Below are 57,671 nucleotides of genomic sequence, written 5' to 3'. Positions count from 1 at the left end.
AACTCACCGATATGCAGAATATCGGTAATGCGACGTTCACCCTCCGCACTCGCCAGCAGGTTCTCCGCCAGTTGATGTTGACTCATCAGCGCACGCAGCATCGGCAGTACGCCGCGCTGACGCCACAGAGCACGGTAGCCCGCAAATTCATCCACCAACGCATCCCACGCGGCTTCGCTTTGTCCTAATGCATCAACCTGTTCGGCATCCAGCCCCATCAGGGCCGTCGCCATCGCGCTGCGTAACGTGCGCTCCTGTTCCGGTGCCAGCACCGCCTGCAACAGCCACAACATATCGCTGGCTTCCGGCGTGCTGAATACGCTGTCGCGATTGGACAGGTACACCGAAGGAATGGACAAGCGGCTCAGCGCGTCACGAATCAGCGAGGCTTCACGCCGGCTACGCACCAGCACGCTCATGTCAGATGCCCTGACCAAACGACGGGAATCGTCGGTGACCAGCCAGGCTTCATTGCGTTGGCTCGCAGCCAGCCAGTCACGAATCTGCGCCGCACACTGACGCGCCATCTGCTGCTGATAATCCCCTACGCCAATCGGTTCTGAACCCGTTAGCCAGAATTGCAGCGCAGGCTGGGGCTGCCCCGCAACCTCAAACACCAAACCGCGCTTGGACTCAGCAGGCTTAACCGGCAGGAAAGGGATATTTTGAAAAATAAAAGGAGAGTCAAGGCGTTCAAACAGACGATTAACGCCATGTACCATCTGGTGCGACGAGCGCCAGTTCGTACCCAGCGTATAATGCGCGGCTACTTCTCCGCGCGCGTGCATATAGGTAAAAATATCCGCACCGCGAAATGCATAAATAGCCTGCTTAGGGTCACCGATGAGCAACAGCCCACACTGCGGCTGCCCGACGTACAGCGTTCGGAAAATACGGTACTGCTGGGGATCGGTATCCTGAAACTCATCGATCATCGCCACCGGATAGCGTTCGCGAATGGCACTGGCAAGCTGTTCACCACCCGGCTGTTGCAACGCAACATCCAAACGGCTCAGCAGATCGTCAAATCCCAGTTCTGCACGCTGCCGTTTTTCCTCACTCACCGACTCCCGGATCGCCGACAGCGCGCGAACAATGACTAAATCGCGCAGCGACAGCGGCGCTTCAAGCAGCCGTTCGGTCTCCTCAAAGAGAACATGAACAGGCGGCTCACCTTTCTTCGTTTTCTCGATTAGCGTTTGCTGGGCAAATCTCACCAGATCTTTCGGCAGTTGATAATCCAGCGTCGGCTGCACTGCCCACAGCGTGACTTTCTGTAGCCAGTTGGGAAGATGCTTACTGCTATAGCTGCGTTTATCGACGCCAGAAGCACTAATCAGTGCTTCCAGTTCCGCTGCTGACGCCAGCCAGCGCTGTTTGTACGCGTCGATCGTCGCCACGATCTTCTCATGTCGACTCAGCAGCGTTTCATCTTCTTCTGGCGGCAAGCGAAATGAAGGCGCTTCACCGTGTAGATAAGGCGCCAGATCGGCTAACAGGTTTTCCGGCCCTTTCCACTCCAGACCGACAATGCGTGCAACCTCGACTGGCAGCGGGTAGCAATAACGACGCCAGAAATCTGCGCAGGCCTGACGGCGCAGCGGCTGTTCATCTTCTATCAGCACCTGTTCGAAAAGCACGCCGGATTCAAACGCATTGGTACTGAGCATACGCTGGCAGAAGCCGTGGATCGTGTAGATCGCCGCCTCGTCCATTTGGCGTTCGGCCGCCAGCAATACGTCGGCCGCATCGCGGTGGTCCGAAATCTCCGCCAGCAGTTGCGCTAGCGAAGTATCTTTAGGCTTTTCTGCCTCTTCACCCTGCGCGCTTCTACGCAGGCAGGCGATGCGTAAAGCGTGAATTCGGGCACGAATACGCTCCCGCAGTTCTTCGGTCGCGGCCTCTGTAAAGGTCACAACCAGAATTTCTTCGACCAATAGCGGACGTGGATACGCGGCTTGCTTCCCCAGCCCCAATAGCAGGCGCAGGTAAAGCGCAGCCAGCGTATAGGTTTTCCCCGTTCCGGCCGACGCCTCAATCAGCCGCTCCCCGAGGAGCGGCAACGTCATGACGTCTAATGATTGCGGCGCGGCATTTTTCATTCTGCTGAAACCTTACCAACAGCTTCTGATGCTGCTGGTGCAGGGATCATCACAGGCGCTTTCTCACGCGGTAACGTTTTCTGCAATGAAGACGCATCCGCGTAGGTATGCCAGCCTTTCGGTGCGGCATAATCGGCTTTACCATGATGGCTACCGGAAACCTGCGACAGAATCGCCAGGCCTTCAGGCTTCAGCGCCTGCTGGAAGAAGTCTGCCAGTTGCGTCACCGTCAGCGGTTTGATTTGTTCGAGCAGTTTCTCGCGTGAATCAAAAGCGAAGTTTTCCCGATCCAGATCGCGACGCAGTCGGCTGGCCTCTTCGCCTAAGGTTTGCGGACGCTGGCTCAGCTCATTCATCACGCCCTGCTTATACTGCTCAAACTCTTCTTTACTCATTTCACGCAGTCGTTTTTGCGCTTTCAGGTAAAAATCTTCATAGCGCTGATACAGATAAGCAGGCTGTTTGCTGTTGCTTTGCAGCAGGAAGGCAATGCCCATCTGTCGACCGACCGTCGTTGGGAAGGCAAACACCGCGTAACCCAGCTGCTCTTCCGTTCTCAGTTGGCTATAGAACCAAGGCTGAACGATCTGCCCCAGCACAGAGCTATACGCCATGCTTTCCGTTTCAGAATACCCCGTCGGTACATACACCGCTGCTAACGCAGAATCCGTGCTGCTGCCTGGGCGTTGCAGATTAGCAAGCTGCGGCTTACTGACTTTGACATCATCGCTGCGCGACAGATTTTCGCCACCAGCCTTCAGATGCGCTTTCAGCGTGTTCGCCAGCTCGGTGACTTTCTCTGGTGCCAGATTGCCGACGACCAGCATTTCCGGCGTGGCTTTTTGCAGCAGGTCTTTGCGGTAGTTAACCACATCCTGTAAACGGATATCCTTCAGCAGGTTACGACGTTCTGCGCGCTCAAAGTAAGGCAGTTGCGATATCGCCTGAACGGGCTGTAACGCCTGTTCAAAGGCTTTTGATTTCTCTACCGCATCCAACTGCTGTATGTACCAGGATTTCGCCTGCTCCAGCTGTGCTTCCGTTGAGGTAAAGGAGGCGTAGCCATCCGCCAACGTCAGCAGCAATCGTGGCAAGTGCTGGGTATAGCCATTGGCGCTAATCACCAGACCATCATTGCTGCGGGTGGAGAAACTGATGCCGCCGATCGAAGCCTGATAGCTGAGTTCATCCAGCGCCAGACCTGCCAGATAATCATTTAACGCAAACAGCACCTGATTACGGGCGGTACTGCGCGCTTCCTGATTACGCAGGAACAGCGTGATTTCCGCTTTCGGCTCATCAGCGAAGTAGTGGCTTGGCATATACAGCACGCGCAGCCCCGGCTGATTCAGCAAGAGTGTCGGTTTAGTCATCGCCTTATCGGCTTTGATCAGGGAGAAATCATCCGGGATATAAGGGTTGATCGTCGGCAACGACAGTGACATTTTCTGCCCCAGCGTTTTCCATTTTGCGAATGTTGCTGACGGGATTTTATTCATCTCGTACGGCGCATCGACAAAATAGGCCACTTTATTATGCGGCTCATTCGGGCTGATGACCCAGACGCGCGCGTTCTGCGGCGTCATCTCGTCCAGTCGTGCGGCGATAGCCTTCGGATCGTAGCGATCGGCAACATACTGCGCATCCAGCGTATGCTCGACCGGCACGCGCAGCATGGTATCCACCAACCATTCGATGTAGTCCATATCGCGGCTGATGGACGGATAGCGGAAATCCAAATCCAGAACATGCGCGATCTCATCAAAATAGCGCTGCTGAATCCCTTCTGTGCGGATTTGTTGCAGGTAACGGAATATCGCCGCGATCACTTCATCACGCTGTGCCAGACCTTTATCGGTCAGCGAGGCTGAAATAGCGAACATGCCGCCATTACGGTCGATGATCGGCGAAGAACCCGCCCCGATAGACTCAACCAGCCCTTCCTTTTGCAACCAGTCAGAGAGCGTATTCTGGCTGCGGTTGCCGATCAGATAGCTAATATAGGTATCCGTCTTGCTGCGAAACTCCTGGCTAATATCGCTGACGCGAAACTCAATGCGCAGCTGTTTTCTCGGCTGAGCAGGAACATAGTGAATCATTACGCCACGCTGCTTTTCCGTCGCCACAGGAACGGTCACCGCAGGAACGCTGGCGTTGTGATTAGGAATGCGCCCGAATGTATCAACCGCCAGTTTCGCCAGTTCAGGCAGAGGTTGATTGCTGTAAATCACCCCTTTCATCAGGTTGGCGGAGTAGTATTTCTGATAGAACTTCACCAGCTCATCATGCAGTTTGCTGCCGGGTTTATCGCTCAGGGTTTCAAGATTCCCCCCCGAAAAACGCGCGCTTGGGTGCGCTGGGTTCAGCGTTTCCGCCCCCACCTGCGCCATGCGGTGACCGTCGCGCGAACGCGCCATGGTTAATTCCGCATTGACCGCGTTACGCTCACGATCGGCATTCACTGGATCGAGCAGCGGTTCCGCAATCGCATCCGCCATCCGATCGACGGCTGGCCGCAGCGCATCATTTTCCACTTCCAGATAAAACGCCGTACGGTAAGACGCCGTGCTGGCATTGTGGCTACCACCATGCTTTTTCAAAAATTCGGATAGCGCCTCTGGCTCTGGGTAACGTTTCGATCCCATCAGCACCATGTGTTCGAGGTAATGCGCTAATCCCAGTTGATTATTGGGATCGTCCAGCGAGCCAATAGGCAGCGCCAGTGATGCCAACGATTTGGGTGCCTGCGGATCGGAAACCAACAGAACGGTCATTCCATTATCCAGTTTGATCGCCTGATATTGCCGCGGATCTTTTTCGCTTTTTCGAATCGTCTGAGCCAGCGGCTGCCAGCCCGTCTCAGCCCAACTCGCCGGAAGCAAGAATGTGAATAAAAGAAACCACCCGGTAATCCAGACCCACTGTTTACGCATGCAATTCTCCAACCTCATATCCATCACTTTTCACGTTGCAGTGCGTTATCTTCTCGCACATCGAAATCGACTCGGGCATTACCCAAAACAAACTCATCACGCCAGATTAGAGCGGAACGGTGGCAGTAGCCAGATTTGCGCTGCTTCAATCACCTCATTCATTCGCTTTTCATCCAACTCACGGATAATGCGTTGCAGGTAATAATCCTCACCTTCACCCCGCATTCCCATGTTGCCCTGCCAGGCTTGCAGTAAACGGGCGCACGCTTTGTTCTGCGCTTCCTCATCCGACCGCAGGCTGTCGCTTTCGCGATCATAACATTCAGCCAGCCAGGCACTTCCCGCTTTATTGAGCAATAACAGCGGCTTATTCATTCCCTGACGATAGCCATTCAGCATGACAGACAGATGTTCTCTGGCCTGCGCTTCCGACAAGGCAGCAAAGCGCCACGCCGTATCTTCTCGCCCATATAGTCGACTTTCACCCTGCCCGCCCGTTGCACAGTAGGCCAGATGCTCCAACCACAGCGTAATGCCATCCTTCATGGAAAGCGTACCGGGACGCCAACGCAGCAAACCATCCGGCTGCACCTGATTCAGCCAGCCGCTGATACGCACACCGTCGAGGAGAATATCCACTTCCCGACTCACCGACAGCGACGGCGTTAGTTCATCACGCACGCGCGCAGCCAACTGCGCCATCTCCTGCTGCTGTTCCTGCCAGTAAATTTCGCCGAACGCGCCATAGGGTAACTCACCCGCGGCTCTGGCACGACGATACAGTTTTTCGGTATCGCCTTCATTAATCAAGGTATTAAGCAATTCGCTATTCAATTGATAGCGGTTAAGGCTATCAACGACAAAGGGCTCTTCATCCAACAGCTCATCGCTATGCAGCATAAAACTCACGCCAAGCCGCAGCTGAAAAAAGGCTCGCACAGGATGACGATAAAAACGCTTCAAATCGTCCAGACTGACATCCCTATCACTCGCTCTTTCGGACAACGCTTCACGATCGAAATCAGGCTGAGCTTCCCCTTTCTGGTTCGCCGCCGCCAGCCACTCGGCCGCAAAGCTCAACGGCTGCGGTGCAGACAGGAAGTTATTCGCATCAAAAGGCATACGGCTATGTTCGCGGCAAAGGTGCTTCACCACGCGCTCCGCGCTGCTATCGATATCCAGCGCTTCATCACCCGGCAGGACGTAACTTTGTGCGATATATTCCGTCAGTTCGCTGACCAATACGGAAGGATAGCGGCGCGTATTATCCTGAATCGAGCGCCCGATATAGCTGATATAAAGTTTGTGCTGCGCCGACAGAAGCGCCTCAAGAAACAGATAGCGGTCATCATCACGTCGGCTACGGTCACCACGCTTGATTTTCCGCCCCATCAGATCGAACCCGAGCGGTGGCAGCGTTCGAGGATAAACGCCGTCATTCATGCCCAGCAAACACACAACCTTGAACGGGATGGAACGCATCGGCATCAGCGTACAAAAGTTGATCGAGCCAGCAAGGAAACGCTGGCTGAGCCGCTCCTGATCGAGACGCCGCGACAGTTCATCACGTAACCGGGAGATTGGCACCTGTTGCGGATAATGCGCCATCGTTCCCATACCAATCACGTACTGCCACTGTTTTTCCACCAATGCCAGCGCCGCTTCGGTCTCGCTGTCAGCATCAAAGAAGGTTTCGATCAGCTCTCGACATAGCGGTAGCCAGTCGACAAGCACGCGCGGCTGAGACAGGCGCTGACGCCAGTGGTGGATCTGCATCAGCAGTTCGGCCAGTTGACCGGCCAGCTCCGCAATCAGGCCGCTGGATTCATCATAAGGCAGCACGCCCTGCCAGTCGCCGACCTGACTGTCCATCGCATAGCCCAGCAGCATTCTCGTCAGGCCGAAGCGCCACGTATGCTGCCCCGTTGGCGGCAGCATCAGATCACGCACGTTGTCGTCATCCAATCCCCAGCGCACACCTGATTCCACTACCCACAGGCGTAGACGCCTTAGCCCTTCTTCCTGAATACCAAAACGCGCAGCCAGCGCGGGCACTTCAAGCAATGCCAGAACCTGTTCCGCCGTAAAACGGCTAGTCGGTAAATCCAGCAGGCTGATTACCGCCTGCAAGGCGGGATGCGCATGTCGCGCACGCTGATCGGAGATGGCAAAAGGCAGGTAGCGATTATCTGGCGCGTTGCCAAACACCGCCTGAATAAACGGCGTATAGCTGTCGATATCCGCCATCATCACAATAACATCCCGCGGCATCAGCTCAGGATCGTCTGCCATCATAGCCAGCAGCCGATCGTGAAGCACTTCAACCTCCCGCTGCGGGCTGTGGCAAGCGTGAAAATCGATCGAACGATCGTCGAGAGCCAGCAGGCGTTTTTGCATGCTGGTGTTCTGCGTGTCGTGACTGACGGCCACTACCGCGTGGTCTTCCAGCTCAAGAATATCGCGCTGCAAGGTTTGCAGCAGATTTTCGCCATCTGACTCAACAAAGGCGTCGATCTCCTGCACGCTATCCAAATCAGCCAGCAGATAAAGGTTATCGCGTCCCAGTTTTCCCCACGATGCCAGCAGCGGATTATTAATCGACTGTTTACCGTCATCGTTGAATAACGCTTCTGCCTGTGAAGGATCGCGAAAGAGCGAACGAGTTTCATCAGTCTGCTCACCGTCAAAGCGATGTAAGCGGCGGTTACGAGCTTTTAGCTTCGCCAGAAATTTATAATCCTGAATGTCACTCCAGTAATGGCGGCAGGGATTGGTAAATAGCAGGTGCACGTCAATATGACGCGCCAGCGCGTTCAGCGCCTGTAAATAGATGGGGGGTAACGCCGAAATACCGCAGATAAAAACGCGTGGCGGCAGGCCTTTCGGGCACGTTTTTGCCTGTTCTAACGCAGTAATAAAGCGTTGATACAGAATCGCATGGTGCCATTCAGGCTGCGCCAGCTCGCGAGTGTAGTCCACCAAGGCACGCCACAGCGCCGACTGCCACAGCTGGTTCCCGCCGAGATCGTCGACCTGTTTCACTTCTTGCCATGCCTTGATCCAGTCGGGGCGATAAATCAGGTACTGATCGAAAAGATCCGCCACGCGTCCGGCAAGCTGATGCAGCTTGCGCTGGTTATCATCATCCTGCAAATAGTGGTTAAGGGCTGCAAAATCAGGCTGTTCCAACAAATCGGGCAGCAAATGCATGAGCTTCCACGTCATCGCATCCTTGCTGAAGGCGCTTTCTTTTGGAATATCCGACAACACATGGCGACACATATTCCACAAAAAAACACCGGGCAGCGGGAATTGAATATTGGCAGCAATCCCGAAGTGTCCAGCCAGTTCAATTTGCAGCCACTGCGCCATCCCTGGGCTTTGAACTAAAATCACTTCCTGCTGGAAAGGATCCGCAAGCGGCTGACGTTTTATCAGCTCAACCATCAGTCTTTTCAAGATATCTAACTGATTGGAGTGATAGATTCTAAACATTCTGGCTCCTGCTCGCCGCGGCTTACGATTTATCATTCATAGTTTACCCAAGTATGCCTATCCAACAGGCGATGACAGGCAAAACCAACGGTTTAGTGTAGCCTGATAGCGACGTGGCGTCATGACTCTTGCCGTTACCTGACGGCATTCTCCATTCTGTCGCTGCTCTGACACACTAAACTGCCAGCTTTTACTCGCAAGAGACGCGGTATTATCACTATCAGACGGATTATACCGTACACCCGCTTCATAGGCCTCCAACTGCTGCATCGCAAACCGCCAGGCCTGACGCTGCTGCAACTGGTGTTGAAATGACTGCTGCAAGATTTGGTGATATTGCAGTAGCCCCATCAGCGACACGGCAAACAGCAGCGCCGCCACTAGCGTCTCCGGCAGGCTAAAGCCGGATTGATGGCTCACAATCCCCATGTTTAGCGCGCTATTCTGTTGCATCACAGCGTGTCACCTCCTTATCAGGACAGAAATCTAGCCAGCCGTTGCCCAATGGTTGAATCGCAATCTGGCCCGACGACAGTGCCGAAAAGGACACGCGTTGGTACAACGTCAACGGTCGCGCCGAAGCGGGGAGAGTCCCTTCACCACGCAGTAATCCTTGTTCACCGTCCGAGGCGGCACGCAGGCACACTACGAGCTGTTCTGCCGATAACTGCTGACACTGCCAGCTTTCCGTTAATGTTGCCCAACGCTGCCCTCTTCCCCAGTTCAGCGAGGACAATGCCTGATTGAACGCACGCAGATAATGTCGTTCATCGTTCCCCACCTGAATGGCAGCATCAAGCTGGCGCTGCAAACCAGATATCAACAGCAGGCCGATAATAGCGATGAGCAGCACCATAGCCAGCGTTCCACTTCCCTCCTGATGTCCTTTCCTCATTGGTTACGACCAAGAATAAGGCGAGTGGTATGCTGCCGAACGGCAGGCCGCTTGGCCCAATAACCCGCGAGCTGTAATTCATACAACGCTGCATTATTTTGTGCAGACAGGCGCTGTAGCCGGAACAACGTGAGCACCACCTCTTGCGGATCAAACAGCTTCTCCCACCTGTCGCCCTGACAGTTATGCGCCCCGCTCTGGATTTCCAACGACCGACCACGCAGGCGATAGCCAAAAGATTCCGCATCCTGCTGTTCCCCACCGTCCCAAACCCCATTTCGGTTCAGATCGTAAGAGACATTCAGACAGCTGTTGTCCGCCTCGCCCGGATACTTCCCTATGCTAATTGCCTTTCCCTGACAGGTTCCCGCACAAAAACCGGCACGACGGATATCTTTCTCAACCCCCATAGCTACCTGACTGAACAATTGTTCCAGCCGGAAAAGTTGTGCGCTGTCCTGGCTTTGACTGCGCAGCAGAGGATACAACTGCGCCGCAGACAGCATAATCAGGCTACCTAAACTCAGTGCCAGCAGGATTTCCGGCAAAGTGAAACCGCATTGTTTACTCTCCAGCGTTGATTGCCTCAACACGATCTGTCTCAGCGCTATCGGTTTCAGCATAGGGGAATCGCCAGGACAGCCTGCGCCTCGCTGCACAGACGCATGCGTCCTCTCACTGAGATGATGAGGCGTAGCTGACCCGCAGAATTCGACAACGAGATATGTCCGGCCTGTGCCGCGTTACGCAAGCCAAAGAACGTAAAAACGTTGCTTGTGAACTTTGCCAGCACAACATCCTGCGTGCGGCGAACGAACTGTCCCGGATGGTTCTCACGGCACGTCTCCTCTGCCTGTTTTTCATTCTGCCCCATCACCATGCACCATAGTTCTCCCTGCGGTATCAGCTTCGCCGTGCGGGTTTCGTTATGCCAGTAGGCATTCGCCTGAACCCGACTCAAAAAATCCAGCAGTTGCTGCGCACTCTGTTCCAAACGGATTGCCTGCTGATACTGAATCCAGCCATGCAAACCACCGCCCGCCATCAGCGCCACAATCGTCAGCACCACGAGTAATTCAAGCAAGGTAAACCCTCGCCGTTGTCGATTCCCTGTTTTCATGGCATCAGGATAGTGAGTCTTATCTGTAAAAACAGCGCATAAACAACGCTATACGCGGCGGCTCGCAATGTTTTACTGCAACGATGTAACAACAGAAAAAGCGTGCGGGGAGGCAGGGAAAGTACAATGAAAAAACGGCGCCAGCCTGTATGGAAGACGCCGTCTGGTAGGGGAGGTCGTTAAATCAGTGATCGATACGCGTCCAGTTCTTTTACCGTCATTGGTAGCCCCTGACGCAGGAGACAATCCAGATATTCGTCTACATCAAACGGAGGCTTTCTAAAAGCGGTGCGCGAAGTTCGAACCGCTTTAAGCACCAGCGCTGAATTGAGATCGAATAAATCGGCAATGAATTCATCTGGGTGCATTGCTTCGACCGCAAATTCGGAAAGTGCCGTTGCTGGAAAATCTTTCAGATTCGCAGTGACGATGACTTCCGCATTAGCGCGTATCGCAGCAGCCAATACATGTCGATCATCCGCATCAGGTAAAACCAGAGCAGGGATAAGTTGTTCGAACCCAGTCACATTGGCATCGGGTAATGCCTTATTCATCAAATGCTCAATGTTCCTGAGCTTATCCATCGTTACGTCAGCGTTATTTAACAACAAATTTCGCTGCCACTCTTCCTGAATTAGTGCCGTCCACTTTGGCTGATACAGCCCTGTTAAACCAAGATGCATGAGCAAGTCCCGTAGCAGAGATGGATAAATGACACATGCATCAAGTACCACGGGATAAGGGGAGTGATTCATTAGTAAAACCCGAGTTCCTGACTTCGGTCTGTCAGCTCCTGCATGGCTTGCATACTTTCATTTTCACGCTGTTCTTTGTATTGCATCAAATCAGCAAAAAGCACGCGGCGATGACGACCTGTTTTATGGAAAGGAAGATGCCCTTCTTCCAAAAGCTTCACCATATGTGGCCGTGAAACATTCAGAATATTTGCCGCTTCTTGTGTCGTTAACTCAGCCTGCACGGGGACAATCTGGACAGCATTACCCGCCGCCAGTTCGCCAAGGATGCTCATCAAAAGCGTGAGTGCTGAGGTAGGCAACTCGATCCGATGGGCAATATCATGCGCATCCTGAATCGAAATTTCCTGTGTTTCCAGCTTCGTAGACAGATAGGTTGCAAGCTGCCTTTGTCCACGGATAGCGGCCTCCATTTCTTTTGGAGCCGGAAGGCTCAAACTATTTAGAGGAGTATTTTTCATCAAGTATTCCAGCGTTCTTCGGTTCGTAAGTTCGTAAGTTCGTAAGTTCGTAAGTTCGTAAGTTCGTAAGTTCGTAAGTTCGTAAGTTTGAGAATAGCTATATCAAAGCCAAAGGCTAACACCCTAAAATGAACATTAATCGAAATAAACGAAAATCACAATATTCGAAACGATTAATTTTCACACACAGTTGGTTCAAGAAGTGATAGGTCCGTTGCACGAAGAGAAATAACAAAAAGGGCCGCATGACGCGGCCCTCGAAAACATGGGAGAGGCTTTAGATCGCAACCGGTGCTTTGATGGCGGGATGTGGATCGTATCCCTCGATTTCAAAGTCCTCGAAGCGGTAGTCGAACAGCGTATCCGGACGGCGCTTAATCACCAGTTTAGGCAGCGCGCGCGGTTCACGGCTCAACTGTAAATTCGTCTGTTCCAGATGGTTGTTGTACAGATGCGTATCGCCGCCAGTCCAGACGAAATCGCCGACATCCAGATCGCACTGCTGCGCCACCATATGCACCAGCAGCGCATAGCTGGCGATGTTGAACGGCAGGCCGAGGAAGATATCGCACGAGCGCTGATAAAGCTGGCAAGAGAGTTTGCCATCCGCCACGTAGAACTGGAAAAACGCGTGGCACGGTGCCAGCGCCATTTTGTCCAGCTCACCCACGTTCCAGGCAGACACGATAATACGGCGAGAATCTGGATCCTGTCTCAACTGGGTCAGAACATTCTTCAACTGGTCGATCTCACGACCGTCTGCAGCGCCCCACGAACGCCACTGTTTCCCGTAAACCGGCCCCAAATCACCGTTCTCATCCGCCCATTCGTCCCAAATACTGACTTTATTTTCATGCAGATAAGCAACATTGGTATCGCCGTTCAGGAACCAGAGCAGCTCATGGATAATCGAACGCAGGTGGCATTTTTTGGTGGTAACCAGCGGAAACCCGTCCTGCAAGTTGAAACGCATCTGATGGCCGAAAATAGAACGCGTGCCCGTGCCGGTACGGTCGGCTTTCGGCGTGCCCTCTTCAAGCACTTTTTTCATCAGATCCAGATACTGTTTCATACTACCTCACCACAAATATTAAAGAAGGACGGCGGATTATTGCTGTGCAGGCTGACGGCGATAGGCCCAGACCATCATCAGAATACCAGCGATCACCATCGGCAGAGACAGGATTTGCCCCATGCTGAACAGGCCGCCGAACAGCCCCAGCTGCGCATCCGGCTGGCGGAAGAATTCAGTAATGATTCGGAACATGCCATAACCGATCAGGAAAAGCCCTGAAACGCTGCCCATCGGCCGAGATTTACGAATAAAGAGATTCAGAATGATAAACAGCGCCACACCTTCCAGCATCATTTGATACAGCTGAGAAGGATGACGCGGCAGCATGCCATACTGATTGAAAATCGCCTGCCACTGCAGGTTGCTGACGGCCAGCGCCATATCTTCACCGCGCGAGCCAGGAAACAGCATGGCCCACGGCGTATCCGTCGTCACGCGTCCCCAGAGTTCGCCATTGATGAAGTTGCCCAGTCGGCCAGCGCCAAGTCCGAAAGGAATCAGAGGGGCAATAAAATCAGCAACCTGGAAGAAATGACGTTTGGTGCGATGAGCGAACCACAGCATGACGCAAATGACGCCCATTAAGCCGCCGTGGAACGACATGCCGCCATCCCAGACTTTGAAAAGATAGAGCGGGTTTTCAAGAAATGACGGGAAGGCATAAAACAGGACATAGCCCAGACGCCCACCGACGAAGACCCCAAGGAACCCCATATACAGCAGGTTTTCGACTTCATCTTTGGTCCAGCCGCTACCTGGTTTATTCGCCCGACGCACCGCCAACCACATGGCAAATACAAAACCCACCAGATACATCAGCCCATACCAGTGCAGCGCCAGCGGGCCGATTGAGAAAATCACGGGATCAAACTGAGGAAACGCCAGATAGCTTGTCGTCATCATTCACCACATATTTTATTGTGTTATCCCTACTTTTGGGATCGTCATTGATAGGCAAAAGGCAGGAGAATGAATCCGTTCCTGCGAACCGCGGTGGCGAATCATAGCATACGCGCCCACGCTCGTTGATCGCGAAGGGGAAAAGTTCTGTAAAACATTGAGTCGTTGTTAAACATTTACTCGCAATTAAATCTTAATGTTCCGTCGATATCGCACCGCGACGGATTAGCGTCCGCCGCGAATCAAGCCGCCCAATCCGCGCTCTTCCATGAAGCTCGACGCCCACTGTCGGACTTCTGTCGCGCTCTGCGCACCGAGCAATTGCTTCACCAACGCCTGCGATTCAGCCAGCGTAATTTGGCGCAGCAGATATTTAATTCGCGCAACGCTACGTCCGTTCATACTGAGCGAGCGATAGCCCAGCCCGGTTAGCAGCAGTGCGCCAAGCGCTTCGCCCGCCATTTCTCCGCACACGGAAAGCGGAATATTATGCCGCTCGCACTCGGCGGCAATCATATTCAATGCCTGCAACATGGAAGGATGCAGACTGTCATAAAGCGATGCCACGTGAGCATTGTTACGATCTACCGCCAGCAGATACTGCGTCAGATCGTTGGTACCAACCGAAACAAAATCGATGCGGGAAGCCAGATGAGGGAGCAGGAACAGCATCGATGGAACTTCAATCATAATCCCAATTCGCGGCTTGGGCTGCGGGAAGCCGAGTAATTCTTCTACTTCGCCCGCAGCCTGATCGATCAAGCGACGCGCTTCGCTGATTTCATCCAGACTACTGATCATCGGCAGCAGAATATTGAGATTGCCACTATGCGCGTTGGCACGCAGCATCGCGCGCACCTGAATCAGAAAAATTTCAGGCTGATCGAGCGTAATACGAATGCCGCGCCAACCGAGACACGGATTCTCTTCGCTAATAGGCAGATAAGGCAGCGGCTTATCCGCGCCGATATCCAGCGTGCGCAGCATCACGGGGCGCGTAGGATAAAGCTGCAACATGCTTTGATATTGCGCCATCTGCTCATCTTCAGACGGAAATCCGCTTTGCAGCATAAACGGGATTTCCGTGCGATACAGACCCACGCCATCAACCTGATTGATAAAGCGTTTTTCGTGTTCAGCGCTGAGACCCGCATTTAGCATGATCTGAATGCGTTCACCGCTTTTGAGTACGGCAGGCTGTTCCATTTCGCCTTCGGCTAGGCGGGTCAGCTCATTTTCTTCCGTCAACAGACGCTGGTATTCCTGTACCAGCACGGGTTCAGGATCGACCAGCAGCTCGCCGCGATAACCGTCGATGATCAGCAGACGCTGATGCAGCAGATCGGGCTGAATGTCCGCGCCCACCAGCGTCGGAATGCCCATCGCACGGACGAGAATCGCCGCATGCGAATTCGCGGCACCGTCATAGACAACAACGCCCGCCAGACGCTCAGGCGGCAGCTCCGCCAGCAGCGTGGCCGTTAATTCATCCGCCACGAGGATAAAGCGCTCAGGCCACTGCCCCATGATTTGCGCATTATCGTCGAGGTGGAACAGCAGCCGTTGCCCCAACGCACGCAGATCGCCTGCTCGCTCGCGTAAATAAGTATCCTGCAAATTGGTGAACTGCGCGGCAAAGCGCTCGATCACCAGTTTCACGGCCCATTCGGCGGCATTGCCCGCATCCACTTCCTGAAAGAGTTCACGCTTGAGCCGCGCATCGTTTAGCAAGTGCGAGTACAAATCGAAAATCGCCGCGCTCTCTTTCTGCGCGCTGGCGCTAAACCGCTTGCTGAAGCGGCGGAATTCCGCCGTGGCCTCTTCCAGCGCCTGCGTTAAACGGGAGCGCTCACGCTCGCTGTCCAGACTCGACGCGGGGAAAACCTGTTCCAGAGAAGGCTGAGTACAATCCTGCCAGCCGGGGGCAATCGCCACACCGGGCGCAGCCACCAACGCCTTAACGCGCGTCTGACGGTATTGACCGAAGAGCGTTTTTATCTGTGAAAGGGAAAGAATAGCGGCCATCTGCGTGGCCAGCGTCACCATGAACGATTCTTCGTTTTTATCAAACTGACGATGTTCACGCTGCTGCACAACCAGTACGCCCAGCAGGTGGCGACGGTAGATAATGGGAACGCCAAGAAAAGAGCGGAAATGTTGCTCTTTCACGGCGGGGATATATTTGAAACTGGGGTGTGTGCGAGCGTCGGCCAGATTGATGGGCTCAGCACGTTGCCCGACCAGCCCGACAATGCCTTGCCCAAACGCCAGCGTAACCGTGCGCCCGCGCGGCTTTTTCAACCCGCGCGTTGCCATCAGGTAATAACATTGACGATCGTGATCGGCCAGATAAATGGAACAGACTTCCGTGTCCATAGCCTGACAGGTCTCATTGACCAGAATGTCCAGCGCATCACTAAGGCGGGCCGTTGCCGCAACGTTTTCGACAATTTCTCGCAAGCGCGTGAGCATAATGTGCCTGAATTACCCTCTTTTTCGCCGAGGACCGGATGGCGTAACCACCCGAGCCGCAACACTCTCCTGAAGCAGTATCACCGGATTGATAAATTCCTTCATCACGCGACGATACACATCTCGCTTAAAAGAGACGACCTGACGTACCGGATACCAGTAACTCACCCAGCGCCAGCCATCAAATTCCGGCGTGCCGCTGCTCTGCATATTGATATCCGACTCATTACACATCAACTGTAGCAAAAACCATTTCTGCTTTTGGCCGATACAGACCGGTTTTGTATCCCAACGCACCAAACGCTTTGGTAATTTATAGCGTAACCAGTTACGGGTAGATGCCAATACGCGCACATCCTTTTTTCTTAACCCGACTTCTTCAAACAGTTCGCGGTACATCGCCTGCTCAGCACTTTCACCGGGGTTAATCCCCCCCTGCGGAAACTGCCAGGAGTGCTGACCATAGCGCCGGGCCCACATCACCTGCCCCTGCCGATTACAAATTACAATACCAACGTTTGGGCGGTAGCCATCATCATCGATCACCGACTACCTCGATAAACATCAATGCAAAGATGACCTGATTGTTTCACACTCCCGTCAGGTGGTAAACCACTGCTTAGAAAGCATGTGATACGAATAAAAGTAAGATAACCCACAGATAAGATCAAAGTTATAAACATGTGAAGACCGGAATCGGCAATTTATTCACTTTTTCTGTGGACATCTTTGTGCAGAACCCATGAAGAAGTAAGTAAAACTCATTTTTCATGAAGAAAAAATATTAATGCGAATTAAAAAATAATGCTTTCTATTCATTAAATTACAAACAATTTTACGTGAAACAGCAGACCCTGATTTTTTGTTCAAATGGCATACAACGCAAGATTGGCGAAAGATCGCACTATGCCGATTTTATCCACAGGGAATGTCTCAAAGTCAGGCAATAAATAGGCAAAAACAGCAAAAAGGTCGGGAGTCAAGGCTGTAAATCGAACCAGTAATTCATGTTTATGTGGGTTATCCAAGAAATCTGTGGATAACCTAGTGTAAGATCCTGTTTATTGTCGGTGGCTATACGTGCACAGTTTGCAAAACGGTGTTAAGTGATCGCCATCACACTAAAAAAAAGCACTACGAATCATGCTATTATTGTTTTTCTCCACAGTCTTGCAGGCTGTGCACTGGTGTTCTCTATCTATTGTGTTTTTTTTGAGCGAAAAAATATCGGGCTATACGCTATGAATTCACCCACGGTTCACATGACTGCGCCGCCAAGTGAGCACATGTTGCTGGAACGCGCGCAATCTCTCGCGGGTTATAATCTCGCGGAATTAGCGGACATCGCCCGCCTGCCTATTCCCGCTAACCTGAAACGCGATAAAGGCTGGATTGGTATCTTGCTGGAGCGTTTTCTGGGTGCAAGCGCAGGCAGCAAGCCTGAGCAGGATTTCCCCGACATCGGCGTTGAACTCAAAACCATTCCTATTGATGAACAGGGCAAACCGCTGGAAACCACGTTCGTCTGCGTCGCACCATTAACAGGCAACAGCGGCGTGACGTGGGAAAGCAGCCACGTACGGCACAAGCTCGCGCGGGTACTGTGGATTCCGGTCGAAGGCTCGCGGCACATTCCGCTGGGGGAACGCCGTATTGGCACACCGCTGATCTGGAGCCCCAATGAAGAAGAAGAGGAACAGCTGCGCTGCGATTGGGAAGAGTTGATGGATCTGATCGTGCTTGGCCGGGTAGAAAGCATCACCGCACGGCATGGCGAAGTGCTACAACTACGCCCCAAAGCGGCAAATAGCCGGGCATTAACCGAGGCGATTGGCGAATTTGGTCAACCGGTTCTGACCTTACCGCGCGGCTTCTACCTGAAAAAAACCTTTACCGCGCCGCTACTAGCCCGCCACTTTATGCAGCTCAGCAGTTGAATTTCGTTAGCGCGATGTTCTATTAGCACGATGCTTCATCAGCGCCCCGCTTCATCGTACACTAGCCTTATACGCCGCACTCTATTACGCAGCAATCGTGCGACAAGGGAATCGTTCTGGGAAAAGCCTGACGCCGACCCAGAGTAAAAAACCAGAGCAAAAGGGACGCCAGCACACGGGCAGCAATGCGAAGTATGACGAGTATATTTTCACAACATCACACTTTCGCTTGCCTACGCCCTGAGCTGGCAGAGTATAATATCGTTTACGTTTCGTTTAAGGTGTATTGATATAATGTTTGATTGGATTGTTGATCCGAACGCATGGTTAGCATTGGGAACGCTGACTATTCTGGAAATCGTTCTTGGGATCGATAACATTATTTTCCTGTCTCTGGTTGTCGCCAAACTGCCTAAAGCCCAGCAAAACAAAGCTCGCCGCATCGGGCTGATGGGTGCGATGTTAATGCGTTTGGGACTGCTCGCTTCTATTGCCTGGGTCATGCGTCTGACCGACCCGCTGTTTACCGTCGCTGGCAATGAAATCTCCACACGTGACCTGATCCTGTTCTTCGGGGGACTCTTCCTGATCTGGAAGTCGAGTATGGAAATTCACGAAACCGTCGAAGGCGGTTCAGAAGACCATACTTCCAAGGTGTACTCTTTCTTTGGCGCGATTGTGCAGATCATGATGCTGGATATCATCTTCAGCCTGGATTCGGTAATCACTGCCGTCGGCCTGTCTGACCATCTGTTTATTATGATGGCAGCGGTCATTATTGCCGTTCTCGTGATGATGTTCTCTGCGCGCCCTATCGGCGAGTTTGTCGAACGCCATCCGTCCGTCAAAATGCTGGCCTTGTCGTTCCTGATCCTGGTCGGGTTCACCCTGATTCTGGAAAGCTTCGACGTTCACGTACCGAAAGGCTACATCTACTTCGCCATGTTCTTCTCGATGTCCGTCGAGGCATTGAACCTGTTGCGCAGTAAAAAAGAAAAAGCAGCACACTGATCGCCGCATCGCGAGCGCTCACGATAAAGACGTCATAATCAGGCGGCGACCTGCCGCCTGATTACACAACATTAATTCCCTCTAAACACATTTTTTCCATTATTCCTACGTTAACCTTCGCAACCATTTGCTAGACTCACCTGAAGCTTTGGCATTCATGAACGGGTTAATATGATGAAAGTACGGATGAAAATGGCAATCACACTGGCGTTATTATTCACTCTGGCAGGCTGTTCCAGTGACTACGTGATGGCGACAAAAGAGGGGCAAATGCTCCTGACGCAGGGAAAACCCGTGCTGGATAAAGATACCGGGCTGCTCAGCTATACCGATGAGCAAGGTAATCAGAAACAAATCAACAGCGATCAAATCTCCCAGATCGTGCAGCGCTAACGGCAACGTTAGCCCGATATTTTCCCCCATCGAACGACGCTCTTCGGCAAAATCCTGCTGAAGGGCAACAGAAGAGACTTCCCCACTCGCCACGGCTTCGTTTATAGTCGAATTCAGGTGTGTTTTCCCAAACTCATTGGAATCGCAGCAAATCATGCGGAAATGACGGGAAAAGCGCCTGCTATTTTCAGACATAAGGAAGCTGGCAATGCAATATCACCGTATTCCCCATAGTTCTTTAGAAGTGAGCGTGCTGGGTCTTGGTACGATGACCTTTGGCGAACAGAACAGCGAAGCAGACGCTCACGCCCAGTTAGATCATGCCATTGCCGCAGGTGTTAACCTGATTGACACAGCAGAAATGTACGCCGTTCCTCCGCGCCCGGAAACACAGGGGCTAACCGAGAGCTATATCGGTTCCTGGCTGAAATCCCGTGGTGGACGTGAAAAATTGATTGTGGCCAGTAAAGTTTCCGGCCCCGTGCGCGGAAACGATCACAGCATTCGACCACAGCAGGCGCTGGACAGAAAAAACATCCGTGCCGCTCTGGATGCCAGCCTGCAACGCCTGAACACCGACTATATCGATCTCTATCAGCTGCATTGGCCTCAGCGCCAGACCAACTGCTTTGGCAAGCTGAACTATCAGTATACCGATGATAAACCGCAATACACTGAAGACAAATCGGTCGTCACGCTGCTGGAAACGCTGGAAGCGCTGAATGAGCAGGTGCGTGCCGGTAAGATTCGCTACGTCGGCGTCTCCAACGAAACCCCGTGGGGCGTGATGCGCTATCTGCATCTGGCGGAAAAGCACGACCTGCCGCGTATCGTGTCAATTCAGAATCCCTACAGCCTGCTGAACCGCAGTTTTGAAGTCGGCTTAGCGGAAATCAGCCAGCATGAAGGCGTGGAACTTCTCGCCTATTCGTCACTGGCATTCGGTACGCTGACGGGTAAATATCTGAACGGCGCGAAACCGGCCAATGCGCGTAACACGTTGTTTAGCCGCTTCACCCGCTATACCGGCCCACAGGCTCAGGCAGCGGTTGCCGTGTATGTGGCGCTGGCGCAAAAGCACGGTCTGGATCCGGCGCAAATGGCATTGGCGTTTGTGCGTCAGCAGCCGTTCGTCGCCAGTACGCTGCTGGGAGCAACGACACTGGAACAGCTGCAAATCAACCTCGACAGCCAGAACCTGACGCTGGACGGCGAGATCCTTGACGAGCTGGAAGCCATCCACCGTCGTTTTACGTTCCCCGCGCCGTAAACGACAAAATCGGGGCTACAGGGTTCATCGGGATTTTGACGTTATCTGGCGTAAAAATTATGCAGCGGTGGGCATGACCACCGAGTGAGCGGCAGGGACGCCGCGAAAGACTGTGCCGCGCCGGGAGCGCGTCACAGTCGGCTCGAAAAGTGGTCATGAACGCCGATGGCACCGCGCCAGCGGCATAATTCCCGCCGAAAGCCTGGGGTCACGGGGCGAGCGGCGTTTGAGCCGTCCCGTGTCGGGCGCGTGCTACGAGGTAGCATGAAAATGACGGTATTGTGGCGCACGAAACTGTCTCTCAGTCTGCATAAAAATATGACTAACAAGCACTTAATTATGGGCGTCACTGTTTTTGGGCTGAAACAGCGGAATATCCTTGCCCGTGATATAGCGCCTACGCAGCCACGATGATATCCCATCCATGACCATCACTATCGCGACTAAAATCAGCGTGATGAACATCACCACATCCCAGTTCCATAAGCGCATGTTCTCCGCATAGACCAGCCCTATGCCTCCCGCGCCGACAAAACCTAATACGGCAGCAGAACGGGTATTCGATTCAATCTGGTAGAGGCTGAGCGCCAGAATGATGGGGAACGACTGTGTGAAGATACCAAAGCGGTGTTTTTGTAGCGCAGTGGCACCTAGCGCGCTCAGGCCTCGTCCGGGTGAACGTTCGACGGCTTCGTGCCCTTCCGCGTAGAGCTTGCCGAGCAGGCCAATATCCTGCATCACGATAGCCAACAGCCCCGCCAGCGGCCCCAGCCCGACGGCTCGCACGAATATCAGCCCCCAAATTGCCATATCAATGCCGCGCATCATGTCCAACAGGCACCGCACCAGCAGCGCAATTGGCCGTAGTCCGCGGCGCTGCATGATGTTACGCGCCGCAAAGAAGGAGAGGAGCAGCGCGATACAGGTCGCGGTTACCGTCCCCGCAAACACGATCGACAGCGTGATGGCAATTTGCGACAGGTAGTAACCAAAGGGCCAATTGAGAAAATCATGCCAGACAAACATGCGTAAAAAATAGCGCCCCAGCTGCGCCGAGCCATTGAGCCACTGCTGCCAGCTGATGCCAAAGGTCTGGAAAAAGAACAGGTAATACAGCGTGACCGCCAGCGCCAGTAGTGCGATTCGGCGTAGATAGCGCGACTGTATGCGAAACAGGTCGGGATGCTGCTTTTTCAATTGATCGACATCAGGCGACGTTACGGTTCTCATTTCACTGTCCTTCTACTACGCGGCGGCGTAAATAGCCGGATAAACCATCCAGCAGCGAGACCACAACGAGAATCAGCAATAAGGTCATACTGACCTGATCGTAGCGATCGAGCTTAATGTTGGTCATCAGTTCCTGACCGATGCCGCCCGCGCCGACCAAGCCAAGAATGGTGGAGGAACGGAAATTGATCTCCATGCGCATAAAGCTGTAGGAGAGAAAAATCGGTTTTACCTGTGGCCAGAAGGCGAAACGCATAATCTGGAGCTTGCTGGCAGCACAGCTAGCCAGACCGCGTATCGGCCGATCGGAAGCGCTTTCCAGAGACTCATAAAACAGTTTGGTTAAACTGCCGACGGTGTGCAACGCTAGCGCAATAAAGCCGGGCATGGCACCAATGCCAAACGCCATGACAAACATGACCGCCCAACCCAGCTCCGGCATGGTGCGTAAAAACGCCACCAGCGCACGAATAGTCACACGCAGCAGCATCGAGCTTTGCGTATTCGCGGCGGCACAGAATGCCAGCATCGTGGCAACCGCCACCGCAACGATTGTGGAAGCCAGCGCCATTTGCAGCGTTTCCCAGATCAGCGGCAGTTGTATCGGCAGCCGATATCCCCAATAAGCTAGAGAACCTTCGGTGTGAGCATTCGCCAGAAGCTGCTGCCAGTGCAATACAGGTAGCGTATCGCGCAAGTAACTGAAAAAACTCGGCAGAGAATGCCAGATAGTTGCGGGGCTGAATTCAGCGACCTTGCCCGCCCCCAGAAACAGGCAGGCCAGCAGCAAAGACCACAGTAGCGCCTCACGCTTCTGTCGCCCTTTAATCTGTTGATAATATTGCTCAAAGTCATTATTCAAAGCAGTGTCCTGTTTACCGGGCGATACGTCCTGCCCTGACTTTGATGAGCGGACTGAAAATGTTGCGCCCGTTCGATGTCATGTCTGAACGGGCGTTGAGGGAGCGGCGACGCGCCTGCTCTCGATCAGCGGTTGCCTTTCGTCAGTTCGCGTTTCATGTCGATGATGTGTTTGTAGTCATTCAGGCTTGCCGGACCGATATGCTGAGTTCCGCCCATCGCCTTGGTAAAGCATTCATGCTGTTCTTTATCCAACTTCATCACCGCAGTAATGACCTTCTGCTTAAAATCAGCAGGTAGCTTATTGCTGACCAGAATCGGGCCGTTCGGGATGATAGGGGACTGCCAGATAATCCGGATCTGCTGCATCAGATTCGGATGATCCATGCGGATCAGGCGGGTAAAAGCGCCGGCGGTGTAGCCCGTGTTGTAATCGCCCACCATCGATGTCCAGGCGACGGCACCGTCAAATTGACCGTTCAGTACACCCAGAATGTCCTGCTCATGGCCGCCAGAGAACGTCACGCTGGAAAAGAAATTGTTGTATTTGTTATCGTTGTTCCCGCCAAATTTCTGTTTGAATATCTGGTTGGGCACCAGAAAGCCCGAGGTGGAATCGGGATCGGCAAAGCCAAAAGATTTCCCTTTCAGGTCTTCCAGCTTTTTGTACGGACTGTCGGCTTTGACCACCACCACAGAGTAATAGCCGCGTGACTGGTCTTTATCGTCAACAGCGATACCGACGATATCCACCGCGTTAGGATCTTTCAGATAGACGGAGGCGAAAGACGATGGCGACATGCTCAAAACCAGATCGACTTTTCCCCCCAGCAGTCCCTGAATGACGCCGGAGTAATCCGAAGCGTTACGCAACCGGGTCTCAACCCCCAGCTCTTTATCAAGGAACTCTTTGACGCACTGGTTATCACCGATCTGCTGTGTCGCATTTTGCCCGCCCAAAATACCCAAATTCAGCTCTTTGGGCATCCCCGCCGCCGCCGCGCTGAAGACGGTCAGTGAGCTGGTTAACATCATCGCCAAACCAAAGATCTTTCTCATTGTTATCACCTGTTCTCGTGTCAAAGGCCATCGTGTTAAACGCACATCGCATTAATGTGCATTCAGTTCATCGCCATACAGCGTATGAAGCAGCGGCTCATCCAATCGCGTTGGATGCCCGTCAAAAACAATGCGCCCTTGGGCGATCCCGATAACCCGCGTGCAGTAATGCTTCACCAGATCCACCGAGTGCAGATTAACCATCACGCTAATCCCCTGCTGACTCACTTCCCGCAAGACATCCATGATGCGGCGGGTATTTTTGGGATCGAGCGACGCAACCGGTTCATCGGCGAGCAAAATTCTGGGCTGCTGCATGAGGGCCCGACAGATAGCGACACGTTGCATCTGGCCGCCTGAGAGGTTTTCCGCGCGTTGTAACGCCTGTGGCAGCATGTTTAACCATTGCAACAACTCGATGGCGCGAGCGCGGTCTTCGTCGGAAAACACACGAAAGAGTGACTTAAGCGTGGAGGTTTGGCTAAGGCGACCCAGCAAGACATTGGTGAGGACATCCAGCCGCGGCACCAGGCAGAAATCCTGAAAAATCATGCCGCAATGGGCGCGCCATTGGCGTATCTGGCGCGAGCTTAGCTTGATAATATCCTGTGGCTGCTCACCGCTGTAATTGATGATTTCACCGCCAGAGGCTGAAATCGTGCCGTTTAAAAGATGCAGCAGCGTCGATTTTCCCGCCCCGGAACGGCCAATGACAGCAACGAATTCTCCCGTGTGCAGATCGAAGTTAACGTCGTCTAGCACCCGGTGTTGTGGAGACCACGCTTTCCCCACGCCTCGAACGGACAGCACCTTTTGCGGCTGAACGGGCTGCAACTGCGTTTTGAATTCGAGGCCAGATTTCAATTGTGCCTGTGCCATCTTGATATCCACTGTGGTGAGGTAGCCCCCTCATTAAGAACAGATGGCGTGATGGTTTAATGAACAACAAATGATTAAATAATGACCAGTTGAAACGATTTGTGAGGCTATCCTTAGCCGCGCCAAAATCCGCTAATAAGTAAATCAATCGATTAGTACACCTTCTGCCCTTTTGCCCACACATGACGAATATGAACATGGCCGTGAAGCGTATGCGCCAGAACCAGATCGGCACGCCCTCCTTCAACAATCACACCGCGATCGTGCAATCCAATAGCGCGGGCGGGATTGCGCGTCAGCAAGGTGATAGCACGCGGCAGGTCATAAGGATTGCTCTCATCCTGTGCCAGACGAAAGGCGGCATCAAGCAGGCTGGCGGGGTAATAATCAGAAGAGAGAATATCCAATAAGCCCTGCTGCGCCAGTTGGCTGGCGGATACGTTGCCTGAATGCGAGCCGCCGCGTACCACGTTGGGTGCGCCCATCAACACCAGCAACCCTCGGTCGTGTGAGTATCTCGCCGCCGCCTCGGTAGTGGGAAATTCAGCAATCGCACAGCCCACCTGAAGGGATTCGTTAACGTGTTCTACTGTGGCATCGTCATGGCTGGCTAATGCGATCCCTTTTTTACGGCAGAGTGCCGCGATCGCCAGCCGATTGGGCTGAGACCAGCAAGCGGCCAACCCCCTCTGTTCTTCTTCAAACGCGTCCATCTGTAGGTTACTGAGATGATATTTTCCCTGAAAATACTCACGGTATTTCTGCAACGATGTGTACTGACGCTGGCCGGGCGAGTGATCCATCAATGACACCAGCAGCAGGTCGGGGGTATTCATCAATTGTTCAAACAGCGGCACCGTGGCGTCATACGGCAGTTCGCAACGCAGGTGCAGCCAGTGTTCGGCGCGGTTTAGCCCTTTTTCCTGCCCCTGACGGATCGCCTCAACCATTTTATTGAGATTATCGAAGCGATGACCACCGTCCCGCACATCCCCCACGGCAATCGCATCCAGCACGGTGGTAATGCCGTTCGCCACCATCAGCGCATCGTGGCTGCTCATGGCCGAGTAGGCTGGCCAATCCACTTTTGGCCGCGGGGTAAAAAATTTATCGAGATTATCGGTATGCAGCTCCACCAGCCCCGGCAGCAGGAATCCCCCTTCGCCATCAAAAGCCTCCGGCAGATGGCTACATGCGCTGCTGACGTGAGTAATGACGCCGTCTTGCACATCCAGCGATCCGTAAACCACCTCATTTTCCAATACCAAATGGACATTATTGATAATCATGTTGCTGCACCCCGGGATAAGGTTGCATAGCGTGTAAATGCGTGGCGAGCCGGTTACGCACCGCGCCGTCATGGAAAATGCCGACAATCGCCGCCCCGCCCTCACGGGCTTCTTCAATCAGTTGAACCACCACATTGCTATTGCCGCTGTCCAGCGACGCGGTCGGTTCATCCAGCAGGAGAATCGGATAATCAGCGATAAACCCTCGGGCGATATTCACCCTCTGCTGTTCTCCCCCAGAAAAGGTCGATGGCGGTAGCGACCAGAGTCGTTCTGGTACGTTGAGCCGGGCGAGCAACTGTCTGGCACGATCCTCACACTCGGCACGCGCCATACCGCGCTCCAGCAGGGGCTGAATGACGACATCCAGCGTGGAGACGCGGGGAATCACCCGTAAAAACTGGCTAACCCAGCCAATCGTATCGCGGCGAATGGCAAGAATTTGCCGTGACGGGGCGTTCACCAAGTCGACCCAATGATGGTGGTGCTTTACCCAGATATGGCCGCTGTTAGGCTGGTAGTTAGCATATAGCGAACGGAGCAGCGTCGATTTGCCACTGCCGGAATGACCATCCAGCACTACGCATTCCCCTGCCTTGACCTCAAAATTGGCGTCATGCAACACGGGCAAAGCCGCGCCGTGCTGATTGTGTAACACGAAGACTTTATAAAGATGCTCAACGCGAAGCTGTGTGTTCATGGCGTGTTCCGATTGATTACAACCTGATTCACCCGCGCTAGAGCGGGATTTGCGCGGCTTCCATCAGCTCAGGACTGACGAAACCAACAGTTGCGTATAAGGGTGTCTGGGATCGTCCAGCACACGGTCAATCAGGCCGCTTTCGACAACCCGCCCTTGTTTCATCACGATCAGGTGGTGGGCCAGCATTCGCGCGACGCCCAAATCATGCGTCACGATCACCACCGCCAGATTCAGTTCACGCACCAGAGTACGTAAGAGATCCAGCAGGCGAGCCTGTACGGAAACATCAAGGCCGCCGGTCGGTTCGTCCATGAAGACCAATTTAGGACGCGTCACCAGACTACGGGCAATTTGCAGACGCTGCTGCATACCGCCGGAGAAGGTGGTGGGCAGATCGTCAATACGCGCGACCGGGATCTCAACATCCTGTAACCACTGGCTTGCCTGCTGGCGAATCTCACCGTAGTGGCGCTGTCCCGCGGCCATCAGCCGTTCACCAATATTGCCGCCGGCCGAAACCTGCGGGCGCAGGCCATCAAGCGGATACTGATGCACCACGCCCCATTCGGTGCGCAGCAGACGTCGCCGTTCACTTTCGCTCAGGCGATATAAATCGCGTCCCTGATAGTCAATCGTTCCCTGCTGTGGCGTTAGCCGTGCCGAGATAGCCTGTAATAGCGTAGTTTTTCCCGACCCCGACTCGCCGACGATCCCCAGCACTTCTCCCGGAAAAAGCTCAAACGAGACGTCTTCAAAACCCTTTTCCGGCGCATAAAGGTGCGTCAGGTTATTGACCGCCAGCAACGGCTGTTCACTGCGATTCATGGCTTTGTTTCTCCTGCTGCTGACGGCAATAGTCGGTATCGGAGCAGACAAACAGACGCGATCCTTCATCATCTATCACGATTTCATCAAGGTAGCTATCATGTGAACCACACAGCGCACAGGGCTGATCCCAGCGTTGAACGCAGAACGGGTGATCGTCAAAATCCAGACTTTTCACGTCACAGTAGGGAGGCAAGGCATAAATGCGTTTTTCTCTGCCTGCGCCAAACAGTTGCAGCGCGGGCATTCTGTGCATTTTGGGGTTATCAAACTTGGGAATGGGCGAAGGGTCCATCACATAGCGGTCATTCACCTTCACCGGATACGCGTAGGTTGTCGCAATATGACCATAGCGGGCGATATCTTCGTACAACTTCACCTGCATGATGCCGTACTCTTCCAGCGCATGCATCTTGCGCGTTTCGACCTCACGCGGCTCAATAAAGCGCAGCGGATCGGGGATCGGCACCTGATAGATTAGAATCTGATCTTCTTTCAGCGGCGTTTCGGGAATGCGGTGGCGCGTCTGAATCAGCGTAGCCTCGACGGTGCGCTCGGTGGTCACCGCCCCGCTCACGCGCTGGAAGAAACGTCGGATAGAGACGGCATTGGTCGTGTCGTCCGCGCCCTGATCGATCACTTTCAGCACATCGTTTTCACCAATCAGGCTGGCGGTGAGCTGAATGCCGCCGGTTCCCCAGCCGTAGGGCATCGGCATTTCCCGCCCGCCAAACGGCACCTGATAGCCGGGAATCGCCACCGCCTTCAAAATAGCGCGCCGGATCGTACGTTTGGTTTGCTCATCAAGATAGCCAGGGTTATAGCCGCTTAACTCATGCATTTTTACCCTCCTGATACTCCTGACGCAGGCGTTTCAATAGCTCCAGCTCCGCCTGAAAATCGACGTAATGAGGTAATTTGAGGTGAGAGACAAACCCCGCCGCCTCGACGTTATCCGCGTGCGACAGCACAAACTCCTCGTCCTGCGCCGGACTGGTCACACGTTCGTGATGCTCTGCGGTTTGCAGGGCGCGATCGACCAGAGCCATCGACATGGCTTTACGCTCCGCTCGCCCAAACACCAACCCGTAGCCTCGGGTAAAGTGCGGCGCTTCCTCATCCCTGTCGGTAAACCCGTTGACCATTTCACATTCGGTCAGCAGGATTTCACCGATTTCCAGCGGAAAGCCCAGCTCCTCCGGCACAATCTCTACCGTGACAAAGCCGGTGCGGATCTCACCGGCAAAGGGATGAGTGCGGCCATAACCGCGCTGCGTCGAGTAGCTTAACGCCAGCAGAAAGCCTTCATCCCCCCGCACCAGCTGTTGCAGACGCGCCGAACGCGGGGCGGGATAACTCGGGGGATCGCGGGTGATATCACACGGCTCGCTGCCGTCATCCTCTTCCCTGACGGCAAAGCCCTCGCGAGTCATCAGATCAAATATCAGTGGGCACGTTGCTTCCAGTGGTATATCCGCCACGGATGGCGCGGGTGTATCACCGTTGGCAAGCAGCGTGAAATCCAGTAAACGATGAGTGTAATCGTAGGTGGGGCCGAGAACCTGTCCGCCCGGCACATCTTTGTAGACCGCCGAAATGCGTCGCTCAATCCGCATGTTCGCCGTCATTAGCGGCAGGCTGTCCGCCAGGCGCGGCAGCGTCGTGCGATACGCACGCAGCAGAAAAATAGCTTCCACTATATCGCCACTGGCCTGCTTGATCGCCAGCGCCGCCAGTTCACGATCGTAAATTCCGCCTTCGGTCATCACGCGATCGACCGCCAGCCCGAGCTGTTGTTCAACCTGCTGACAGCCAATCTCTGGGATATCACGATCCCCACGGCGCAGATCCTCCTGTAAGCGATGGGCATTCTCGATCGCTTTCTCTCCCCCTTTCACGGCGACATACATCAGCAAACCTCCACGTGGGTGGTGCGCGGCAATGCCATCAGGGCATCGGCACAGGTGAACATCAGATCGATACCTTGCGGAAAGGGATCGGGACGGTGGCAGAGATAGCGCACGATGTCCGGCGACAGCTGCGGATCAACGACGCGTGAGGTTTCCAACCCCGGCCCGCTCAGGCGCAGCGGCGTGCCGCTGGTCAGGGAACTAACCTCGATGATGACCGTGGTGCTCTTTTCCGGCGACATGACGTCACCGGCAGAAAACCGCGACAGCGCGATAGCCGTGGCCGATGAGACGTGAAGCAAGGCGAAGGACGCTGATTCAGCGTGGGTCAATATCGCACCGGTATGAAAACGCAGATTGCTGCGGAGGGTGTCATCATCCAATGCATCATCCAGCCAGAGCGGCGTATCGCGATCGACCAGCGTCAGCATCACCGCAGTCGAAGCGGGAGAAAGCCGCCCCCAGCCTTGCTGTAACGGTAAGGTCACCGTTACGCCCGGTTCGCTTACGGCCTTGAGGATGCGCCGAAAAGTACACTGCGCGTCAGCCACTGGCTGCGCAAAGCTCGCTTGTATAAACATCAGTTATCTCCGCGAACCAACGTGAAGAAATCGACCTTGCTGCTGGCAATTTCACGCGCGCGCTGTTCACACAGCTCGGCACGCTGCGCCGCCAGAGGCTCGATGAGATGCTCCTGTAACCGATCGTGGTTTTCCGGCTGTTGCAGCAGGGCATCAATCACGGCACAGCGCTCGGCATGGGCTTTATCGCGGCCGGCCACATAGCTGTATCCACACGTACCGTCTGCCAGACGCACCACGGCACGCGTCATCGTCATATCTCCCAGCACAAAGCGCTTGCCCGTTCCCCCCATTCTCGCCTGTAGGCGAGTCAGGCCAATTTCGGCGGCGCGCAGCAAAGCGTACTGCGGGTGTAAATTGAGCGCGTGCCAGTGTTTCTCCAGCTCGGCAACCGGGCTGAATGCCAACACCGAGAGCCAGCGTTGACGGCGTGTTAGCGTATCCATCTAGTGCTCCAGCGTCAGTTCGATCATATCGCCGCGCGTCAGGCTGACGGAGTACTCGGCGATCTCACCGTTTGCGGTTTTATTCAGCGTGCGCAAGCACAGCAGCGGTGCCTGCGCGTCGATTTCCAGTAGCCGGCTCTCTTTAGCCTGAGCCAGACGCGTACTGATGCGTGTTTGCGTGCGAACCAGCGTCTGATTCAATCGCTCGGTAATAAAGTCGTGCAGCGAGCCGCTATTGAACTGCTGTAGGTGCGGCCACCAGGAAAGATTGGGCAGGAAATGGTTAATGACGCAGACGGGTATGCCATTCACCCGGCGCAGCGTACGTAAATGGATGACGTTGTCGCCTTCGCCACAGCCCAGCGTGGTGGCAATATCCTGACTGGCCGGACTCAGCATGGCAAAGAGTCGTTCGCTGGAAGGGCTGCTGCCTTGATCCAGCAGGTTCTGGCTAAAGTGAGCCTGCGCATGCAGCGGGTAATCATAAGGTCGCATAAGCACCAAGATCCCCACGCCGTGACGGCGTTGAACCAGCCCCTTTTTCACCAAATCATCCACGGCGCGGCGTAACGTATGCCGATTAACGGCGTAGTGCGTCGCCAGCTGCTTTTCAGAGGGAAGATAGTCGCCACATTTGTAGCGCTCGCGTAACGTTTCCTCTAATCGGGCGGCAATCGCCTGATAGATAGTGGTCGGATGTCTGGACAACTGCGTCATAAAAAATCTCCCAGAAACAGGGAACATCAATACGAATCGGAAGGAGAACGCTGAGATGTATAAATATCGTACGATTATGAGGAGGGAATATGTCTGTCTCGTTAATCAGGCATGGCACAAAAATGAACTTTTTTCGATAGGCTGCTAACGATGTATGGCTATCGGCAGCGCATTATCTCACCGGGCGACAGCCCTGCATCAAACGCCCCACACACGGTTTTACCCGCGCATGGGGGATGATTTTCAAGTATCAGAATGTGAGTCCAAACTGCAGTTTGGCGCTGTTTTCGCGCATTTTATCGCTTACTAAGCCCTGATAGCCCAGCAACAGCGTCGCATTCTGCTTAATCGCCAACGTGACGCCCGCCCGTACTAGCAGCGCATCGCGATCGTCAGTGGCAGAGTGGACGGTATAGGCATCGCCGCCTTGCACAAAACTCAGCCGCGTTTGATTACGATCCGGCGTCAGGCGTCGCTGATAGCCCGCATCGGCATAGAGCCGGACAGGCGAGAGTGAAGACCAGCGTGCCTCACCGCGTAAGCCCAGCGTTGAGTATCCCGCCCCGCTGTCCTGACGTTCCCAGCGCAGCGCGGCAGCGCTACCGTGCTCCTGTCCGCCCGCGAGATCGAGCCAGGCATACGAAAGGTTGCCATAAGGCTCGACGCTTAGGCTGTCATTGAACGCAAACCGATGACTTCCTTCCGCAAATCCCTGAAACAGATGCGCATGATAATCTGCCTGCGCGCGGCTCGTGAGTCCGGGCACCTGAATGTCTCGCTCGCTGCCCATATCCAGATAGCTGTAGACCAGACCGGAGCGCCATGCGATGCCGCTATAGTTCGTTCCCCAATAGCTGCCAACGTGATAAGCCGTCACATCGTTACTGGCGGCACGCGCATCGGTTTTAATCTTGCTTTTCTCTGCGCCGACGACGACACCCAGCGTGCTGCTTTCGCCGACTGGGCTACCGTTACCGATTAAGAAACCATAGCCGCTATGGTTAACGCGTGAGGATTCAGCGGTCTCATCGAACTGACCATTGTTCGCCCACGTACTCAGCCAAAGCGACTGTGCATTTTCATCGTGCAGCGCACTGTTGATCTCGTCCCGCACGTACCGGCTACGCTGGAGCAATGCGGCACGCGAGGCGGCGTAGATCTCACCGTCGAGGTTATCAAACGCCGCCCGTGCGGTCGCTTCACTGCGGCTGTTCGCGATAGCAGAGAAAACTGGCCCACTATTCTGGCTCTCGATCGTCTGCGCAACGGCACGTTGATTAAGGCTGGTAGCAACGTCATTAAAGGCGCGATTATTGCGCACCACGTCCAGATAAGCCTGCTTGTTGCCATAGCTCAGCGTATCTTGCAGGAAAGGCTGGGTTGAGTTGGATGTTAATCCATCAAAGCTGCCGCTCAGGGTGCCACCGACATTCAACAGGGTAAACCGATCGCCTAATGACTGCGAAGGCGCATCCAGCACCACGGTGCCCGCCAGCGTCGCATCCTGTGTGACATTCAGGCCATCGGCATTGCCCTGCTCATCAATCTCATAGTGATAAAGGCTGCCGGATTGAAACACCACATTGCCCACCGTTAATGTACCAACGGATGCACCGGGTGAAAGCGTGGAGCCGTTCTCAAGCGTGACGGTGCCGGCGATGTTGCCATGCCCACCCAGCGTCGCCGCAGATTGCACCCAGACATCCCCCGCCAGACTGCCGCTCCCCTGCGCAACTTTGCCCACAATGACGCTGCCGCCTTCGACAATGGTCGGCCCGAGATAGGTGTTATTACCCGTCAGATAAAGGGCTCCTGCGCCCTGCTTACGCAAGCCGACATCCAACTGATACAGGGAACTACTGCTGGTCGTATTTTTCACCTGTGCAATGTCATTGCTCCAGGTGCTGGAATATCCTTGCGTATCAACCCCGTAGATCGCGTAGTTACCGTTAAACGTGCCACTACTGAGATCGCTATCGCTCAGCCTCTGGGCATTTAATGCGCCCGGCCCCTGCACCGCTTTATACGCATTCACCATCCCCTGACCAAATAGCGATTGGTAATCATCCGTCGTAAGCACATTGATATTTTGCGCGCTGGCGCGGGCACGAATCGCGCTGCGCACCTGTTCATCCGTAAGATTATCGAAGAACGCATCCTCTCTGACCCGTGCCAGAAAGACGGTCATTTCCTCATCGCTAAACGTGACAGCATTCCCCGTCGAATAAACATTGAGTTCACTACTGAGATGGTTTTGATGGTCATCGTAATTCTTGTGGATGAGCAACACCGCACGCGGGGTATTACTACCGGTGAGCGGCGTGGCCGTGGACAAAAGAATATCGGCTAGCTGCTTACCGTTCAGATACGGAAACGCCTCAGACGCCAGCGCGGCAACGCCCGAAACGTAAGGTGCCGAAAATGACGTGCCGCTAAATGTGTCAGTGGTGTTCGCATCTCTGGTAGAAACAATATTCACGCCCGGCGCAAGCAGCGTATAAGCCGACGCCCCAAATCCCAGGTTACTGAATGATGCAATAAACGCCGCACTGGAAGGGCGCTGAGAAGGATCGTAAGCCACAACACTGAGCCAGTTATTAGCAATCGTATTGTCAATTCCGTAGGCATCTAATAGCGTTGGCAACCCAGCATTAATCGACGGCGTCAGGTGCCCTTCGTTCCCGGCAGAAAACACCGTTAACTGACCCTGTTTTGCCATCTCCGTACCAATCACCATATTGTTATTGATGATACCGTCCAGCAATTCAATCTGACGATCGGCGCTGAACGTCTGCACCGTGTCGTTAAATATTTGGTATCCCCAGCTATTATTGACGATCTTGATATCTGGGCGATCGAGCACGTTAAGCTGGGCATTCACCAATGTATTCGATGAAAAAGTGGTTCCTAACGGCAGCAGGTTCGCCTGATAGGCGATGCCGTGAATGCCGCTATCGTTTTTCGCCGCACCAATGACGCCCGCCACCGCATAGCCATGAAAAGCGCCATCCCACGGGGATGAGATCCACCCCGCGCCCGAATCCACCCGTCCGGCAAATTCATCACCGCTCAGTTCGCCGGTCGCATCAATGATCGCAACGCCAACGCCCTTCCCCGAGAAACCGAGACTGTAGGCCTCTGCGGCGTTGATTGAATCCAGTGCAGCACCGTTCCGTTCATACTCCGCCGTCCGAAAATTATCTGCTCCCCATAACGTTACAGGACAAAACAGCAGTAACCCCATCGCAAGCACACGGTAAGGCGCGCCATCACGACCACCGTTCAGACCAGAATCGCGCGACGTCGTCGTGATACATATTTCATTGTTTTTACATGAATGACTTTTAAATAAATGGTTGTTAAAAGGATTATTTTTGAAAGGATGGATTTTCCACATCGAGAGCATTAACGACACCCTGTTCGAACACAAATGTGATTGTCACTCTATGTTACTAGTACAAATAATCATAACGCATGAAGGTAACAATCAATGAATTTCATGAGGCATTCGGTTACAGGTAAAGAGGTCAGACCGAAAAGGAAAATACGGAGAAGGGAGAGAGAGGAAAAGGACGATCAAAAAACGGGCCTCAGCCCGTTTCCTTAAGCGACGTCAGTTTACTTCAGCGTCTGCAACAGACTCTTGCGCTGGTTTTCCAGCGATGTGACGCGGCTACAGACGTCATTGCCGAAGCGCTGGAACTCCAGTTCCTGATTGTTCCACTCGGCCTGAATCGCTTTCTGCAAACCGCCGAGGTTGCCCATCATCGCCTGTAGCGGGTTGCCGCCGCTGGACATCTGTTTTACGCCCATTTCGTTCAGGCTGTCCTGCAAGACGCCGCCCATGCTTTGCTGCACGAGCTGCTTGCCATCTTGTTCAACTTGCTTAATCGCCTGATGGTGAAACGTCAGGCCATCGGTGCGGTGTTCGATAATTCGGTTCATCTGCTGCTTGAGCTGTTTATCCAACGTCGTCAGACGATTGCGTACATTGCTGTCGCTGCCAAGCTCTTGCACGATGACGTTATCCAGCGCGACTCGCGCTTTTTCAAGATGCTGCTGCGCGCCCTGGTCGATCCACGGCAGCTGCTGGCGTAAATCCGCCTGATAGGCTTTGGCTTTCTGGCGCTGCTCGGCATTAAGAGTCAGCGGTGTACCGTTACGGACGATATCGCCCTGCGGAGAGAGTTGTAAATTGCCGCTGGCACCCACGACCTGTACGTGTTGCGGACTGATAATGATGTCGTCCTGCGGGTTCACGTTGCACTGGTAGGCCGCCTGCGCTTGCCAGGACAACAACATCAATAAACCCAAGGTTATTTTACGCGACATATTTTCTCCTGAAGAAAACAACGGCAGTAGCGGGAGAGCGACAATCCGCCCTTTGATGAGGCGGATAACGCCTGAGCCAGAATCAGCTCAGGCATGCCTTGATAAGACCAAGGATTACAGCAGGTGTTCTGGCAGATCCCACCAGATATCGAACAGGTTGCTGACTTTCACGTCCGTCAGTTTCTGCTCTTCCAACCAGCGGCTAACCAGTTGACGATGCTCTTCGGTACAATGACCAACTTTTTGCAGACAGATCAGGCCTTCCCAGAGCAAATAACCGCTGCCTTCAAATGCCAGTCCTTGTGGTTCAATGACGTCGTCAACGAACTTATCCATCAGCTGATCGATATCTTCTACGCTAGTGCCTTCTGGAAAGCGGAAGCTGACAGAAAAACCTAATTCCTGAAACTCATCGATATGAAGCTTTTTACGTAAACGACGGCTACGAGCTTGTGCCATTTTATTTTATCCTCTCAAACATCAGATCCCACACGCCATGCCCCAAACGCTGGCCGCGCGCTTCAAATTTCGTCAACGGACGGGAGTCCGGCCGCTCAACGTACTCATTATTATTGGAAAGATTACGGTACTCGGTGACAGAGGTCATCACTTCGAGCATATGTTGCGCATAAGGTTCCCAGTCTGTTGCCATATGGAACACGCCGCCGACCTTCAGCTTACTCTGTACCAGTTGAACAAAAGGCACCTGGACGATACGGCGTTTATTATGGCGGGCTTTATGCCACGGGTCTGGGAAGAAGAGTTGAACCATGGACAGTGAGCCATCTGGGATCATATTCATCAGCACTTCGATCGCATCGTGACACATCACGCGCAGATTGCTGATTCCCGCTTCCTGTGCGGCAGCAAGACATGCCCCCACGCCCGGCAGGTGAACTTCGATACCGAGGAAATTCTGCTCAGGATGCTGTGCCGCCATCGTCACCAGCGAGGCGCCCATCCCAAACCCAATTTCCAGCACCACCGGCGCGTCACGACCAAATAGCGCGTTAAAATCGACCAGCTCGGTCTGATATTCCACGCCCATCACCGGCCAGTAGTTATCCAGCGCCAGCTGTTGCCCGTTAGTCAAGCGCCCCTGACGGCGGACAAAACTGCGGATACGACGCATCGGGCGCCCATTTTCATCAAATTCCGGTGAAATGACGTTGTTAATCATAAAGAGTGCTTACTTGCTGTCCGATTTCGTTAATGAAACGCGCATTATGCAAGGATACCGTGGTTTAGCAAGCCCACTGCCTCGGAAAGTTCCGGTTTACAGCACATTCACTCTGTGCTGGAATCGCTGTCAAACTTTTTATCTGTCGGATAGTGACCCCATTTTATGATGCAAGCGCAACAGTTCGCCCATCAGGTGCTGGACTGGTATCAACACTATGGCCGCAAAACCCTGCCGTGGCAGCTTGAGAAAACACCCTATAAAGTATGGCTATCCGAAGTGATGTTGCAACAAACGCAGGTCACCACGGTTATTCCCTATTTCCAACGCTTTATGGAACGCTTTCCGAACGTAAATGCTCTGGCGGCAGCGCCGCTGGACGAAGTGCTCCACCTGTGGACCGGGCTGGGCTACTACGCCCGCGCGCGCAACCTGCACAAAGCGGCACAGACCATCGTGTCACGTCACGGCGGCGAGTTCCCCACCACCTTTGATGAAGTCGCGGCATTGCCGGGCGTCGGACGTTCCACCGCCGGCGCGGTGCTGTCGCTGTCGCTCGGTCAGCATTACCCCATTCTCGACGGTAACGTGAAGCGCGTGCTGGCACGCTGCTATACCGTTGACGGCTGGCCGGGCAAGAAAGAGGTCGAAAAGAAACTGTGGGCGCGGAGTGAAGACGTCACGCCAGCCGAGGGCGTCAGCCAGTTTAATCAGGCGATGATGGATCTCGGTGCGATGGTTTGTACCCGCAGCCGCCCCAAGTGCGAACTGTGCCCGCTGAATACCGGCTGCATTGCCTACGCCAACCACAGCTGGGCGCAATATCCCGGCAAGAAACCGAAGCAGACGCTGCCGGAGAAAACTGGCTGGTTCCTGCTGATGCAACAGGGTTCTCAGGTCTGGCTGCAACAGCGTCCTGCCGTCGGCCTGTGGGGCGGACTATTTTGCTTCCCACAGTTCAGCGAACGTCGGGAATTGGAACTCTGGATGCACCAACGCGGTCTGAATCCTGATGGATTGCAACAGCTTGTCGCGTTCCGCCATACGTTTAGCCATTTTCATCTGGATATCGTTCCGCTCTGGCTGGACGTATCGCAGACCGATCGCTCACAAAACAGGTCCTGCATGGATGACGATGCAGGTCTCTGGTATAACTTAGCGCAGCCGCCGTCTGTCGGACTGGCCGCCCCAGTAGAACGCCTGCTGAGGGAGTTGGCCCACCCGCAGTCAACACATTTGAAAGCCTGCGAAATTGATGAGGAAGAAGCATGAGCAGAACGATTTTTTGTACTTTTTTACAACGCGACGCCGAAGGGCAGGATTTCCAGCTCTATCCCGGCGATCTGGGCAAGCGCATCTATAACGAAATTTCCAAAGAAGCCTGGGCGCAGTGGCAAACCAAGCAAACCATGCTGATCAACGAGAAAAAACTCAGCATGATGAATGTCGACGACCGTAAGCTGCTGGAACAGGAAATGATCAAATTCCTGTTTGAAGGAAAGGACGTACACATCGAAGGCTATACGCCTCCGAGCCACTGAGATGGCGGGCTTTCGGGCCCGCTTACGTCCCCATTCCGACACGGCTTGTTATATGAAGAAAATGTTAGCTCTGCTGGTGATTGCACCACTGCTGGTTTCCTGTTCAGGAAACAAAGGGAATGCCAACGACGAAGAGTTTCTCAAGGATACCAACGCCTTCGATATTTTGATGGGCCAGTTCGCCAACAACATCGAAAATATCTGGGGGATGAATGAAGTACTGATCGCGGGCCCGAAAGACTACGTCAAATACACCGATCAATATAAGACACGTAGCCACATCAACTTTGATGCCGGTTCAATCACGATCGAAACCATTTCGGCAACCGACTCCGTTGCCAGCCTGCGCCAGGCGATTATCACGACCCTGCTGATGGGCGATGACGCCAGTAACACCGATCTGTATTCCGACGCTAACGATATTCAAATCAGCCGCGAACCGCTGCTGTACGGACAGGTGCTGGATAACACCGGCCAGCCTATCCGCTGGGAAGGCCGTGCCGCCAGCTTTGCGGATTACCTGCTCCAGAACCGTCTGCAAAAACGCACCTCCGGCATGCACGTTATCTGGTCGGTCACGATGCAGCTTGTCCCTAACCATCTGGATAAACGTGCGCACAAATACCTGCCGCTGGTACGTAAAGCCTCCGAGCGTTACGGCATTGAAGAGTCGCTGATTCTGGCGATTATGCAGACAGAATCGAGCTTCAACCCCTACGCCGTCAGCCGTTCCGATGCGCTGGGTCTGATGCAGGTGGTACAGCACAGCGCAGGACGCGACGTCTTCAAGATGAAAGGGAAATGGGGACAGCCAAGCCGCAGCTATCTGTTCGATCCAGAACAAAACATCGACGCGGGTACCGCCTATCTGTCGATTCTGAAAAACAGCTATCTGGCCGGCATTGAGAACCCGACGTCGAAACGCTATGCCGTCATCACCGCGTATAACGGTGGCGCAGGCAGCGTGTTGCGCGTCTTCTCCAGCGATCGCGATCGCGCCGTGGGCATTATCAACAACATGTCGCCGAGCGATGTCTACCAAACGCTGACGACGAAGCACCCGTCTGGTGAATCACGTCGCTATCTGTACAAAGTGAACACGGCACAGAAAAATTACCGCCGCTAATTCACGCGCACCACAGAACGCCGCGCTACCGGGTTGACTCCGGTAGCGCGGTTTCATCAGACCAGATAGCTACAATAGCGTTGTTGATAAACACGATGACCGCGATTCCTTTACCGTTTATTACTGCACTTCTGCTGGTTATTTTGTTTTTTCGCATCCAGTTTCTGGCTATTCACAACCATTCCCATAACAAGAACACCAAAAAACGCAGTGCAACGGCAGAAGCGGTACTCATCGGCGTAAGCTGTCTTGCCCTGACGCTGGTGGCGTTACGCTGGGGCAGTCATGTTGCTTTACCCGCGTTTATTCAACCCGCGATTGCCGCATCGATTCCACCGCTGTTATGGCTGTGTCTTTTCCCTCACGGCGACAAAGCCTCTGAGGACGTAACCCGCAGACGCCGACGCTCTCTCTGGCAGCTGTTACCGCCTTTACTCATCCTTGGCGCAAGCGCCATTCAGAACAGAACAACCGTTCCGCTCATCGATCTGATGCTGGTGAGTATTTACTTCGGTTATGGGGCGGCGCTGATTTACCGCGCTCGCCGTCGGCAAACCTCATCACCCAGATGGAAAAGCGCGCCGTTTATCGCCGGGCTGTATGTGCTTACCTCCGGCGCTATCGACACCGTCATTGCTCTGGATATCGCGTTCTACAGCGGCAACAGCGCGGCGACCATCATCACCGCATTCCACATCGTCATGCTGGCGATATTGACCCTGCTGATCGTCACACACCGCACGTCCCCGCAGGCAGGGCTTGTCACTCCGTCTGACCAGAAGCCTGAAGCCGTACCCGCCACCGAAGACGAACACCAGCGCGCGAAAGCGTTAGATGACTTCATCCGCACTCACGCGCTGTACACCGATCCGGGCATGACACTTCAGCGTCTGAGCAGGCGCATGGGCATACCGCTCAGACGCCTGTCCGAAACCATCAACCGCGTTCACGGTCGTAATTTCTCGCAGGTGATGAACGAATATCGCATAGAGGAGGCTAAGCGCCTCCTCAGCCAAACAGATGACCGAATCACGGATATCATGCTGGCCAGCGGGTTTCAGACTAAATCAAACTTCAACCGCGAATTTTTGCGGCTAACGGGGATGAGTCCGAGCGTCTGGCGTAGTCAGTACCCACTTCAGGAACAGGCTACGGTTTCCGCCACGCCGCCTGAAGAAAATCGCTGACATCCTTCCCTACTTCCTGATGGATCTGCTCACGCGAACGTTCACCGCCGTCGAGACAAATCATGCCGTCGCCTGGGCTCTCGGCGTTGATGATTTCAACAGCACCCGGCTTACAAAGCTGCATAAAACTAAAATGCGTTGCGTCAGCAATTTCTTTATACGCTGAATGCACTGGCGACAGTTTCTGCGCCAGAGCGTGGGATTCCAGCTTGGCGGGTAGCTCGTCATTGGGATACCCCGCCGCCATAATCAGAACGGGAATATTTATCGCAGCCAGACTCTCTGCGGTAAACCCTCGCGCCAGCCCCATATCCAGCGAAACCACCGCGCTGATGCGTGGATCAGCGAGTGATTTATCAAGCTGCGCGCGCGATGCGGCACTTTTTGCGACCTGCATCTTTTGATAGGCTTTGCAGGACGCCAGCCCAACGTGCGTCAGACAATCCTTCTCAAATTGCTCCGTATTGAAACGCCCACCAGCCAGCGCCAGCACCGTCCATCCTCCCAGTGAGTGACCCACAGCGGCAATGCGCTTCGCATCAACCTGCCCCGCCTTCTCTGGCGTAGCAAGTAATGCCGTAATGACGCGGCTGATATCATGAGGCCGTTGCCACAGAGCCTGAGCGTTCTCAGGGCGCATGTCTTTCGTCGTGGTTCCGGGATGATTGGGCGCGGCGACAATGTAGCCTTGTTTAACTAATGCCTGCGCCAGCCAGAGTTGATTAAACCAGCTCCCGCCATAGCCGTGTGAAACCACAATCAAAGGATATTCACCAGATTCCGGCTCGGCATTTTTACTCACCACAATGCCGGGAAAAGCCATATTTTCACCAATGGTCGTCGTCTGTGAGGGTGATAACGCCGGATAAAATACGGCGACGTCCAACGGCCTGTTAGTGGTCTCATCCGCTAAGGTTAGTTGTTGAAACCCTATGCCTGTGTTTGCCATAACGCCAAAGCTGAGTAGTAAGTTCGTGAGTAGTCCTATCGTGATACGCCATGTCATACCTATTTCTCCGAAGTTTCCGTTCTGTGAAAAATAGCATTTATAACAATGACTTTCTGACCGATGCGACCTAAAACGCTATTTAGTACCTCTGTTTAATACACAAAAAACTACGGCCAGCATGTGCTGGCCGCATTCCCTGATATTGGCGCAAAATTTACCCGCCTTTCTTCCTTCTTTCCTTCTTTCCTTCTTTCCTGCTTTAGGAAGTCTGTTGGGTATAGAGCCAAAAAAGTCTGTTAACGCTTAATTTTTTTGAATTGCTGTGTAGTAGCCGTTAATGCGGTTTCTGTCGGCAGTCGCTCCATCGAGCTGGCACCGTAAAAACCATCGCACTGCGGGCAGTGATCCATAATGAACTGTGCGTCCTGCGGTGTTGAAATCGGTCCGCCGTGGCACAGTACAATTACATCCTTACGGATGGATTTTGCTTCATCCGCCCAGTGATTAATCAACGGGACGCAATCTGCCAGATTAAGCGCGGTTTCCGCGCCAATGTTGCCACCAGTGGTTAACCCCATGTGTGGCACAATAATATCCGCCCCTGCTTTCGTCATCGCGACGGCATCTGCCGCACTGAACACGTAAGGCGTGGTCAGCATGTCTTTTTCATGCGCCAGACGAATCATGTCCACTTCCAGCGCGTACCCCATGCCGGTTTCTTCCAGATTGGCGCGGAAATTACCGTCAATCAGCCCAACGGTTGGGAAGTTCTGCACGCCAGAAAAACCCAGCGCTTTCAGATCATCCAGAAACTTATCAAACTGACAGAAAGGATCGGTTCCGTTCACACCCGCCAGCACTGGCGTGTGCTTCACAACTGGCAGCACCTCTTTCGCCATATCCACGACGATCTCATTCGCATTGCCGTAAGCCAACAGGCCAGCCAGCGAACCTCTCCCCGCCATGCGATAGCGCCCGGAGTTGTAGATCACGATCAGATCGATGCCGCCCGCTTCTTCACATTTCGCGGAAAGGCCGGTGCCTGCGCCACCACCGATAATCGGCTCGCGGCGCGCGATCATGTCGCGGAATTTTGCCAGCAGTTCCTGACGATTCATGCCTGACTTCATACTTTTTCCCTTCTTATTTCACTAATTCCCGAAACGCATCAACAGCGGCATGGGCAAATAAAGGATCGTTAATATGGAAAGGCAGACGAATAATCTGTCGTCTTGCCGTTTGCTGCACGACGCTCTCCAGCGTGCTGATAAACGCGTCACGCGCTTCCGGGTGCCAAAATGCCTGATCCGGTGCATCCAGCGCGGAGAAACCGCCTTCCGGAATCAGGAAGCGCACCTCGCCTTCACAGCGGTTAAGCTTCTCCCCAATCCAGCGCGCCATCGCGATATTTTCGTCTATCGTGGTCCGCATCAGGGTGACCTGCGCGTTGTGGTTGTAGAACAGACGATGCGCATATTTCTCCGGCACGCTGGTGGGAGAACCAAAATTCACCATGTCCAGCGCACCGCAGGACGCCACGTAAGGCACCTGCGTCTTGGCTATCGCATCAAACCGTTCCGGCCCGCAGGCCAGCACGCCATCAAACAGTAAATCGCACACCTCAGTCGTGGTGAGGTCAAGCACGCCGGTGAGCAAATGGCTGTCCACCAGCTTTTCCATCGCTTTCCCACCGCTGCCCGTCGCGTGAAAGACCAGACAGTCAAACTCCGCTTCCAGCAATGCACTGGCTTCCTGAATGCACGGCGTCGTGACACCAAACATGGTCAGGCCAATCGCGGGCTTATCATCATGATGTTCCTGAATATGAAACTTCACGGCGCCGGCGATCTGGTGCGCGGCGTTGCCGAGAACCTGACGAGAAATACGGTTCAGGCCCGCCACATCGGTAACGGAATACATCATGCTGATATCGCTGGCACCGATGTAACCGGAGATATCGCCGGAGGCCATCGTCGACACCATAAGCTTCGGCATCCCAATCGGTAATGCCTGCATCGCGGGCGTAATCAGCGCGGTTCCGCCGGAGCCGCCGAGACCCAACACCCCGGCAATATCATTGCGGGACAGCATGAAGTGCTCAAACGCAACGGCCATCGCGCCAATCGCCTGCCCTCTGTCATGGCAAAACACCGCCGATGCGCCCTGCGGATGGTAAGAGGCCACCGTTGCGGCGCTGATATCTGTCGCCTCTGACACTCGTGAATCCGTTGACGGCGGTGTCGTTGACAGATCGACCGTGACCGTTTTTAAGCCCGTAGCGGCAATCAGATCGCGGACGTAAATCTGTTCTTTTCCTTTAGTATCAGCGGTACTTGCAATATAAACGCTGCCAACTTCACTTCCCACTTGGTATCCCTCCCACCGTTAGTGAAACAATTAACAGATTGATATAAATAGAAATTACAATAAGACAAAAACAGAAAAGATTAATTTGTCGCCATATTGAGACTTGAGTATCAGAAAGACAAACCATTAAATACCCAAATGAGACAAAAGTCTCAAAATGTTATGTATGGCATTACATTAACAGTAAGAAAGCTTGACGTGGCACAAGAATCACTCAATTTGCTATAGTTCAGGCGACAACGCCGTGCTGCCCGATAGCGTCCGGCCCGAAAATTCAATGAGGTCTATGTGATTGAACGGGATGAAAAACTGACATCAACACGGGCGAAAACCCGTCGTTTACTAATTGATACTGCCATGAATATGTTCGATCAAGGCATATTCCCTTCCATTACGGATGTTGCTGCTGCGGCTCAGCTTTCACGCGCGACAGCCTACCGCTATTTTCCGACGCAAAGTGCGTTAGTCTCCGCCGTTGTCGGCGAAAGCCTTGGCCCGATTCTGGCGTGGCACCCGACACAGCCGGATGCCAGCGAACGCGTTGCTGAACTGCTGCACTTTGCTTACCCGAGAATGCTGGAGCATGAAGGTGCGCTGCGTGCCGCCCTGCATCTGTCACTGCAACAATGGGCCGACCGCCGCTCCAATCGCCTGCATACGGATACGCTGACGCGCGGCAATCGTAAACGCCTGCTCAAGATTGCCACCGAACCGCTGGAAGGAAAAATCACGCCGGAAGCACAACAGCGGGTGATTTATGCCTTATCGCTTATTTATGGGTCGGAGGTTTTCCTGGTGCTGAAAGATATCTGGCATCTGGAAGAAGACGGCATTCAGGATGTCACGCAGTGGGTCGCCAAAGCCATTTTACGGCAGGCGGAAGAAGATGCCGCACAGGCAGCGTCACAGAAAACCTAACGAACACATTCATGCTGCGTCCCGCCCTGTCACCGGATACGCAGCAACGGAAGCACATTCTTTACCAAGGGAACACATGATGCTGAAAGGCAAACGCGCGATTGTCACCGGCGGTGGCCGCGATTTTGGACAAGCGGTATCCGTCTGGCTGGCTCGCGAAGGCGTGAAAGTCGATCTTTGCGCCCGCAAACTGGCCGATGCACAGGCCAGCGTCGACATCATTCATCAGGAAGGCGGCACGGCGCGTGCGTATCAGTGCGATATTGCCAACCCTGATTCGGTCAGCAATTTTTCCGCACAGCTGCTGGAAGACAGCACGCCCATCGATATTTTGGTACTCAGCGCCGCCCAGTGGCTGGAAGGCGCATTGGGGGAAGAAGACACCGATGCGGATATCGTCAGCACCATCAACTCTGGCCTGACTGGGTCTATCCTGCTCACCAAAGCGCTATTGCCGAGCCTGCGTCGTTCACAGGGTGCCGATATTCTGGCGATGGTTTCCGTCTGCGGCATCCCGCAGTTCCACGACTCTATCGCCCATCCCGCCTTCTTCGCCGCCAAGCACGGTATGAGCGGTTTTAGCCAGAATCTGGCGCATCATGTCGCGCAGGAAAATATCCGCGTGACGGGGTTTTACCCACCAGATTTTGAGGTCACTGGTTTAGATGACAGCCCCGCTAGCGGGGAAAAAATGGGCGAGCATTTGCTGAACGCCCGCTCGATATGGGAAACCATGCGTTTCGTGCTCGTCCAGCCGCGTAGCTGCCATATCAACGCCATCCATTTCCAGGGACCGACGCGCGCAGATATCGGCGCGTAATTCGTCATCTTTTGTGCTTCATCCCGTCCCGGCCTTGATCGCCTAACCGGGACGGGATGAAGAGTGTTCCCCACCTAACGTACCGCGCTCCCCCACGCCATCATGCTCTGACACACTTTCCTTCTATCCATTTTTTGCCACAGAACACAGGAAAAGGTAGCATCGCTGCCGTTGTTTTCTGCCATGCGGCTCACCGCGCTCAGCGCAATATAAAAAAAACGCCTCAAGCAAAAACATAACCAACTGAATTCGAAATAATAATAGCGAACGCGTCACCACAAGATGCGTGACAGACAGGAAAGCACGGACACCAATGACAGAACATTCCTCCCCTCACGGCGAGCGTCATGCCGCCGAGCAACGTCTCCACGAAAAGGGTTATCACCAAAGTCTCGGCAATCGCCATGTGCAGATGATCGCAATTGGCGGTTCCATCGGCACCGGGCTGTTTCTTGGCGCGGGAGCCCGTCTGCAAATGGCGGGGCCGGCGCTGGCGCTGGTCTATCTGGTTTGCGGCATTTTCTCTTTTTTCATCCTGCGTGCGCTGGGCGAACTGATCGTGCATCGTCCCACCAGCGGCAGCTTCGTGTCGTACTCACGTGAGTTTCTGGGTGAAAAGGCCTCCTACGTAGCGGGCTGGATGTACTTCCTCAACTGGGCGATGACCGGGATTGTCGACATCACCGCCGTCGCACTCTACATGCACTACTGGGGCACGTTTGCCGATGTCCCACAGTGGCTGTTCGCGCTGGGTGCGTTGTCCATCGTCACGCTGATGAACCTGATTGGTGTGAAGTGGTTTGCCGAAATGGAGTTCTGGTTTGCACTGATTAAGGTCGCGGCCATCTCCATCTTTCTGGTGGTCGGCACGGTCTATCTCGGCACGGGCAGCCCGCTAGATGGCAACACGCCCGGCCTGCACCTGATTACCGATAACGGCGGCCTGTTCCCGCACGGTATTCTGCCCGCACTGGTGCTGGTTCAGGGGGTGATATTTGCTTTTGCCGGTATCGAGATCATTGGGACAACCGCAGGCGAATGTAAGAACCCAGAGCAGGTGCTGCCGAAAGCGGTCAACAGCGTCATCTGGCGTATCGGCCTGTTCTACGTTGGTTCTGTCGCGCTGTTGGTTTGCCTGCTGCCGTGGAACGCCTATCAGGCCGGACAAAGCCCGTTCGTGACCTTCTTCAGCAAGCTGGGCGTTCCCTATATCGGGACGATCATGAATATCGTGGTGCTGTCCGCTGCGCTGTCCAGCCTGAACTCCGGTCTGTACTCGACGGGCCGCATTCTGCGCTCACTGTCGCTGGGTGGTTCGGCTCCCGCTTTCCTGTCGAAAATGAGCAATCAGTCTGTGCCGTATACCGGTATTTTGGTCACGGTCGGCATCCACATTATCGGCGTGGTGCTGAACTACGTGGTGCCGTCGCAGGTGTTCGAGATCGTCCTGAATATCGCCTCACTTGGCATTATCTGCTCCTGGGCGTTCATCATTCTGTGCCAAATGCAGCTGCGCAAAGCGATTCGTCAGGGGAAAGCCAAGCCGGTGGCGTTCAAAATGCCCGGTGCGCCCGTGACATCGTGGCTGACGCTGGCTTTTCTGGTGAGTGTGTTGGGATTGATGGCGTTTGATTACCCGAACGGCACTTGGACAGTTGCGACCATTCCGGTACTGGCGATCATGCTGATTATCGGCTGGCGCGGGCTGAAAAAGCAGCGAGAAGCCGTGAAGCTCGCCAACCAGCAGGAATCCAGCCTGCGTTAAGACAGAAAAAACTCAGGCTCGTTTCCGAGCCTGAGTTTCATGAGCTGAAGAAAAAGGTAATTACTGTTCTACCACGTAACCGTACAGGCGCTTGCTGCCATCTTCTTCCGCAACGCTATAGACGCCCTGCAATTCCGGTGAGAAGCCAGGTAACAGGTTAATACCCGCTTCCAGCGCCAGAAAATAGCGCTGTACCGCCCCGCCCCAGGTTTCACCCGGCACGACACACAGCACGCCCGGCGGATACGGCAATGCGCCTTCCGCCGCGATACGGCCTTCCGCTTCGTCGATAGGAATCAGCTCGATATTCCCACGCACAAATTCCCTGTTGGCATCCTGCGGCAACATCACCACGGACGGAAACTCGGTTTTGCGGAACATCGCTTTTTGCAGATCTTTCACGTTGTGCTGAGCGTAGAAATCATGCATTTCCTGACACAGCCGACGCAGCCGGTAACCGCGATAACGCTCTTTGTATTTCTGATACAGGCTAGGCAGCACTTCGCTCAGCGGTGCATCGCGGGCGATCAGCGTTTCGAAATGCACCAGCGCATTCACCAGTTCCTGCATTTTGGCAGCGTCTTCCGCTGGCGTTAGCAGGAACAGGATCGAGTTCATGTCGCATTTTTCAGGGATGATGCCGTGCTCACGCAGGTAGTTGGCAAGGATCGTCGCCGGAATACCAAATTCGGTATAATCGCCGCTAGTCGCATCAATACCCGGCGTCGTCAGCAGTAATTTGCAAGGATCGATAAAATATTGATCCTCGGCATACCCTTCAAACGCATGCCATTTCTCGCCCGGCTCAAAGTTGAAGAAACGCACGTCCTGCGCTATCGTCTCCGTATCGTGATCCTGCCACAGCGCGCCGCCCACCGTCACGGGTACGAACGGTTTGATGAGCGAACAACGCGTCAGCAGCTGCTTACGCGCTTCAATGCCCAGCTTCACGCAATCCATCCACATACGACGCCCACTTGCCCCTTCGTGCATTTTGGCATTGACGTCCAGCGCGGCGAACAGCGGATAAAACGGGCTGGTCGAAGCGTGCAGCATAAAGGCGTTATTCAGCTGCTTATGGTTGCAGAAACGACGCTGGCCTTTGATGTGCGTATCTTTTTTGTGGATCTGTGAGGTCTGGGAGAAGCCAGCCTGCTGCTTATGCACCGACTGAGTCACGAAAATCCCCGGATCGTTTTCATTCAGATCCAGCAACAGCGGCGAACACTGCTCCATCATCGGGATAAACTGCTCGTAGCCGACCCAGGCGGAGTCAAACAGAATGTAGTCGCACAGGTGCCCAATGCTATCAACCACCTGACGCGCGTTATAAATCGTGCCGTCATAGGTGCCGAGCTGGATGACGGCCAGACGGAACGGGCGCGGCTCGTTGGCGCGTTCCGGCGCAACTTCCGCGATCAGCGTGCGCAGATAGGCTTCGTCAAAACAGTGCGCATCCACGCCGCCGATAAAGCCGAACGGATTGCGCACGGTTTCCAGATAGACTGGCGTCGCGCCCGCCTGAATCAACGCACCGTGGTGGTTGGATTTATGGTTGTTGCGGTCAAACAGCACCAGATCGCCACGCGCCAGCAGCGCATTCGTCACCACTTTGTTCGCGGAGGAGGTACCGTTCAACACGAAATAGGTTTTATCGGCGTTAAACACGCGTGCTGCGTGCTTCTGCGCCTTCTTCGCTGCTCCTTCATGGATCAGCAAATCGCCCAGTTTGACGTCCGCGTTACAGATGTCCGAACGGAACACGTTCTCACCGTAAAACTCAAAAAACTGACGCCCCGCCGGATGCTTGCGGAAGAACTGACCGCCCTGATGCCCTGGGCAGGCAAACGTCGTGTTTTTCATGTTGACGTACTTGGTCAGCGTATCGAAAAACGGCGGTAGTATCGCATCCTGATAAGCCTTCGCCGCACGTTCCAACACGTTCGCGTGCTCACCTTCATCATCGAGAACCAGCCATTCGCTGCCCGCAGGCAGCACATCTAACTCTTTATCTTCATCAGGCTCTTCGACAAACGCCGGAATACTAAAACCGGTGTGCTGCAATATCGACAGAATACCGCTACGGGCTTCCTCAATAGAAACCACGACCGCCGCCACATCCGTGAAGTCGGTCTGACTCAACGCGACAATCTCGCGCGTTGTGATTAAACGGGTGGCAACCGCTGCATTCGCCGCAATTTTTAACTGTTTCATGTAACCAAACCCAAACGGTTAAAGGTAAGTGTACGTGCCTGGAAGACACCGTTCAGGGATAACAATCCCGACCAATCACAATGCCAATCAATAACGACAAGCGTATGATCCCTACAGGTAAACTGTAGGCTAAGAATGGAAAAACTGGAGCCAGCACCATCCGATAGACATCAGTAAAAGCAGAGCCGGACTCTATTTTTACTCATGCCTAACAGCGAGCGAACGAACGCCTCACCGCATGGTGAAGGAGGATAATCGACGGGGAGAAAAGTAAACCGCGCAGTGGTGAGAAGAAGAAACGCGCAGCGACGTCATCAACGAACTGGCGCGAGCGTGCAGCACCATGAGCAATGAATCTGACATATCGGCGATCCTCTTTAGCTAACGCTAACTACGCTTAAAGGGGCGTTCAGGTGAACGAGACGTTAAAAACCGCGCAATAGTGGCATTATTCTTCATCAAATTCAACAATCCAGCCCGCACTCAACACGGTAAAAAGTGCAACGAAACATGCCGCACGAATCAGGAAGAAATATTACCACGCTCTACCCTAAATAATTCGAGTTTCAGGACAAAACGTTAGCGTTTTGAACAACGCAACGCGTTGGCCCGTAAGGGCGAGGCTCATTTATGAGTCTCGTAATGCGGCAAGGAAAGGAGTCCCGATGAGCTTACTCAGGTAAGTGATTCGGGTGACTGAGCGAAGCCAACGCACATGCAACTTGAAGTATGACGGGTATAAGCGTGCTGAAAGGATCGCCAGGAATCGGCTAGCAAATAATACAATTGCCTGAAAATAGCGCAGGCGCTCCGCTTTGTGACAGAAACCCATTGACGCCACGTGGCCAATACGGTTTAATGCGCCCCGTTGCCCGGATAGCTCAGTCGGTAGAGCAGAGGATTGAAAATCCTCGTGTCCTTGGTTCGATTCCGAGTCCGGGCACCACTTGCATCAAAGCACGCTGGTTAAGAATGAGAAGCTTAACGGGCGGTTAATACAGGGTTTGGTCATAAAATCGTTCCTGTGCAGAGATAAGCGAAAGGCTGCACTGTGAATAAGAACTGAAATCCTCAAGATAGGGAATCTGCGCCAACAGATTCCCTTTTCTCGTTCCCGCGTATGGTTACAGTGAATTACATTACTGTCAAGTCATGTAAAACGGGTTGCGCATAAATATCCGTATGTAACGCCAGCTCTTTTTCCAGTGTTCGTCCCACGATATCCATGTTCAGCTCTACATATTCCATTGTCGTGCTCACATTTCGATGCCCCAGTAGATCCTTGACCAGCAGCAAATTACGCTCCGGTGCTTTCATCAACTCCGTCGCCAACGTATGACGGAAACGATGTGCTGACACCAGAAATCCACAATCTCGGGACAATCTGTTGAAAAAAGATCGGATGGTTTGCTGTGCTCTCTTTTCATCGTACTGATATTCATCTTTATGCCGGCGAGATTTCATAAAACGGGTGACATCAAACAAAATGTCGGAGGGTTCAGCCCCTGCAAGTTTTGCTTTCGCTACTAGCGATACCAACCTCGCACGTAGCTGGCGAACAGCAGGAACACGCCATTCTCTATGTGTTTTACTTCCCTCCAGACGCAGCTCAATGTATCCCTCATCCAGATTGATATCCTGCAGCCGAATATGCAGCAATTGATTCTGCCTCATCCCTGTGTAGCGGAGCGTATCGAGCACGGTGAGCCAGAACCAGGCTGGGTAAAGTGCGCACCGCTGTCCCCAAGTAGCATGAGGCTCTTCAGATTCTATTCGCTGCATCCGCAGATAAATGGCAGTGAGTTGTTCACGCGTTAGAGTTTTTTTCTTTTTTCGCGCTTTTTTAACAACGGTACCGTTAAAGGGATTCTTGTCCTGCTCTATTAAATTATGCTCTATCGCAAAATTAAATATTGGCCGCATATGAGCCACTTTGTTATTCCACGTATGCGTAGATAAATTGCGATCTTTTAATAGATTTCGGCGCCACTTCAACACATCCCTGTTTGTTATTTGGGTAGGAAAAACTGATTCACCAATGAATCGACTAAAACAACTCACCACCCTACGATAGCTAATTTCTGTCGCCCCACGTAAGTTATGCGAGAAAAAATACTCATCAACGATTTCGTCCCAGGTCATTGACTTATCTGACATATAAATTCCTTTCTAATAAAGAGCACAATTTGATGCACCTTTGCTGTGTGCAGGCTAAAAATTAGCCCGCTAATTAGATTGCCATACATCAGGGCAGAATCAATAATGTACTCTCGTCAGGAATGCGATTTCCCCGGTAAAGCGCCGAAGCTTTAACCAGATAACCGTTAATGTTTTGATACGCCCCTGTCCCGGACGGGGTACTGTATATTCTGGCCTGTAGAAAGCGCTTGCCATCAGCAACACGATGAACCCCCAGACGCTCAAACGATGACTGTAATGTGTTGCGCTTCCCCTTATTTCCAGCCTCCTTCTGAAACTGATAAAATATTTCAGGGACGCATAAGAAGACGAATCCGGCCACAATGTGGGCACGTGCGCCCTCTTCATTTATTCTTATTTTCCCCTCAATTAAACCTGCTGATAACCACTCCAGGAATATCGCGCCTTTATTATTATCTTCTCGAATATTTTCGTTATTTTCTGACGGAGAAATTGGGGATGTTTCCGGCCCAGTCAGCGGAACATTTTCATTCTCCTTTTGGTTGTTTATTTCCTCTGGGACAGGAGTATCTATAGACGGTACATCTTCAACTTCCGGTACTAGCGAATCTCCTATGCCGGAAAAAAGACTCAGAAGCGCCTGAGTATCATTTTGAGTAGGTTCCGGGACCTGAACTGCCATGGGTTGTTTTTCAGCAGCCGAGTCTGCCCCCTCTGGTACAGCTGAATCCAGCAGTGAAACTAGTTCATGTTCGAGCAATGGTTCCTGTTTTTGTATTGCGGGCTCAGAGTCTGGACTCGGAGACGATATGTTACCGTTAGCAGCTACTGATGAATTGCTACCAGGCAGCGATGATGTGAGAGCTGAAGCGACTAAAGGTTCTAGAGGTAAAATTGCATCCCCAACGCTGCCCGTCGCCAGCAGTGCCGGTGGCAGCATACCAGTTAGCGATGGCGCCCCACATTTCTCTGCGGCCGACAGTAACAGCTCATCAATCAGAGCGATCGTTGCGGGCCTCCCCTGCATACGTTGAGCCAGGCAATCGAACGCATCAGGAATGCTTGATAACCAGGGAAGCGCTGATAATGGCAGTAACTGAGCAGCCAACAGCGATACTCGACCTTGCGCATAGGATGGAGGTAATTTATCCACACAATGTCGAAAACGAAATGGCCTTCCCGGAATAGTAAATCCCGGCATCCAGCATTCCCCCCCATCCAGTTCCCCTTCCCACTCACAAAGCAAGGGCAAGTGATAAAACAAGGCCGACCAGAACACGACTGCATTCCAGAGTAATCCCTGAGTCGCTTGTTCTTCTGGCGGGATCCCTGGAGGCAACGTTCTCCCCTTGGCCAACCTGACTGCATACGCAGCGAACTGCACGGTCAAATCACCAAACGCGCCGGCATATGCCCAGTCCCCCTCTTTCGAGGCAGGTAGGTTCTGAGCACGGCTGAGTAATGAAAACAAGGGAGTCAGATAACATTGTCGATAGAATGACGACGGTAATGCATGGTTATCGTTGAGCTGCAGGAGAAAAGTCTGTCGCTTTGGAGGCAAAATCAACGCATCAACAGAAAGAGGGGGGTGATATCCGGGCGGGCAGGTTGATTCAGGCGAAATAGCTTCACTTCCAGGAACGTTATCCGTTCCAACAATAAAATTCTTTATTCGGTTGAACATGATTGCCTCCGGCCAGTAAGCGGCACAGTCTTGAGCGGCTCACAGATCAGAGGCAAGAAGAAACTCTTTTTGGATTTTAAAAATTATTTGTATTAACCGTTGCTCAATATAAGGGGTTCACTTGGAAAACGGAAAGCATCATAGGGATGATGCGTGCTCTGCTCCAGGCACCCAACAAAAGTCCGATTAATTCAACAAAGCCCCTCTGTTTTCCAATCCACGGCATATTGCGGCACGGATTTATCATGCCACGTTGAACAATATCTGCATCTGCGCGCCTGAGCGGCAGCAGTTAAAGTATGACGAGGATTATCCTGCTTCAGAAATCGATTCGGTACTCCTCTGATAAGTAGATTGATAATAATTGACGCAGAAAATGTGCGTCGGATGACAGATCGCACCGGAAATACCTGTGGTGCAAGGGCTGGCGCAGAGATCGTTAGCAGCGTCAATCTTACCGTTATCAACCCGTTTCATCAGCAAACCCTTCGCCCGCGCCAATATCAAATTGCACGCGGGCTGGGTTGTTATCCTCCTAACCTATTTCTGCAACAGTGCCTCAACCAGCAATGCGGAGCAGGGCGATTTCAGCAGTTGGGTATGATTGCCTTCGCTACGCGCATACCGCAATTGAGGAAATAGAGTTTGCCATCCCTCCAGTTGCTCGTTATCTGCGTCGCAAGCCTGTATCAGATAAGGCGTAACCGCCGGTAGCCTGGCTGGAGCATATCGGGTGCGAATATTAGCCGAGAATACCCGGAAAATGCCTTCTACCACGCTTAAGTGGGTACTTTCCGGCATCAGCCCTTGTGCCATCAGGCTACGGTGCAGCGCGACAAGCCGCTGGGAGTGCGTCATCCCGTCGAGAGAAGCGGCATCCAGGCCTAACCGGTACCCTTGCATCTCAAACAGTTCAACCAGTTCAATCAGCGCCTGTAGGTCGGTATACTCACGCGCATCGCCCGTTGGAGCGTCCGAATCCGCCAGTACCAACGACTCGACGGCAATCCCTTCCGCCTCCAGTTTCGTCGCCAGCTCGAGCGCCACCCAACCGCCAAACGAGTGCCCCAGCAGATATAGCGGACCAGAGAGCGTCTGGCGGCGAAGCGCCTGAAAGTAGTGCTCGGCAGCGGTCTCCACGCTGGAGTGGGGTACGTCTTCCCCCCACAGACCGCGGGCCTGCAACCCAAGTATCGTCCAGTCACTCGCCACCGATTTCACCAGATCAATAAAGGCGAAGACATTGTCTCCCGCGCCATGAACACACAGCAAGGTTGGGCTATTACGTTCGCCCGTCTGTAAGGGCACTATCGGCTCATGTCCATCGTCGCGCGCGTCTGGCACAGTGATACGCCCTTTACTGCGAGCCTGAATCGCTTCAGAAACCATTTTACCCGTTTCACGGACATAGGGCTCTGACACCAGCATCCGGTGTTCTCCATGCAGCGAAAAGAGACGGATCGCCTCGCAAGGGAGCACCCGATCCCAACCAAGATACTGGCCGCCGTCGTTCGGCTCATCTCGCGCGATAAACAGATCGAGATTCACTGGCAGCGTGGGGACATGATATTTTACCCGCAACAAATCCAGACGGTGACGTATCCAGTTTTGGTAGTAGTCCGGCGACCAACCTGCCGGCAACATCCCCATCTTTTGCCCCAGTTGATAGTGTTCCTGCCAGCTCACCGGTCTACCCGCACGCTCAAGGTAATCCGCTCCCACGATTGCCTCAATATCGCCTCGGATAAGGAAGTCAATCATCGCTTCATCATCGCTCAGCGCGAACAGTTCATCCATCGGTACGATGTGTCCATCGCCTCGCTCTGGCAACCGGGTATCCAGCATGCCCAGAAATTCGATTTGCTGATCCTGTCCCAACAGTTGCGCAGCAATCTCGTAAGCCAACGTACCACCGAACGACCAACCAAGCAGTCTATAAGGCCCTTGCGGCTGGGTCGAGCGGATTATCCCTACATAGCGTGCCGCCGCGCCTTCCAGCGTTTTGAATGTCGGCAGGTTGCGATCCGGCCCCATCAGCCCATAGACAGGGATATCACTGTCAATACAGGAGGCTAGCAGCGGACCGTAGAGCATTTCAGCGCTGGCTTCTGGCACGATAAACAGCGGACGCTGAGAACCGGAGGCGCGGAACGCTACCGCCCGCTCGTGAACATTCTGAGCGTCGCCGCGTTGTATTTTCTCAGCCAGTAGTCGCAGTTGTGGTGCAGCAAACAGCGATGATAACGTCAGGTAAATTTCCTGTTTGCGAGCCTCATTGATAAAACGTACCGCCAGCAGCGAATGGCCGCCCAACGCAAAGAAGTCATCATGTCGACTCACCAGCTCAACGCCCAGCAGATTCTGCCAGATAACCGCCAGAATCTGCTCCTCACGCCCCTGCGGCGCTTCATAATCGCCGCGCGCCAGAGCGTACTCATCCGGCGTGGGCAGCGCCTTGTGATCCACCTTGCCGTTCGCGGTCAGCGGGATCGTCTCCAGTTTCACATAAGCCGCCGGCACCATATACGCTGGCAACCGTGCGCCAAGCTGTGCTTTCAACTCCCCGGCGCAAATTTCCGCACCGTCGCCGGCGGTGTAATAGGCAACCAACTGTTTGTCGGCCACGCTGTTTCGCGCCGCCACGACCGCCTGGGTCACCCCATTGCACGCCTGCAAGGCCGACTCTATCTCCCCCAGCTCGATACGGAACCCGCGGATTTTCACCTGAAAGTCGTTACGCCCCTGAAACTCCAGCGTCCCGTCGACCCGCCAGCGCGCCAGATCCCCAGTTCGGTACATCCGCGCCCCCACCTCGACCGCAAATGGATCGCTCAGGAAACGTTCCGCCGTTTGTTCAGGCAGGTTCAGATAACCGCGGGCCACGCCGCTACCGCCGATATAAACCTCGCCCGTCACGCCGATCGGCACCGGCTGCTTATGCTCGTCCAGCAGGTAGACAACCGTATTGGCTATCGGCCGTCCAATCGGCATGCAGGGGCTGTCGGGATCGGTCTCGTTCATCCGATAGGCCGTGGCGAAGGTCGTCGTCTCCGTTGGCCCGTAGACGTGCATGAAGTTCTGCGGCGCGCCGTGGCGCAGCGTATGGCGGATAAAGCCAAGATCCAGCGACTCGCCACCCACCAGCAGATAACGTAGGCTGGGCAGATAATCCTGCAACGCGTGCGCATACTGATTAAACAGGGCGGTGGTCATAAAGAGCATGCTGACCCGCTGCTCGCGCAACTGTGCACCGAAAAGCCTGGCGTCCAGCACCGTGTCGCGGCTGAAGATCGCTATACTGCCGCCGTTCAACAGCGCCCCCCACAGCTCCATGGTACTGGCGTCAAATGCAGGGTTAGCCAGACAGGCGATGCGATCGTCAGCCCGGAAATCGGCGTAGCCGTTGTTGAGCGCCAGCTTCACCACATTGCCGTGCTGCACCATGACGCCCTTGGGCCGCCCGGTTGAACCGGAAGTGTACATAATGTAGGCCAGCGTCGATGCGTTTACCGCAGCCGACGTCGGCATCTCGTCCGCGTCAGAATCGGCGTCATCCCAAGGGCGCACTATATCGACGTCTAGCACGATCAGATCCGCTGGCAGGGTGCTGAAAGCGGCATGCGACGGCGTATTGGTGATTAATACCTGCGGCGTGCTGTCCGCCACGATAAAATGCAGGCGTTCCTGCGGATAGCTCGGATCCAGCGGCACATAGGCACCGCCCGCTTTGAGGGTGGACAGGATCGCCACAATCAGATCCACACCACGCTCCAGTGCAATCGCCACCCGGCTTTCCCGCCGTACCCCGCGCTCAGCCAGCCAGCACGCCAGCCTGTCGGCCTGCCGGTTCAGTTCGCCATAGCTCAGACGTCGGTCACCGTCTATCAACGCCAGAGCGTCAGGATTCGCCTTCACCTGCGCCTCAAACAGCGAATGAATACAGGCAGTGGATGGGTAGTCGGCGCTCGTCTGGTTAAAGTCAATCAGCACCTGCCGTCGCTCCGCCTCCGGCAGCATCGGCAGTGACCGTACCGGCTGGTCAGCATTATCCGCCATGCCGCGCAGCAGCGCCTGCCAGTACCCCAGATAACGCCGTACCGTGCCTTCAT

General features: G+C 53.8%; 49 protein-coding genes and 1 tRNA gene (1 of these 50 running past the window's edge). 12 read left to right on the top strand and 38 right to left on the bottom strand.

The genetic code is table 11. From position 1 onward, the window contains the following. From recB to rppH, 13 genes are all read right to left on the bottom strand, one after another. A protein-coding gene (gene recB, locus NXT09_RS20790; RefSeq protein WP_268581041.1) for an exodeoxyribonuclease V subunit beta crosses the window boundary here: on the bottom strand, positions 1-2,102 show its 5' portion. 1,480 nt of this gene lie to the left of the window's left edge; only the first 2,102 of its 3,582 coding nucleotides appear in the window; it begins with the start codon at positions 2,100-2,102; its stop codon lies beyond the left edge, outside the window. Continuing rightward, positions 2,099-5,035 carry a pitrilysin gene (gene ptrA / locus NXT09_RS20785; protein ID WP_268581040.1) on the bottom strand — a complete coding sequence of 979 codons (2,937 nt, stop codon included), beginning with the start codon at positions 5,033-5,035 and terminating at the stop codon, positions 2,099-2,101. The genes recB and ptrA overlap by 4 nt, the downstream gene beginning before the upstream one ends. Before the next feature lie 96 nt (positions 5,036-5,131). Beyond that, positions 5,132-8,530, bottom strand: a complete 3,399-nt coding sequence (recC, locus tag NXT09_RS20780; protein WP_268581039.1) for an exodeoxyribonuclease V subunit gamma — start codon at positions 8,528-8,530, stop codon at positions 5,132-5,134. Positions 8,531-8,587: 57 nt separating this feature from the next. Further along, a complete protein-coding gene (locus NXT09_RS20775) occupies positions 8,588-8,983 on the bottom strand; it encodes a prepilin-type N-terminal cleavage/methylation domain-containing protein (protein ID WP_268581047.1) in 396 nt (131 codons plus the stop codon). Then, positions 8,970-9,425 carry a YgdB family protein gene (locus tag NXT09_RS20770; protein WP_268581038.1) on the bottom strand — a complete coding sequence of 152 codons (456 nt, stop codon included), beginning with the start codon at positions 9,423-9,425 and terminating at the stop codon, positions 8,970-8,972. Before NXT09_RS20770 ends, NXT09_RS20775 begins: the two co-directional genes overlap by 14 nt. Continuing rightward, positions 9,422-10,048, bottom strand: a complete 627-nt coding sequence (locus tag NXT09_RS20765) for a prepilin peptidase-dependent protein (RefSeq protein ID WP_268581037.1) — start codon at positions 10,046-10,048, stop codon at positions 9,422-9,424. The genes NXT09_RS20770 and NXT09_RS20765 overlap by 4 nt, the downstream gene beginning before the upstream one ends. Next, positions 10,042-10,545, bottom strand: a complete 504-nt coding sequence (locus NXT09_RS20760) for a prepilin peptidase-dependent protein (protein WP_268581036.1) — start codon at positions 10,543-10,545, stop codon at positions 10,042-10,044. Before NXT09_RS20760 ends, NXT09_RS20765 begins: the two co-directional genes overlap by 7 nt. Positions 10,546-10,724: 179 nt before the next feature. Then, the gene (locus NXT09_RS20755) at positions 10,725-11,300 is read right to left on the bottom strand and encodes a PIN domain-containing protein (RefSeq protein WP_181848183.1); all 576 of its coding nucleotides are present in this window, start codon (positions 11,298-11,300) and stop codon (positions 10,725-10,727) included. Next, positions 11,300-11,761 carry a helix-turn-helix domain-containing protein gene (locus NXT09_RS20750; protein WP_039497370.1) on the bottom strand — a complete coding sequence of 154 codons (462 nt, stop codon included), beginning with the start codon at positions 11,759-11,761 and terminating at the stop codon, positions 11,300-11,302. Before NXT09_RS20750 ends, NXT09_RS20755 begins: the two co-directional genes overlap by 1 nt. Positions 11,762-12,038: 277 nt before the next feature. Further along, complete coding sequence (thyA, locus tag NXT09_RS20745; protein WP_039312476.1) at positions 12,039-12,833, bottom strand: thymidylate synthase; 795 nt, start codon at positions 12,831-12,833, stop codon at positions 12,039-12,041. A gap of 36 nt (positions 12,834-12,869) precedes the next feature. After that, a complete protein-coding gene (gene lgt, locus NXT09_RS20740; protein WP_268581046.1) occupies positions 12,870-13,736 on the bottom strand; it encodes a prolipoprotein diacylglyceryl transferase in 867 nt (288 codons plus the stop codon). Positions 13,737-13,961: 225 nt separating this feature from the next. After that, positions 13,962-16,208, bottom strand: coding sequence for a phosphoenolpyruvate--protein phosphotransferase (gene ptsP, locus NXT09_RS20735; protein WP_268581035.1), 2,247 nt, complete (start codon positions 16,206-16,208; stop codon positions 13,962-13,964). Positions 16,209-16,220: 12 nt separating this feature from the next. Further along, positions 16,221-16,754, bottom strand: coding sequence for an RNA pyrophosphohydrolase (rppH, locus tag NXT09_RS20730; protein WP_010282870.1), 534 nt, complete (start codon positions 16,752-16,754; stop codon positions 16,221-16,223). Positions 16,755-17,449: 695 nt separating this feature from the next. Between rppH and mutH the strand changes: the two genes are divergently transcribed. The 4 genes from mutH (at position 17,450) to NXT09_RS20710 (ending at position 20,819) form a co-directional block, all read left to right on the top strand. Next, a complete protein-coding gene (mutH, locus tag NXT09_RS20725; protein ID WP_268581034.1) occupies positions 17,450-18,145 on the top strand; it encodes a DNA mismatch repair endonuclease MutH in 696 nt (231 codons plus the stop codon). A 294-nt stretch (positions 18,146-18,439) separates the two neighbouring features. Continuing rightward, entirely contained in the window at positions 18,440-19,156 is a 717-nt protein-coding gene (locus NXT09_RS20720) for a TerC family protein (protein ID WP_010299690.1), read from the top strand. Between the two features lie 174 nt (positions 19,157-19,330). Beyond that, positions 19,331-19,549, top strand: a complete 219-nt coding sequence (locus NXT09_RS20715; RefSeq protein WP_039276145.1) for a YgdI/YgdR family lipoprotein — start codon at positions 19,331-19,333, stop codon at positions 19,547-19,549. A 208-nt stretch (positions 19,550-19,757) separates the two neighbouring features. Beyond that, on the top strand, positions 19,758-20,819 hold the full coding sequence (locus NXT09_RS20710) for an NADP(H)-dependent aldo-keto reductase (RefSeq protein WP_268581033.1): 1,062 nt from the start codon (positions 19,758-19,760) through the stop codon (positions 20,817-20,819). Between the two features lie 333 nt (positions 20,820-21,152). On the opposite strand, the gene phnE (NXT09_RS20705) is transcribed toward NXT09_RS20710, so the two are convergent. The 16 genes from phnE (NXT09_RS20705) to trmB form a co-directional block, all read right to left on the bottom strand. Next, complete coding sequence (phnE, locus tag NXT09_RS20705; RefSeq protein ID WP_268581032.1) at positions 21,153-22,049, bottom strand: phosphonate ABC transporter, permease protein PhnE; 897 nt, start codon at positions 22,047-22,049, stop codon at positions 21,153-21,155. Between the two features lies 1 nt (position 22,050). Further along, on the bottom strand, positions 22,051-22,911 hold the full coding sequence (gene phnE, locus NXT09_RS20700) for a phosphonate ABC transporter, permease protein PhnE (RefSeq protein ID WP_268581031.1): 861 nt from the start codon (positions 22,909-22,911) through the stop codon (positions 22,051-22,053). 125 nt (positions 22,912-23,036) lie between these two features. After that, on the bottom strand, positions 23,037-23,969 hold the full coding sequence (gene phnD, locus NXT09_RS20695) for a phosphonate ABC transporter substrate-binding protein (RefSeq protein ID WP_268581030.1): 933 nt from the start codon (positions 23,967-23,969) through the stop codon (positions 23,037-23,039). 51 nt (positions 23,970-24,020) lie between these two features. After that, positions 24,021-24,848, bottom strand: coding sequence for a phosphonate ABC transporter ATP-binding protein (gene phnC / locus NXT09_RS20690; protein WP_205552992.1), 828 nt, complete (start codon positions 24,846-24,848; stop codon positions 24,021-24,023). 152 nt (positions 24,849-25,000) lie between these two features. After that, the gene (gene phnM, locus NXT09_RS20685) at positions 25,001-26,137 is read right to left on the bottom strand and encodes an alpha-D-ribose 1-methylphosphonate 5-triphosphate diphosphatase (RefSeq protein WP_268581029.1); all 1,137 of its coding nucleotides are present in this window, start codon (positions 26,135-26,137) and stop codon (positions 25,001-25,003) included. Next, a complete protein-coding gene (gene phnL, locus NXT09_RS20680) occupies positions 26,124-26,837 on the bottom strand; it encodes a phosphonate C-P lyase system protein PhnL (RefSeq protein ID WP_174877198.1) in 714 nt (237 codons plus the stop codon). The genes phnM and phnL overlap by 14 nt, the downstream gene beginning before the upstream one ends. 63 nt (positions 26,838-26,900) lie before the next feature. Further along, the gene (gene phnK, locus NXT09_RS20675) at positions 26,901-27,665 is read right to left on the bottom strand and encodes a phosphonate C-P lyase system protein PhnK (protein ID WP_127157636.1); all 765 of its coding nucleotides are present in this window, start codon (positions 27,663-27,665) and stop codon (positions 26,901-26,903) included. Beyond that, positions 27,652-28,506 (bottom strand): alpha-D-ribose 1-methylphosphonate 5-phosphate C-P-lyase PhnJ, encoded by an 855-nt coding sequence (locus NXT09_RS20670; RefSeq protein WP_127157637.1) that lies wholly within the window; start codon positions 28,504-28,506, stop codon positions 27,652-27,654. The genes phnK and NXT09_RS20670 overlap by 14 nt, the downstream gene beginning before the upstream one ends. Continuing rightward, positions 28,499-29,575, bottom strand: a complete 1,077-nt coding sequence (locus NXT09_RS20665) for a carbon-phosphorus lyase complex subunit (protein WP_268581028.1) — start codon at positions 29,573-29,575, stop codon at positions 28,499-28,501. Before NXT09_RS20665 ends, NXT09_RS20670 begins: the two co-directional genes overlap by 8 nt. Then, positions 29,575-30,156 carry a phosphonate C-P lyase system protein PhnH gene (phnH, locus tag NXT09_RS20660; RefSeq protein ID WP_268581027.1) on the bottom strand — a complete coding sequence of 194 codons (582 nt, stop codon included), beginning with the start codon at positions 30,154-30,156 and terminating at the stop codon, positions 29,575-29,577. Before phnH ends, NXT09_RS20665 begins: the two co-directional genes overlap by 1 nt. Continuing rightward, entirely contained in the window at positions 30,156-30,602 is a 447-nt protein-coding gene (phnG, locus tag NXT09_RS20655; RefSeq protein WP_268581026.1) for a phosphonate C-P lyase system protein PhnG, read from the bottom strand. Before phnG ends, phnH begins: the two co-directional genes overlap by 1 nt. Beyond that, a complete protein-coding gene (gene phnF / locus NXT09_RS20650; protein WP_268581025.1) occupies positions 30,603-31,319 on the bottom strand; it encodes a phosphonate metabolism transcriptional regulator PhnF in 717 nt (238 codons plus the stop codon). Positions 31,320-31,569: 250 nt separating this feature from the next. Further along, positions 31,570-34,563 (bottom strand): autotransporter domain-containing protein, encoded by a 2,994-nt coding sequence (locus tag NXT09_RS20645; protein ID WP_268581024.1) that lies wholly within the window; start codon positions 34,561-34,563, stop codon positions 31,570-31,572. A 374-nt stretch (positions 34,564-34,937) separates the two neighbouring features. Further along, positions 34,938-35,651 carry a YggN family protein gene (locus NXT09_RS20640; protein ID WP_010282855.1) on the bottom strand — a complete coding sequence of 238 codons (714 nt, stop codon included), beginning with the start codon at positions 35,649-35,651 and terminating at the stop codon, positions 34,938-34,940. Between the two features lie 114 nt (positions 35,652-35,765). Then, a complete protein-coding gene (locus tag NXT09_RS20635; RefSeq protein WP_010282853.1) occupies positions 35,766-36,110 on the bottom strand; it encodes a YggL family protein in 345 nt (114 codons plus the stop codon). Between the two features lies 1 nt (position 36,111). Beyond that, on the bottom strand, positions 36,112-36,831 hold the full coding sequence (trmB, locus tag NXT09_RS20630; RefSeq protein ID WP_205553006.1) for a tRNA (guanosine(46)-N7)-methyltransferase TrmB: 720 nt from the start codon (positions 36,829-36,831) through the stop codon (positions 36,112-36,114). A gap of 165 nt (positions 36,832-36,996) precedes the next feature. Here trmB and mutY point away from each other — a divergent pair, with 165 nt between their 5' ends. The 4 genes from mutY (at position 36,997) to NXT09_RS20610 (ending at position 40,685) form a co-directional block, all read left to right on the top strand. Next, on the top strand, positions 36,997-38,103 hold the full coding sequence (gene mutY, locus NXT09_RS20625) for an A/G-specific adenine glycosylase (RefSeq protein WP_268581023.1): 1,107 nt from the start codon (positions 36,997-36,999) through the stop codon (positions 38,101-38,103). Beyond that, the gene (locus NXT09_RS20620) at positions 38,100-38,372 is read left to right on the top strand and encodes an oxidative damage protection protein (RefSeq protein WP_005975842.1); all 273 of its coding nucleotides are present in this window, start codon (positions 38,100-38,102) and stop codon (positions 38,370-38,372) included. The genes mutY and NXT09_RS20620 overlap by 4 nt, the downstream gene beginning before the upstream one ends. Before the next feature lie 52 nt (positions 38,373-38,424). Continuing rightward, the gene (gene mltC / locus NXT09_RS20615; RefSeq protein WP_205553010.1) at positions 38,425-39,498 is read left to right on the top strand and encodes a membrane-bound lytic murein transglycosylase MltC; all 1,074 of its coding nucleotides are present in this window, start codon (positions 38,425-38,427) and stop codon (positions 39,496-39,498) included. Positions 39,499-39,593: 95 nt separating this feature from the next. Further along, positions 39,594-40,685, top strand: coding sequence for a helix-turn-helix domain-containing protein (locus tag NXT09_RS20610; protein WP_268581022.1), 1,092 nt, complete (start codon positions 39,594-39,596; stop codon positions 40,683-40,685). On the opposite strand, the gene NXT09_RS20605 is transcribed toward NXT09_RS20610, so the two are convergent. From NXT09_RS20605 to NXT09_RS20595, 3 genes are all read right to left on the bottom strand, one after another. Continuing rightward, positions 40,648-41,691, bottom strand: a complete 1,044-nt coding sequence (locus NXT09_RS20605; protein ID WP_268581021.1) for an alpha/beta hydrolase family protein — start codon at positions 41,689-41,691, stop codon at positions 40,648-40,650. The two genes, NXT09_RS20610 and NXT09_RS20605, sit on opposite strands and share 38 nt — an antisense overlap. 239 nt (positions 41,692-41,930) lie before the next feature. Further along, entirely contained in the window at positions 41,931-42,764 is an 834-nt protein-coding gene (locus tag NXT09_RS20600; RefSeq protein WP_193397962.1) for a phosphoenolpyruvate hydrolase family protein, read from the bottom strand. A gap of 13 nt (positions 42,765-42,777) precedes the next feature. Beyond that, positions 42,778-44,001 carry a Tm-1-like ATP-binding domain-containing protein gene (locus tag NXT09_RS20595; protein WP_268581020.1) on the bottom strand — a complete coding sequence of 408 codons (1,224 nt, stop codon included), beginning with the start codon at positions 43,999-44,001 and terminating at the stop codon, positions 42,778-42,780. Positions 44,002-44,289: 288 nt separating this feature from the next. Between NXT09_RS20595 and NXT09_RS20590 the strand changes: the two genes are divergently transcribed. From NXT09_RS20590 to ansP, 3 genes are all read left to right on the top strand, one after another. Then, positions 44,290-44,919: a TetR/AcrR family transcriptional regulator gene (locus NXT09_RS20590; RefSeq protein WP_233966420.1), complete on the top strand. Its 630-nt coding sequence runs from the start codon at positions 44,290-44,292 to the stop codon at positions 44,917-44,919. 79 nt (positions 44,920-44,998) lie between these two features. Then, positions 44,999-45,739: an SDR family oxidoreductase gene (locus NXT09_RS20585; protein WP_268581045.1), complete on the top strand. Its 741-nt coding sequence runs from the start codon at positions 44,999-45,001 to the stop codon at positions 45,737-45,739. A 313-nt stretch (positions 45,740-46,052) separates the two neighbouring features. Then, positions 46,053-47,504, top strand: a complete 1,452-nt coding sequence (ansP, locus tag NXT09_RS20580) for an L-asparagine permease (protein ID WP_205553022.1) — start codon at positions 46,053-46,055, stop codon at positions 47,502-47,504. A 60-nt stretch (positions 47,505-47,564) separates the two neighbouring features. Here ansP and NXT09_RS20575 read toward each other — a convergent pair whose 3' ends face one another. Together NXT09_RS20575 and NXT09_RS20570 are read right to left on the bottom strand one after the other, a co-directional pair. Next, complete coding sequence (locus NXT09_RS20575; RefSeq protein WP_268581019.1) at positions 47,565-49,718, bottom strand: ornithine decarboxylase; 2,154 nt, start codon at positions 49,716-49,718, stop codon at positions 47,565-47,567. Positions 49,719-49,949: 231 nt separating this feature from the next. Then, a complete protein-coding gene (locus NXT09_RS20570; protein WP_262252947.1) occupies positions 49,950-50,081 on the bottom strand; it encodes a hypothetical protein in 132 nt (43 codons plus the stop codon). A gap of 507 nt (positions 50,082-50,588) precedes the next feature. On the opposite strand from NXT09_RS20570, the gene NXT09_RS20565 reads away from it, so the two are divergent. Next, a tRNA-Phe gene (locus NXT09_RS20565) sits at positions 50,589-50,664 on the top strand. Positions 50,665-50,852: 188 nt separating this feature from the next. Here the strand turns inward: NXT09_RS20565 and NXT09_RS20560 are convergent. The 4 genes from NXT09_RS20560 to NXT09_RS20545 all read right to left on the bottom strand — a co-directional run. Next, on the bottom strand, positions 50,853-51,875 hold the full coding sequence (locus NXT09_RS20560; RefSeq protein ID WP_268581018.1) for a tyrosine-type recombinase/integrase: 1,023 nt from the start codon (positions 51,873-51,875) through the stop codon (positions 50,853-50,855). An 88-nt stretch (positions 51,876-51,963) separates the two neighbouring features. Beyond that, positions 51,964-53,562 carry a conjugal transfer nickase/helicase domain-containing protein gene (locus NXT09_RS20555; RefSeq protein ID WP_268581017.1) on the bottom strand — a complete coding sequence of 533 codons (1,599 nt, stop codon included), beginning with the start codon at positions 53,560-53,562 and terminating at the stop codon, positions 51,964-51,966. A gap of 309 nt (positions 53,563-53,871) precedes the next feature. Next, positions 53,872-54,039 (bottom strand): hypothetical protein, encoded by a 168-nt coding sequence (locus NXT09_RS20550; RefSeq protein WP_268581016.1) that lies wholly within the window; start codon positions 54,037-54,039, stop codon positions 53,872-53,874. A gap of 63 nt (positions 54,040-54,102) precedes the next feature. After that, positions 54,103-57,671: amino acid adenylation domain-containing protein (locus NXT09_RS20545; protein WP_268581015.1), on the bottom strand; the 3,569-nt coding region annotated here is incomplete at its 5' end.

Origin of the sequence: Pectobacterium jejuense, assembly GCF_026800125.1 — a bacterium.
GTDB classification, from domain to species: domain Bacteria; phylum Pseudomonadota; class Gammaproteobacteria; order Enterobacterales; family Enterobacteriaceae; genus Pectobacterium; species Pectobacterium jejuense.
This window is presented reverse-complemented; position numbering and strand designations above follow the sequence as displayed.

Excerpts from the sequence above, each read along its gene's own strand:
- ptrA (WP_268581040.1), bottom strand. The coding sequence starts at position 5,035 with ATGCGTAAACAGTGGGTCTGGATTACCGGGTGGTTTCTTTTATTCACA.
- recC (WP_268581039.1), bottom strand. The coding sequence starts at position 8,530 with ATGTTTAGAATCTATCACTCCAATCAGTTAGATATCTTGAAAAGACTG.
- NXT09_RS20775 (WP_268581047.1), bottom strand. The coding sequence starts at position 8,983 with ATGCAACAGAATAGCGCGCTAAACATGGGGATTGTGAGCCATCAATCC.
- NXT09_RS20770 (WP_268581038.1), bottom strand. The coding sequence starts at position 9,425 with ATGAGGAAAGGACATCAGGAGGGAAGTGGAACGCTGGCTATGGTGCTG.
- NXT09_RS20765 (WP_268581037.1), bottom strand. The coding sequence starts at position 10,048 with ATGCTGAAACCGATAGCGCTGAGACAGATCGTGTTGAGGCAATCAACG.
- NXT09_RS20760 (WP_268581036.1), bottom strand. The coding sequence starts at position 10,545 with ATGAAAACAGGGAATCGACAACGGCGAGGGTTTACCTTGCTTGAATTA.
- NXT09_RS20755 (WP_181848183.1), bottom strand. The coding sequence starts at position 11,300 with ATGAATCACTCCCCTTATCCCGTGGTACTTGATGCATGTGTCATTTAT.
- NXT09_RS20750 (WP_039497370.1), bottom strand. The coding sequence starts at position 11,761 with ATGAAAAATACTCCTCTAAATAGTTTGAGCCTTCCGGCTCCAAAAGAA.
- thyA (WP_039312476.1), bottom strand. The coding sequence starts at position 12,833 with ATGAAACAGTATCTGGATCTGATGAAAAAAGTGCTTGAAGAGGGCACG.
- lgt (WP_268581046.1), bottom strand. The coding sequence starts at position 13,736 with ATGACGACAAGCTATCTGGCGTTTCCTCAGTTTGATCCCGTGATTTTC.
- ptsP (WP_268581035.1), bottom strand. The coding sequence starts at position 16,208 with ATGCTCACGCGCTTGCGAGAAATTGTCGAAAACGTTGCGGCAACGGCC.
- mutH (WP_268581034.1), top strand. The coding sequence starts at position 17,450 with ATGAATTCACCCACGGTTCACATGACTGCGCCGCCAAGTGAGCACATG.
- NXT09_RS20720 (WP_010299690.1), top strand. The coding sequence starts at position 18,440 with ATGTTTGATTGGATTGTTGATCCGAACGCATGGTTAGCATTGGGAACG.
- NXT09_RS20715 (WP_039276145.1), top strand. The coding sequence starts at position 19,331 with ATGAAAGTACGGATGAAAATGGCAATCACACTGGCGTTATTATTCACT.
- NXT09_RS20710 (WP_268581033.1), top strand. The coding sequence starts at position 19,758 with ATGCAATATCACCGTATTCCCCATAGTTCTTTAGAAGTGAGCGTGCTG.
- phnE (WP_268581032.1), bottom strand. The coding sequence starts at position 22,049 with ATGAGAACCGTAACGTCGCCTGATGTCGATCAATTGAAAAAGCAGCAT.
- phnD (WP_268581030.1), bottom strand. The coding sequence starts at position 23,969 with ATGAGAAAGATCTTTGGTTTGGCGATGATGTTAACCAGCTCACTGACC.
- phnC (WP_205552992.1), bottom strand. The coding sequence starts at position 24,848 with ATGGCACAGGCACAATTGAAATCTGGCCTCGAATTCAAAACGCAGTTG.
- phnM (WP_268581029.1), bottom strand. The coding sequence starts at position 26,137 with ATGATTATCAATAATGTCCATTTGGTATTGGAAAATGAGGTGGTTTAC.
- phnL (WP_174877198.1), bottom strand. The coding sequence starts at position 26,837 with ATGAACACACAGCTTCGCGTTGAGCATCTTTATAAAGTCTTCGTGTTA.
- phnK (WP_127157636.1), bottom strand. The coding sequence starts at position 27,665 with ATGAATCGCAGTGAACAGCCGTTGCTGGCGGTCAATAACCTGACGCAC.
- NXT09_RS20670 (WP_127157637.1), bottom strand. The coding sequence starts at position 28,506 with ATGCATGAGTTAAGCGGCTATAACCCTGGCTATCTTGATGAGCAAACC.
- NXT09_RS20665 (WP_268581028.1), bottom strand. The coding sequence starts at position 29,575 with ATGTATGTCGCCGTGAAAGGGGGAGAGAAAGCGATCGAGAATGCCCAT.
- phnH (WP_268581027.1), bottom strand. The coding sequence starts at position 30,156 with ATGTTTATACAAGCGAGCTTTGCGCAGCCAGTGGCTGACGCGCAGTGT.
- phnG (WP_268581026.1), bottom strand. The coding sequence starts at position 30,602 with ATGGATACGCTAACACGCCGTCAACGCTGGCTCTCGGTGTTGGCATTC.
- phnF (WP_268581025.1), bottom strand. The coding sequence starts at position 31,319 with ATGACGCAGTTGTCCAGACATCCGACCACTATCTATCAGGCGATTGCC.
- NXT09_RS20645 (WP_268581024.1), bottom strand. The coding sequence starts at position 34,563 with ATGGGGTTACTGCTGTTTTGTCCTGTAACGTTATGGGGAGCAGATAAT.
- NXT09_RS20640 (WP_010282855.1), bottom strand. The coding sequence starts at position 35,651 with ATGTCGCGTAAAATAACCTTGGGTTTATTGATGTTGTTGTCCTGGCAA.
- NXT09_RS20635 (WP_010282853.1), bottom strand. The coding sequence starts at position 36,110 with ATGGCACAAGCTCGTAGCCGTCGTTTACGTAAAAAGCTTCATATCGAT.
- trmB (WP_205553006.1), bottom strand. The coding sequence starts at position 36,831 with ATGATTAACAACGTCATTTCACCGGAATTTGATGAAAATGGGCGCCCG.
- mutY (WP_268581023.1), top strand. The coding sequence starts at position 36,997 with ATGATGCAAGCGCAACAGTTCGCCCATCAGGTGCTGGACTGGTATCAA.
- NXT09_RS20620 (WP_005975842.1), top strand. The coding sequence starts at position 38,100 with ATGAGCAGAACGATTTTTTGTACTTTTTTACAACGCGACGCCGAAGGG.
- mltC (WP_205553010.1), top strand. The coding sequence starts at position 38,425 with ATGAAGAAAATGTTAGCTCTGCTGGTGATTGCACCACTGCTGGTTTCC.
- NXT09_RS20610 (WP_268581022.1), top strand. The coding sequence starts at position 39,594 with ATGACCGCGATTCCTTTACCGTTTATTACTGCACTTCTGCTGGTTATT.
- NXT09_RS20605 (WP_268581021.1), bottom strand. The coding sequence starts at position 41,691 with ATGACATGGCGTATCACGATAGGACTACTCACGAACTTACTACTCAGC.
- NXT09_RS20600 (WP_193397962.1), bottom strand. The coding sequence starts at position 42,764 with ATGAAGTCAGGCATGAATCGTCAGGAACTGCTGGCAAAATTCCGCGAC.
- NXT09_RS20585 (WP_268581045.1), top strand. The coding sequence starts at position 44,999 with ATGCTGAAAGGCAAACGCGCGATTGTCACCGGCGGTGGCCGCGATTTT.
- ansP (WP_205553022.1), top strand. The coding sequence starts at position 46,053 with ATGACAGAACATTCCTCCCCTCACGGCGAGCGTCATGCCGCCGAGCAA.
- NXT09_RS20575 (WP_268581019.1), bottom strand. The coding sequence starts at position 49,718 with ATGAAACAGTTAAAAATTGCGGCGAATGCAGCGGTTGCCACCCGTTTA.
- NXT09_RS20570 (WP_262252947.1), bottom strand. The coding sequence starts at position 50,081 with ATGTCAGATTCATTGCTCATGGTGCTGCACGCTCGCGCCAGTTCGTTG.
- NXT09_RS20560 (WP_268581018.1), bottom strand. The coding sequence starts at position 51,875 with ATGTCAGATAAGTCAATGACCTGGGACGAAATCGTTGATGAGTATTTT.
- NXT09_RS20555 (WP_268581017.1), bottom strand. The coding sequence starts at position 53,562 with ATGTTCAACCGAATAAAGAATTTTATTGTTGGAACGGATAACGTTCCT.
- NXT09_RS20550 (WP_268581016.1), bottom strand. The coding sequence starts at position 54,039 with ATGAAACGGGTTGATAACGGTAAGATTGACGCTGCTAACGATCTCTGC.